At 59.2% G+C, this 53,125-nt stretch carries 52 protein-coding genes, 1 tRNA gene and 1 pseudogene (1 of these 54 running past the window's edge); 13 read left to right on the forward strand and 41 right to left on the reverse strand.

The annotated features are described in order from the left end of the window. Both DW943_RS07015 and DW943_RS07020 read right to left on the reverse strand, forming a co-directional pair. Positions 1 to 123 carry the 5' portion of a hypothetical protein gene (locus DW943_RS07015; RefSeq protein ID WP_117766970.1) on the reverse strand. 84 nt of this gene lie to the left of the window's left edge, so only the first 123 of its 207 coding nucleotides appear in the window; its start codon is at positions 121 to 123; its stop codon lies off the left edge, out of view. A gap of 44 nt (positions 124 to 167) precedes the next feature. Beyond that, positions 168 to 905 (reverse strand): hypothetical protein, encoded by a 738-nt coding sequence (locus DW943_RS07020; protein ID WP_117862598.1) that lies wholly within the window; start codon positions 903 to 905, stop codon positions 168 to 170. Positions 906 to 1,159: 254 nt separating this feature from the next. Between DW943_RS07020 and DW943_RS07025 the strand changes: the two genes are divergently transcribed. Beyond that, a complete protein-coding gene (locus DW943_RS07025; protein ID WP_147348639.1) occupies positions 1,160 to 2,818 on the forward strand; it encodes a hypothetical protein in 1,659 nt (552 codons plus the stop codon). 72 nt (positions 2,819 to 2,890) lie between these two features. Here DW943_RS07025 and DW943_RS07030 read toward each other — a convergent pair whose 3' ends face one another. From DW943_RS07030 to DW943_RS07040, 3 genes are all read right to left on the reverse strand, one after another. Further along, positions 2,891 to 3,601: a hypothetical protein gene (locus DW943_RS07030; protein WP_147348640.1), complete on the reverse strand. Its 711-nt coding sequence runs from the start codon at positions 3,599 to 3,601 to the stop codon at positions 2,891 to 2,893. Between the two features lie 81 nt (positions 3,602 to 3,682). Beyond that, a complete protein-coding gene (locus DW943_RS07035; RefSeq protein ID WP_117799821.1) occupies positions 3,683 to 4,507 on the reverse strand; it encodes a hypothetical protein in 825 nt (274 codons plus the stop codon). Between the two features lie 113 nt (positions 4,508 to 4,620). Further along, positions 4,621 to 4,947 (reverse strand): hypothetical protein, encoded by a 327-nt coding sequence (locus tag DW943_RS07040; protein WP_117799822.1) that lies wholly within the window; start codon positions 4,945 to 4,947, stop codon positions 4,621 to 4,623. Positions 4,948 to 5,056: 109 nt separating this feature from the next. Between DW943_RS07040 and DW943_RS07045 the strand changes: the two genes are divergently transcribed. Then, on the forward strand, positions 5,057 to 7,222 hold the full coding sequence (locus DW943_RS07045; protein ID WP_117862599.1) for a hypothetical protein: 2,166 nt from the start codon (positions 5,057 to 5,059) through the stop codon (positions 7,220 to 7,222). Between the two features lie 84 nt (positions 7,223 to 7,306). Here the strand turns inward: DW943_RS07045 and DW943_RS10490 are convergent, their stop codons facing one another. Genes DW943_RS10490 through DW943_RS07070 form a run of 5 tightly spaced genes read right to left on the reverse strand, consistent with a single transcriptional unit; the run spans position 7,307 to position 13,722 of the window. Further along, positions 7,307 to 7,555 carry a hypothetical protein gene (locus tag DW943_RS10490; RefSeq protein ID WP_117862600.1) on the reverse strand — a complete coding sequence of 83 codons (249 nt, stop codon included), beginning with the start codon at positions 7,553 to 7,555 and terminating at the stop codon, positions 7,307 to 7,309. 56 nt (positions 7,556 to 7,611) lie between these two features. Next, positions 7,612 to 10,047, reverse strand: a complete 2,436-nt coding sequence (locus DW943_RS07055; RefSeq protein ID WP_117862601.1) for a DUF2357 domain-containing protein — start codon at positions 10,045 to 10,047, stop codon at positions 7,612 to 7,614. Between the two features lie 3 nt (positions 10,048 to 10,050). After that, positions 10,051 to 11,910, reverse strand: a complete 1,860-nt coding sequence (locus DW943_RS07060) for an McrB family protein (protein ID WP_147348641.1) — start codon at positions 11,908 to 11,910, stop codon at positions 10,051 to 10,053. 14 nt (positions 11,911 to 11,924) lie between these two features. Then, positions 11,925 to 12,812, reverse strand: a complete 888-nt coding sequence (locus DW943_RS07065) for a DNA cytosine methyltransferase (RefSeq protein WP_117862603.1) — start codon at positions 12,810 to 12,812, stop codon at positions 11,925 to 11,927. Beyond that, a complete protein-coding gene (locus DW943_RS07070; protein ID WP_233543619.1) occupies positions 12,799 to 13,722 on the reverse strand; it encodes a DNA cytosine methyltransferase in 924 nt (307 codons plus the stop codon). Before DW943_RS07070 ends, DW943_RS07065 begins: the two co-directional genes overlap by 14 nt. A gap of 979 nt (positions 13,723 to 14,701) precedes the next feature. On the opposite strand from DW943_RS07070, the gene DW943_RS07075 reads away from it, so the two are divergent. Together DW943_RS07075 and DW943_RS07080 are read left to right on the forward strand one after the other, a co-directional pair. Further along, positions 14,702 to 15,028: a hypothetical protein gene (locus DW943_RS07075; RefSeq protein ID WP_147350671.1), complete on the forward strand. Its 327-nt coding sequence runs from the start codon at positions 14,702 to 14,704 to the stop codon at positions 15,026 to 15,028. Between the two features lie 39 nt (positions 15,029 to 15,067). Then, complete coding sequence (locus DW943_RS07080) at positions 15,068 to 16,648, forward strand: SIR2 family protein (RefSeq protein ID WP_158566135.1); 1,581 nt, start codon at positions 15,068 to 15,070, stop codon at positions 16,646 to 16,648. A gap of 361 nt (positions 16,649 to 17,009) precedes the next feature. On the opposite strand, the gene DW943_RS07085 is transcribed toward DW943_RS07080, so the two are convergent. The 5 genes from DW943_RS07085 to DW943_RS07105 form a co-directional block, all read right to left on the reverse strand. Beyond that, a complete protein-coding gene (locus DW943_RS07085; RefSeq protein ID WP_117862606.1) occupies positions 17,010 to 17,447 on the reverse strand; it encodes a hypothetical protein in 438 nt (145 codons plus the stop codon). Positions 17,448 to 17,534: 87 nt separating this feature from the next. Then, positions 17,535 to 18,353, reverse strand: coding sequence for a hypothetical protein (locus tag DW943_RS07090; protein WP_117862607.1), 819 nt, complete (start codon positions 18,351 to 18,353; stop codon positions 17,535 to 17,537). Between the two features lie 74 nt (positions 18,354 to 18,427). Then, a complete protein-coding gene (locus DW943_RS07095) occupies positions 18,428 to 19,030 on the reverse strand; it encodes a ClpP family protease (RefSeq protein WP_117862608.1) in 603 nt (200 codons plus the stop codon). Between the two features lie 115 nt (positions 19,031 to 19,145). Then, on the reverse strand, positions 19,146 to 20,630 hold the full coding sequence (locus DW943_RS07100; protein WP_158566137.1) for a VirD4-like conjugal transfer protein, CD1115 family: 1,485 nt from the start codon (positions 20,628 to 20,630) through the stop codon (positions 19,146 to 19,148). A 37-nt stretch (positions 20,631 to 20,667) separates the two neighbouring features. Beyond that, positions 20,668 to 21,585 (reverse strand): hypothetical protein, encoded by a 918-nt coding sequence (locus DW943_RS07105; RefSeq protein ID WP_117637101.1) that lies wholly within the window; start codon positions 21,583 to 21,585, stop codon positions 20,668 to 20,670. Between the two features lie 289 nt (positions 21,586 to 21,874). Here DW943_RS07105 and DW943_RS07110 point away from each other — a divergent pair, with 289 nt between their 5' ends. Beyond that, positions 21,875 to 23,314: a hypothetical protein gene (locus tag DW943_RS07110; RefSeq protein ID WP_147348642.1), complete on the forward strand. Its 1,440-nt coding sequence runs from the start codon at positions 21,875 to 21,877 to the stop codon at positions 23,312 to 23,314. A 69-nt stretch (positions 23,315 to 23,383) separates the two neighbouring features. On the opposite strand, the gene DW943_RS07115 is transcribed toward DW943_RS07110, so the two are convergent. Further along, positions 23,384 to 24,271, reverse strand: coding sequence for a nucleotidyl transferase AbiEii/AbiGii toxin family protein (locus DW943_RS07115; protein WP_089573599.1), 888 nt, complete (start codon positions 24,269 to 24,271; stop codon positions 23,384 to 23,386). 18 nt (positions 24,272 to 24,289) lie between these two features. After that, positions 24,290 to 24,913, reverse strand: a complete 624-nt coding sequence (locus DW943_RS07120) for a type IV toxin-antitoxin system AbiEi family antitoxin domain-containing protein (RefSeq protein WP_117862633.1) — start codon at positions 24,911 to 24,913, stop codon at positions 24,290 to 24,292. Between the two features lie 311 nt (positions 24,914 to 25,224). Here DW943_RS07120 and DW943_RS07125 point away from each other — a divergent pair, with 311 nt between their 5' ends. The 3 genes from DW943_RS07125 to DW943_RS07135 are packed head-to-tail and all read left to right on the forward strand — an operon-like array spanning position 25,225 to position 27,850. Next, positions 25,225 to 25,767: a DUF4342 domain-containing protein gene (locus DW943_RS07125; protein WP_117862611.1), complete on the forward strand. Its 543-nt coding sequence runs from the start codon at positions 25,225 to 25,227 to the stop codon at positions 25,765 to 25,767. An 18-nt stretch (positions 25,768 to 25,785) separates the two neighbouring features. After that, positions 25,786 to 26,571 (forward strand): response regulator transcription factor, encoded by a 786-nt coding sequence (locus tag DW943_RS07130; protein ID WP_117806813.1) that lies wholly within the window; start codon positions 25,786 to 25,788, stop codon positions 26,569 to 26,571. Beyond that, entirely contained in the window at positions 26,555 to 27,850 is a 1,296-nt protein-coding gene (locus DW943_RS07135) for a cell wall metabolism sensor histidine kinase WalK (protein WP_117862612.1), read from the forward strand. The genes DW943_RS07130 and DW943_RS07135 overlap by 17 nt, the downstream gene beginning before the upstream one ends. A gap of 295 nt (positions 27,851 to 28,145) precedes the next feature. Here DW943_RS07135 and DW943_RS07140 read toward each other — a convergent pair whose 3' ends face one another. Both DW943_RS07140 and DW943_RS07145 read right to left on the reverse strand, forming a co-directional pair. Continuing rightward, positions 28,146 to 28,520 carry a VOC family protein gene (locus tag DW943_RS07140; protein WP_117862613.1) on the reverse strand — a complete coding sequence of 125 codons (375 nt, stop codon included), beginning with the start codon at positions 28,518 to 28,520 and terminating at the stop codon, positions 28,146 to 28,148. Positions 28,521 to 28,531: 11 nt separating this feature from the next. Next, positions 28,532 to 28,819 (reverse strand): PTS sugar transporter subunit IIB, encoded by a 288-nt coding sequence (locus DW943_RS07145; protein ID WP_117654890.1) that lies wholly within the window; start codon positions 28,817 to 28,819, stop codon positions 28,532 to 28,534. A gap of 163 nt (positions 28,820 to 28,982) precedes the next feature. Between DW943_RS07145 and DW943_RS07150 the strand changes: the two genes are divergently transcribed. Together DW943_RS07150 and DW943_RS07155 are read left to right on the forward strand one after the other, a co-directional pair. Beyond that, positions 28,983 to 29,606, forward strand: a complete 624-nt coding sequence (locus DW943_RS07150; protein WP_117862614.1) for a hypothetical protein — start codon at positions 28,983 to 28,985, stop codon at positions 29,604 to 29,606. Between the two features lie 31 nt (positions 29,607 to 29,637). Next, a tRNA-Leu gene (locus DW943_RS07155) sits at positions 29,638 to 29,722 on the forward strand. A gap of 345 nt (positions 29,723 to 30,067) precedes the next feature. Here DW943_RS07155 and DW943_RS07160 read toward each other — a convergent pair. The 6 genes from DW943_RS07160 to larC all read right to left on the reverse strand — a co-directional run bounded on the left by DW943_RS07160 (position 30,068) and on the right by larC (position 35,477). Continuing rightward, positions 30,068 to 31,069: a hypothetical protein gene (locus DW943_RS07160; RefSeq protein ID WP_117862615.1), complete on the reverse strand. Its 1,002-nt coding sequence runs from the start codon at positions 31,067 to 31,069 to the stop codon at positions 30,068 to 30,070. Between the two features lie 20 nt (positions 31,070 to 31,089). Beyond that, the gene (locus tag DW943_RS10690; RefSeq protein ID WP_233509137.1) at positions 31,090 to 31,851 is read right to left on the reverse strand and encodes a septum formation initiator family protein; all 762 of its coding nucleotides are present in this window, start codon (positions 31,849 to 31,851) and stop codon (positions 31,090 to 31,092) included. 195 nt (positions 31,852 to 32,046) lie between these two features. Further along, positions 32,047 to 33,336 (reverse strand): phosphopyruvate hydratase, encoded by a 1,290-nt coding sequence (gene eno, locus DW943_RS07170; RefSeq protein ID WP_117862616.1) that lies wholly within the window; start codon positions 33,334 to 33,336, stop codon positions 32,047 to 32,049. 188 nt (positions 33,337 to 33,524) lie between these two features. Further along, positions 33,525 to 34,385, reverse strand: coding sequence for a nucleoside triphosphate pyrophosphohydrolase (gene mazG / locus DW943_RS07175; protein ID WP_117646213.1), 861 nt, complete (start codon positions 34,383 to 34,385; stop codon positions 33,525 to 33,527). 2 nt (positions 34,386 to 34,387) lie between these two features. After that, positions 34,388 to 34,936 carry a phosphodiesterase gene (gene yfcE / locus DW943_RS07180; protein WP_117862617.1) on the reverse strand — a complete coding sequence of 183 codons (549 nt, stop codon included), beginning with the start codon at positions 34,934 to 34,936 and terminating at the stop codon, positions 34,388 to 34,390. Positions 34,937 to 34,991: 55 nt separating this feature from the next. Continuing rightward, a complete protein-coding gene (larC, locus tag DW943_RS07185; RefSeq protein WP_117648479.1) occupies positions 34,992 to 35,477 on the reverse strand; it encodes a nickel insertion protein in 486 nt (161 codons plus the stop codon). A gap of 384 nt (positions 35,478 to 35,861) precedes the next feature. On the opposite strand from larC, the gene DW943_RS07190 reads away from it, so the two are divergent. The 3 genes from DW943_RS07190 to DW943_RS07200 all read left to right on the forward strand — a co-directional run bounded on the left by DW943_RS07190 (position 35,862) and on the right by DW943_RS07200 (position 40,879). Continuing rightward, positions 35,862 to 39,428: an ATP-binding cassette domain-containing protein gene (locus DW943_RS07190; RefSeq protein ID WP_117862618.1), complete on the forward strand. Its 3,567-nt coding sequence runs from the start codon at positions 35,862 to 35,864 to the stop codon at positions 39,426 to 39,428. Then, positions 39,428 to 39,847 (forward strand): nitrous oxide-stimulated promoter family protein, encoded by a 420-nt coding sequence (locus tag DW943_RS07195; RefSeq protein WP_089573587.1) that lies wholly within the window; start codon positions 39,428 to 39,430, stop codon positions 39,845 to 39,847. Before DW943_RS07190 ends, DW943_RS07195 begins: the two co-directional genes overlap by 1 nt. A 120-nt stretch (positions 39,848 to 39,967) precedes the next feature. Further along, complete coding sequence (locus DW943_RS07200) at positions 39,968 to 40,879, forward strand: PHP domain-containing protein (RefSeq protein ID WP_117862619.1); 912 nt, start codon at positions 39,968 to 39,970, stop codon at positions 40,877 to 40,879. A gap of 27 nt (positions 40,880 to 40,906) precedes the next feature. On the opposite strand, the gene hisE is transcribed toward DW943_RS07200, so the two are convergent. From hisE to DW943_RS07280, 16 genes and pseudogenes are all read right to left on the reverse strand, one after another. Then, positions 40,907 to 41,224 (reverse strand): phosphoribosyl-ATP diphosphatase, encoded by a 318-nt coding sequence (gene hisE / locus DW943_RS07205; RefSeq protein WP_117646209.1) that lies wholly within the window; start codon positions 41,222 to 41,224, stop codon positions 40,907 to 40,909. Positions 41,225 to 41,239: 15 nt separating this feature from the next. Continuing rightward, positions 41,240 to 41,467 (reverse strand): hypothetical protein, encoded by a 228-nt coding sequence (locus DW943_RS07210; protein ID WP_089573590.1) that lies wholly within the window; start codon positions 41,465 to 41,467, stop codon positions 41,240 to 41,242. Beyond that, on the reverse strand, positions 41,464 to 41,805 hold the full coding sequence (hisI, locus tag DW943_RS07215; protein ID WP_089573591.1) for a phosphoribosyl-AMP cyclohydrolase: 342 nt from the start codon (positions 41,803 to 41,805) through the stop codon (positions 41,464 to 41,466). Before hisI ends, DW943_RS07210 begins: the two co-directional genes overlap by 4 nt. 147 nt (positions 41,806 to 41,952) lie before the next feature. Beyond that, positions 41,953 to 42,735 carry an imidazole glycerol phosphate synthase subunit HisF gene (gene hisF, locus DW943_RS07220; protein WP_117862620.1) on the reverse strand — a complete coding sequence of 261 codons (783 nt, stop codon included), beginning with the start codon at positions 42,733 to 42,735 and terminating at the stop codon, positions 41,953 to 41,955. A 3-nt stretch (positions 42,736 to 42,738) separates the two neighbouring features. Next, positions 42,739 to 43,482 carry a HisA/HisF-related TIM barrel protein gene (locus tag DW943_RS07225; RefSeq protein ID WP_117648476.1) on the reverse strand — a complete coding sequence of 248 codons (744 nt, stop codon included), beginning with the start codon at positions 43,480 to 43,482 and terminating at the stop codon, positions 42,739 to 42,741. After that, positions 43,479 to 44,180, reverse strand: coding sequence for an imidazole glycerol phosphate synthase subunit HisH (locus tag DW943_RS07230; RefSeq protein ID WP_233543620.1), 702 nt, complete (start codon positions 44,178 to 44,180; stop codon positions 43,479 to 43,481). Before DW943_RS07230 ends, DW943_RS07225 begins: the two co-directional genes overlap by 4 nt. 79 nt (positions 44,181 to 44,259) lie before the next feature. After that, positions 44,260 to 44,847: an imidazoleglycerol-phosphate dehydratase HisB gene (gene hisB / locus DW943_RS07235; RefSeq protein WP_117757617.1), complete on the reverse strand. Its 588-nt coding sequence runs from the start codon at positions 44,845 to 44,847 to the stop codon at positions 44,260 to 44,262. Further along, the gene (gene hisC / locus DW943_RS07240) at positions 44,848 to 45,963 is read right to left on the reverse strand and encodes a histidinol-phosphate transaminase (protein ID WP_199572818.1); all 1,116 of its coding nucleotides are present in this window, start codon (positions 45,961 to 45,963) and stop codon (positions 44,848 to 44,850) included. Position 45,964: 1 nt separating this feature from the next. Continuing rightward, a complete protein-coding gene (gene hisD, locus DW943_RS07245) occupies positions 45,965 to 47,401 on the reverse strand; it encodes a histidinol dehydrogenase (protein ID WP_117862623.1) in 1,437 nt (478 codons plus the stop codon). 105 nt (positions 47,402 to 47,506) lie between these two features. Then, positions 47,507 to 49,222: an ATP phosphoribosyltransferase gene (hisG, locus tag DW943_RS07250; RefSeq protein ID WP_117862624.1), complete on the reverse strand. Its 1,716-nt coding sequence runs from the start codon at positions 49,220 to 49,222 to the stop codon at positions 47,507 to 47,509. 169 nt (positions 49,223 to 49,391) lie between these two features. After that, positions 49,392 to 50,228, reverse strand: a complete 837-nt coding sequence (locus DW943_RS07255; protein ID WP_117862625.1) for a sugar phosphate isomerase/epimerase — start codon at positions 50,226 to 50,228, stop codon at positions 49,392 to 49,394. An 83-nt stretch (positions 50,229 to 50,311) separates the two neighbouring features. Beyond that, positions 50,312 to 51,148: a PTS system mannose/fructose/sorbose family transporter subunit IID gene (locus DW943_RS07260; RefSeq protein WP_117862626.1), complete on the reverse strand. Its 837-nt coding sequence runs from the start codon at positions 51,146 to 51,148 to the stop codon at positions 50,312 to 50,314. Continuing rightward, positions 51,138 to 51,929 (reverse strand): PTS sugar transporter subunit IIC, encoded by a 792-nt coding sequence (locus DW943_RS07265; RefSeq protein ID WP_117637121.1) that lies wholly within the window; start codon positions 51,927 to 51,929, stop codon positions 51,138 to 51,140. Before DW943_RS07265 ends, DW943_RS07260 begins: the two co-directional genes overlap by 11 nt. 8 nt (positions 51,930 to 51,937) lie before the next feature. Then, positions 51,938 to 52,408, reverse strand: coding sequence for a PTS sugar transporter subunit IIB (locus DW943_RS07270; RefSeq protein WP_117862627.1), 471 nt, complete (start codon positions 52,406 to 52,408; stop codon positions 51,938 to 51,940). Between the two features lie 16 nt (positions 52,409 to 52,424). After that, on the reverse strand, positions 52,425 to 52,841 hold the full coding sequence (locus DW943_RS07275; protein WP_117637123.1) for a PTS sugar transporter subunit IIA: 417 nt from the start codon (positions 52,839 to 52,841) through the stop codon (positions 52,425 to 52,427). 94 nt (positions 52,842 to 52,935) lie between these two features. Further along, positions 52,936 to 53,125, reverse strand: a pseudogene (locus DW943_RS07280) (SIS domain-containing protein); the annotation flags it as partial.

A 53,125-nucleotide genomic window follows, 5' to 3' on the forward strand; every position in this document is an offset into this window, starting at 1 on the left:
AATGCCCTGCTTGAGCAGCGGAAACAGTGTGGGATGCAACACTTCGTACATCAGGGCACCAGCCATAAGAGCGGTAAGTACGGCAAGCAGCAAAAGCTTTTGAGCGTCAGAGAATACCGACATGGTCGTTCCTTTCTTTATGCGAGATATTTGGATTGCGTTGTGGGTTAGCGACTCATAGCGATGGCAATGCCAATAACCGCGATAACCACGGGGATCGCAAGCGATGCAAACAGAATCCCGGCAAAAAGGCCCACCACCAGCGCGCACACGATGATGGCCAGCGTGGTGGGTACAAGCGCAAGCAGAGGAGTAACCACGCAGACGGATGCAAAGCGAAGCCCGTGGAACAAGCACTCATGAGGGAATAAAGCCTTGAGAACTCCTTCGACAATTCGCCACTCGACAATCGTTCCGACTGTTAAGACAACAGCCCAAAGCAGATAATCATTGGCGCGGGAATCCGAAGCCATCTTTCCGGTAACGCCAGCCCACCAATCAAATGCGGCGGCACAGCCCAGCAAACAGACGATCGCGCAGACGACGGATGCAAATGCGCCCGCACCCTCAATTGCACCGAGCAGCTCGCACATGTCGGATTCGCGCTCTCCCGTTAACAGCACAATCCATTTGTGGGCAAGCGCCGCAACGACCGCCACGCCCAGCACAACCCAGTACGCCCTAAACGCCACCAGGCGCCACGAATGGAGCGGAATCACCGTGTTGCCCTCGCCAATCTCGAACATAAAGCCGCCGAGCCACGTCGTCAGCAAGCACATCATGTCGACGGCGACAACGTACAGCACAACCGCAAAGAGGGTTTGCAGAATCATGCCGAAAATATTCACTGTTGTTGGCTTCTTGAGAGCGTCTGGCTCGATCCTATACGTGTCGTATACGTTCATTAGCTGGCCTTTCGTTGCTGAAACAACTAGTTGGTTTATCCACTGTAGCTTGATACAACTAGGAGATATGCAAATCTCTTAGTGTTAGTATCTAGCGAAATATTACCCAATGCGTACGGCCTCATACGCACCATTCGATTTTTTTCTTTTTCATTTGAGTGCCCCGTCTGAAAAACGCCGCAACTGCTCTTCTTGTAGACTGAAGGCAATTGAGCCGCGACGGGCCAGTCAGCGAACCGCGCAATATAGGGAATATGCAGGAGGTGCGCATGCTCAAAACTAAAGCAGAATTTGCAACTCTTCGCTTAAACGAAGATCTCAAGCCATATATGAGCCGATATCTATCGGATCTTGTGTCTCATATGGTCGAGAAATATCAGCCTTCGTCGAGAACGAAAAGGCTCATTGAACTGTGCTGTCGCGATTTTGAGTTTTCGAGCGAGCACGTCGATGGCCCCTCGTGGTCTGTTTTGGGGATTGACCTCAAGCGACCTTCGGCCGCCTCGTTTGAGTTTGAGGACCGCGTTTACAACGAAGCAACCGACGAATGGGATTATGTGCCCGCTTGCGTTTGCAAAAACCGAGTCAAAGTCCCGACGTCGACGTTTACTGCCATCGAGGAGAATATCTTTTTATACGACTACGAGCAGGACGCAGCCTCTCACACGTACGAATCAGCACTCATTTACTGCAGGCCCCCCGAGCTACGACCGCTATCCCAATTCCCGGCATCTATCGATGCGGCAAATGCGCGAGTCCTGGATTTCCTCAGAACGCGCTCGAAGCAGCTGCAACGCAGCGCAGGCATCCCCGATCTGCTTTCGGTCACTGAGTGGTACTACATCTTTCTTGCGGCATCCATTGCCTGCTCACGGCCCCACGCTACGGCCGTCATTCAGATTTCTGACCGTCTGTTCAATCTGGCGCGAGCCGTAGATGGACGTCGCCTTCTTTGTGACCTCGGCCTGCTAAAGAGCATTGTGCTTCTTCCCAACACCATTGCCAAAAAGGCCGAGGGTCGCGCGCTGCTCTTTATTGGCGACGGCGAGCCCAATGATCCGTATTTCCTTTTTGACGGCAGGAGCTTTGACGACAAGCAAATGACCGATGAGATTCTGCACCAGCTCCTCGATTCCGTCGACCGAGCCTACGGCGATCAAAAGAATCCAGTCTATTGGCATCGGCTCGAGGATCAGGGCAACGGCATCTATCCCCTATTACCCAATACAAAGAGCGGATCGTTCGACGAGAGAATGTTCATCCCCCTTGGGTCGCTAGCGCCAATCTACCGCGGCACCGCCCGCAGCGTTGTAACCAAACTGCCCGAATCAGATCCGACAGACAGTTACCAACAGCACGACTGCTACTACCTGTCGCTAAAGCATCTTCATGATGGCGCAATCATTGCCGCAGAAGATGTACTTGAGCGTGTCCCCGATACAGATATCTACGATGTAAGCCGTGTAGACTACGAAGATTTTCGGAAGGCCAAACCGATCGACGCCCGCGAGGCGAGCCTTCTCATATCACGCGTCGGGCCTCCATTCAAGCTTGCCCTCATCACGCCAGGCCACTTTTCTGTCGGTTCTGAGCGCCCCGTGGAGCGCGGTCTTTTGTTTGAGAGCATTGTCCCCTGCGACGCCATGTTCTGCGCTACCTTTGAGGACGAGCTGCTTGCCCAGTTTGTCCTGGCATACCTGTCGTCCGATGAGGGGCAGAAGAAACTGGCGGACACCTCGCACGGAGACGCGCTTGTGCAACTTGCCCCAATGGACCTGCGAAGCATGACCGTGCCTGTTCCCGGGCGAGCGGAGCAGGAGCGCTACGCGCTAGAGTACGAAGCAAAGCAGCGCGCCTACGAGGACGCCCTTAAGCAGGCGGAACATTACGCCGCGAGTAAGGAAACGATGTAGCGACTGGGATCGGCAAGCTGTCTGAACTTTTGCCGACAGCCTGCCGATCAGGCGCGCCGTTCAATGCAGCGGCTAGAGATTCTCATCAGACTTCGAACTGGCCCTGGCCGCCTCTTCGTCCTCAATCAAATTTTTGACCGCTGTATAGGCGTCATACGTAGCGTCTTCGATCTTATCCAGTGCATCTGGGTCATGCATGCAACCGCCCTCCTGGAGTTTCTGGATCAAAAACCAGGCAGCAGTAAGCAAGTTGTCGACATCCTCAACATCCAGCTGATCAATCGAATACGCACTATCGTCGAGTTCCACCAAATATGAACTGGCGACGCGGATGGCCTTACTTACATATGGCTCAAGGTCGTATTGGGGGTAGCGGGCATCGAGGGCCGTTAACGGATCGGTCGGCTCAACCCAATAGAGCATCGTTGCGCTCTCGCGCTTCTCCAGCGGATACTGCTCGACCGCCTTTTCCCAGCTTACATACCAGGGATTGTCGTCCTTGTCTGCAAGCGATTTGCAGTAAAAAAGTGCCGTAGCAGCACTTGCGCAAGAATAGTAATGGCGCGCCCTGCTCTTCTTGAACTCATCGTTCAGCTCATCGTTGTAAAACAGCTCCGCCTCCATGACCAGGAACGGACCATCCTCATCCGTAATGCTCATGGGATAGTTGTTACGCTCATAGTCCGGATACATTTTGTCTCCAATCAACCGTTCGGACACATTAACAAGCAATATCGAACCCGCGCTCACGCGGAGAGTTGTCACCATCGCGCCAATCTGCAAGTTTTTCTCATCGCGTGAAAAGAGCTTGCGATTCTTGCATGTTTTTCTCACGTCGTGACAAGAACTTGCATGGTCGCCCCGCTACCTGCGCCACGAGGCAGCAAGGATAACGGGAATCCCGGCAAGGCACACCGCCAAGGCGACGGCTCCGAGCGCGAGCACGATGGCCACGCTTACGACGACATAGGCCACGGCAATGAAGGTCAGTGCCAGCAGGCAGGCAAGCAGTTCGGCCACGTAGCACAACACCAGGTTCGAGCTCGCGCGCTTCAGCAGGACGTCGGCGAGGCGGACAAGCTCGATAGCGAAGCCGCTGCCGAAATTGCGTCCGGGGCCCTTGGCAAGGAACCACTTGAACAGGCACATCAGGGCGCAGCCCAGCATGATCATGATGGAAACGGCCCATACATTGTGCCCCGACTCAACAAGGCTCTGGTCACCCATCGCGCTGCCGTTGATGAGCCAACTCGTTCCATAGCCCATGAACAGCATCGCCAGCAGCAGGCAGGCGCTCAGCGCGGCGAGAGAGCGCGACACGCGCCCGCTGAACACCGGAGCCTCGCAGCTGAGTCCAAGGCCCTCGCGAACGCGCCAGGCGGCATGGTAGGCAGGGTAGGCCGCGATGAGCGCGGCCACGAGCAGCGACGCCCAATCGGACCCGGGCACAGCCGACGCGTACTCCGCAATCGCGGAGATGGAGAAGGCAGCATGGAACGACTCGTTCAGGAACAGCGCGACCTCGCCCTTCCAGACGCAAAACGGGGCGGCGACGGAGGCGGTGCCGGCAGCGGCAACCGCGGCAACGGCAACGAGCAGCGCGCCCTGCACGAGTTTGACGACCTCGCCTCTGGCGGTGCGGGGCGCAGACTCAACGGCGCTGGACGAAATTTGAATAGAAGTGTTCATGATTTTCCTTTCAACAGAAATCAAACCGGAATCGCCGGCAACTAGGATGCAGCCTCTAGTCGGCTCCGATTAGAGATTGTTCGCCCCCATTGATACCAAGTCGTGCGGACACACTAACAAGCGATATCGAAACCGCGATCTCGTGGAGAGTTGTCGTCCTCAATCCATTCGAGCCCGACGCACTCATCGATCCCTGCATCGGGAACTGACGACCATCTGAACTCGAAACCAAGCTGGTCAAGCTCATCGACTCGCCCACGGATCACTCCGTAAACATCCAACGCATTCTCGAAATCCTCCGAAGACGCGTAGCCTCGCTCGCACTGCCTGCGCATCTGATGCAAGCGACCCATGGCGGCGGCGATAATCTCGCGAAGAGCGATAACCTCGCGCTCGCATACATCAATGTTTCCTTCGTTGAGTTTGATGCGATCGGACATAACGGCCTCCCTGGTTTTAACCCTTTTCGCTTGACTCCATTGAACAGCCGCAAACAGCCGCGTAATATGACTTTTATCGCGTTTTAAATTTTGGCTGTTTGGAGCATCAATGCTTAAGTCCGAAAAAGAAGCATTTAACTGGGGTTTTGAGGCTGGCTTTCTTCGCTCCCCTGTCAATCCCCGTATGCTACTTCTTAACAGGACGCCGGAGATTGATTGTGCCGGCGACGGAAACACATCCGGCAATGCAAGCGCATGGAGTCTCGTCTCCATAGCCAACGACCTATTGCGCGTCGACTTAAGCTCGCTTTTCAACGAGATTGCGTCCCATTTTCGTGAACGAGCAAACCGTCGCTTTTATATCGACCTGCAGAACGCCATGCGCCAGCCCCCTGCTGCTCCTCACCCTGCGCAACACACCTCGATGGACTGCGCAGCCGAGCCAGACCATGACGACTGGCTCGATCCAGACGATCCCGACCAAGAGCCCACCCAAGCAGAATTGAACGAAGCTGAAATCGCTATCAACCTTCAAAAACAAAAGGAACGCGACCTCGATTTCTTTGCTCCGATATTCGACAAAGCCATTACAAGCCATGCACACGGAGAGATTTCCGGCATGGCCAGATATCTCCTTGAAAATGTCTGCAGGCAGTGTGTCATGAACATCACAGCGATTCCCGACTATCGCTATTACAGCTGCTGGATGAACAACAACGCTATTGAGTGCAACGAAATCAACCGCCTGTACCGCGCGGTGATCACGACATCGGCCCAACTCAATAAGCAAGAAATGGCGTCCCTCTTCAGCTCCTATCTCAAGCTCGTGTCGAACGACATGGACATTACAACTACCAACGGCAAGACCGGGCTAACAGAACCGGTGCCGTATAAACGCGACAATCCAAGAGACAACTATCCAAAGGTCAACTCGCAGATAGAAACAGCTTGCGTTTGCACCAATACCGATCTCTTTCGAGCGCTTCTCATTGTTTTTTATCAGGAATGTCTGGAGCTTGCCCCGCTGCTTAAAAACACCGAGGCACCTAGCCTGCTCGCGCAAAACGAAGAGTTTTTCCCAGCCGCCATCAAAACAAGCGACCCGCGACAATTTCGATTATTCGATAATCAGCTGCCGGCAATCATCCGCTTTGGCGACGCTTTTGCATACGCAGCCAAAAAGCACTTGCCCGGAAACGAAACGGCTCAAAAGCTCGAAGAACATTTGAGCGATATAAAACGCATGAATAGCGCCCCCTTTATGCAGGCGTTTCGCAAGAACTATCTCGAGGCTATGCGCGAGAACCAAATCTACGCAAATGGAGACTTCCATACGTATGCAGAGCTTAACGACCAGGAAAACCTCAATAGGCTCGTAAGGCTTCAAGCTGTTATTGCAAAGGCAGGAGAGCTTTACTTCACCGAAGAGGAATGTTCCTTTGCAAGCCTTTATGCCCGCATCCTCCACGAGCTGCTGCTGTGCGGCATTATGCCGATAACATGCCAAACCTGTGGTTCGCTCTTTTTTCCGACCGGCCCTAACAGCAAGTACTGCGATCGATATAACGCGGCGACCAAGCTCTATTGCAACCCGCGGCACAACGCCAAAAAACATCTTGGTCGCAAATCACCCCGCGACGTCGCACTCAATATACGGAGAAAAGCCGACACGGCATACGAAAAGGGTTTAACGGATTGTGCCCACTATTTTGACAGCCTTGGCAATTTTGTTCTCGATGGTCTTGGCCCAACATACCAAGCGAGCGACCTAATTTCCGACGAGCTCTATGCGGCATGGCTGTCTATCGTCAACCAGCCCAATTGCAGGACAAAAATCAGGCGACCAGATAGGAACGGTTTTCCATACCCCGTACTGTGGTACGGATTCATCCTCAATGGCATACAGTATGTACAAGTCGAGTTTCCCGAAGCCGAGTACCCGGCGCTTTTTGAACGCTTGAGCCAGCTCGCCGAAAGCCCGCAATCAAAGTGCACGCTGAAGCACAAGGGACCCGGCGAGCACCCATACAGCTCATGGCTTATCAAGTTATACGAGTTGTTGGAGATCATTGCGCAAATTAATAGCGCCGACCAGGTGGCAAAGCCCATTCCATTGCTTGGAATAGATAGGGACGATTGTGTCTCGACCGACCCGACCGCCCAAGGCACACGGAGCGCGCCCGACGCATGCGTCTACAGCACCGGCACGATAGATAGCCTTAGCTTTACCGTGTATACGAAGGGATATGACCCGGAAAAGCGGGAACGAGCCTGATGTAGCGGCTTCGAGCGAAGCCGCCGGTCACGGGGTGGCACCGGGGCGCGGACGCCGCGGGCCATTGGGAGCAACCCTCCTCCGCTACCTGCGCGACGTGGCAGCGCCGCTGCGTCGTCCCTGTCGCCGAACATCGTCCTGAAGGCGCGGGCGGGTGTCCATGAACAGCCGCGCCCGCACTAGCCTGGGGGACAGCCGCCCCGCCACCAGCAGTGCGCCGGCACGCCTCGGCACCGCCAGGGTCTCCGCCTCCACGGGCAGGGCAACTTTCTCGATGACCTCGGCAGAGCACACGCCCGACAGGTCAACCCCGTTGTAGACGATTGGCCTCATGCGTTGCCCCTCGCGCGCCCGTAGGTGTTACCGCTACTCTGAAAATGACCAGATGATCACCCAACAATCTTTGGCGAGTGGGGGCTGAACGCATCGTTGCCGTTCTGTTCATCCACCGCCCTGCGCCCCAGGCTTAAGGGTTCTGCCGCGTCATCTTCCACCCGCACGGACAGGACATAGTAGAAGTCGGCACCCTGATTCCCACGATCCCGCACGTAGCCAAGGTCGGCCAGGCGGTTGGCCAGCTCGTCCCTCGAAACCAGCTCATTCGAGGTTATGCGACACGCCACAGGCTCGATCTCGTAGGTGTTCGTCTGGCTTATGGCGTTCCGATAGAAGCGGAACCACGACGTGCGGAAGAGATCCTTATGGTGCGAGTAGACATGCCCGTCCTTAATGGCATAGAAGTAGAAGAGAAAGCGCCCGCCCTTGCGGAGCCTGCCGCTGCTTTCGAGAAAGTGATAGTAGTCATCGGGAGAGTCCCCTCGAATGTAGCCAATCACGAACGATTCGCCACCATGCCCGTAGGAGTCGCTATCCGTCTTGCCCGCGCTTGGAGGCTCAGCCACAACCATTTCGGTGAAGTAGCTCAGCCGGTTCAGCCGCGTATTGCTTGCCGTGTTCTCGCCGATGACCTTCTCTATGAAATCGCGCAACGCATTCTCTGCCGTCCTGCTGATGCTCGGCTTCATGGCGAAAGCGCCGACACCCGGCAAAATCTCCTCGAAGAGCCGGAATTGGCCCTTCTCGCCCGTTTCGCCCGACCCCGGATAAAGCACGTAGCTGCCAACCGTGCGCCGTATCGCGTCGTTGTACGTGTGCATCTTCAGCAGGTCACCGCGCTTGTAGGTGTTCGTGGTGGAGGCCGCCTTCTCCTCGTTAAGTTCCTCGCGCTCTGCCTCCTCGGTGCCCACATCCTTGCCGACAAGCCCCGTCAAGTCGGTGATGCGGTACTTGGCGTCGAAGTGGACGAATGCAACAGCTCCATCTTGCACTGCGGCTCGCTCGTTTGTATAAGCATCCGGGAATATCGCGAGCGTGTAGTCGGGTCTGAACGGTCTCGAGTACGAACCCTCGTAACGAGTGGCATGAAAGTCACGGGGCGAGAAGGTGCGGTTGTAGTAGAGGTTTACCTTCGCGCCGCACTGCGCAATCTGGAATGACTGGCAGGAGCGTACGCCCTGCTTGAGGGATATTGACAGCCCACCGTCGGGATTCGTCCCGATAAATGGGTGGTCATCGGTGCTTATCGGCTCGCACCCCTCGATCCCCCTTACGATGTCGTACAGCTCAAAGAAGATCCAGTACTCGTAGAGGAGGGCCACATTCTTCGATTCGCCCTCGTAGATGTCATCCTTGCCCTTCCAGTCGAGCTGCAGCGCCATATCGAGCATGGAATATGCGAAGAAGATCTGCGAGTATCCCTCGCGCTTCTGCAACACCTGGTTGTTCTGAGGCATCATCTGCAGGGTGCCGACATCGTCGAAGAAGGCGTCGCTGAGTATCGTATCCAGCATGGCGTGCAGCGCGGCGGCTTCGCGATAACACTCCGTCTGCCGAGTATCGCCCTTCTCGGCATCCAGGACAGTCATCAGAGAGGTGCAGATCCGGTCAATCTCATGCAGGGCAAATTTCACAAACCGATTGGCGGGCGTGTCGAGCAGGTCGTACTTGCGCGTGACGCTGACCATCTGGGGGAGGTAGACGCCTCCCGCATCGCCGCCGCAGTTCAAGCGCGTCCACATCCGGCTGTTCGAGAAGGGGTTCGTATAAAACCTCCGGGACGGCATGCCAGCCCCAACCGACCGCAGCTCGTCCTCGTGATCCAGCGTCCTATCAGGGTTCCTCTTTATCGCCTCGAAGAGGGCTTGGAGGTTCGGTTCGTAGCAGAACTGCCGCAGGAAGACGAACTGCTCAAGCAGCGTCTCGCGATTCTCGTCGGCTTGCTTGTAAACGTTCGACGTGGAGCCCGAGTAGTCAAGGAGCAGCGCAGCGCACCTTGCGGCAAGCTCCTCGGTGAGCTCGATGTAATCGTCTTCATAGCCAATCTTGAGCGGGACGACTTCGAACTGTAGCATCGGCGCATCAGCTTCCTCGCCGAATCGAATCCTCGAACGCCCGAGATAGTTCACGAACTGGAAGGTGACACTATTGCCGTTTCTGTCGCACCTGATATTCTTGCCTTCGTTTTGGAACGAGGCGCGAGGATGCAGGCCACCATCAGGGGTCCGCTCGTATTCGAGCACATAACATGTGGTTTCGTTGATTCGAAGCGTGGGACTCCCGTCAAGACCGTCCTTGACGGCGAAGGCTGGTGTTGAACCAGCGCCATTCTGGGATGCTTCCGGCTTGAGACCGAAACACGTCAGCCCGGTTAGCCCGGTCTGCTGTTCCTCGTCCCAATCGACTCGGTCATGCGCACCGCTCTGGTAGAGCCTGGCTATTGTTCTTCCATCCGCTGCAAAGCGGATTGCGCCGATGCTGCCGTCCATAGGCTAGATGAAGCTCGCATACTGCACGTTATCGAGTTTCGCTGCCATCTGGCTTATCTTAACGGAGCTCAGCTCGCCATCGCATATGTCTTTCAGGCTTTTAAGCAGATTGCCGATCTCACGCTTGTTACCATGGAGCTTCGGCAGCACCTTCTGGACAATCTGCTCATCGACAGAACGCTCGAGTTCGTAGTTCTCGCCGTCAAGCTCGTGCGCGGCATTAACGTACATTCGCACTTCGCGCACGGTGCGGAAGGCAAACTCATAGCCGCATTTCTCCAGCTCTTCATACAGCTTGCCGAACTTCTCGAAGATGGCGTTAGCATCATCTTCGCTGATGTAATTGGCTCCCTCCCATATGTCCTTGGCGAGACGCAGAAAAGCCTGGGGGACGCCGGAAGCTGCGACGGCAACGTCCGGCGCATCCTCGATGGCTTTGAACCCTGCGAGGACTTCGGCCTTCGACGGCTTGAACTCTATGACGTTTGCCCTGTCGAGCACCTTGGGGCTAAACATGTAAGTGGTCTCATCGATGTTCACGGTGCCGACAACGAACAGGTTCTGCGGATAGGGCAGCCTGCCAGCACCGCCATCGCCGTACCCATCAAGCACGATGAGGTTATCCTCGCCGATGGTCTCCATGTGGCTGAGGAAGTCTGAGAAATACCGCTCGACATGGCTCAGGTTCATCTCGTCGAGGATGAGGAAATACGGAACCTCGGGGTTAGCGTTGGCCCGTTCGATGAGTCTCAGTATGCCGGTCTCTTCGTACGCGCCTTTGCCGCCGTCTGCAATCGGGTTGAAGAAGCCCAGCACCTTGGTGTTGTCGGTCCAGTCGGCACCGACCGGAACGAGCAACCAGTTTGGCTCCCCGTCTTCATCCAAGACCTCAAGGTACTTTGCAAAACGCTTGGAAATCCGCGTCTTGCCTGTTCCGCTGTTGCCAGCAAGGATGACAAAGGGCTTTGCCAGTAGTGACGTGATGTAGCGCCTGGAGAAGTCGGTTTTAAATTCAGCTGGAAGGTTGTTTAGCTGAAAAGTCCTCTTCTCTCTGCTTGATGCTTTCGATGAATTCTTTGCAGCAAGGTCGATTAGTTGATGCATTGCGGGCAGCACGTCATCGCCTTGTTCGTAGTCGATGCCCTCTTCGGCAATCAATTGGCTCGCTATGAGGTTTCGCATGAACTCAGCCACGCTGTAATCAAACTCAAGTTTCCCTGCGTAAACGTCAGCGAAATACTTGAATGCCGTGGTCAGGCTACCAGCCCTCATCTTGCATCCGCGATTGCAAAGGGCAATAAGATCGTCAATTCTCGACTTGTAGTCGTAATCTATCGCACCCGAAAACTGCCCGTCTTTGTATCTGCTTCCAGTGGCGAAGAAGAGTTTCGTTAGCTCCAAGATATATGCATCTTCGGAGACGCCCACAGGCTTTACTTCGGCTGCATCCATCCAGAATGTCCTTTCCGCAAAACCGTCCTCTTGCAACGGCGATGAATCGTTTACTTTGCCCGTCACTGGCAACAACAGCAGTGCGGCAAACAAGTTGCCGACATTTGGACGCTTTGCCCCGTCTCCTTGTATTTGCACACGTACTTTTCCGCCTTTTTTTGCAACGGGATAACGCGTGCCAAGGGAGACAACTTGCCCAGTAGAGGGTACGACTACTTCCAAGATGATTGCGTGTCCGATAATGTCAACTGCAGTCAGCGTATCCCCGTTTGCAAGAGAGCCTGAACCTTTGAGTTCGTACTGTCCAGCACCACCTTGTCCAACTGTTCTCCCGCGAACGGATAGCGTATTCTCGCTATATATAGAATTCGGAATGGGATAGCTCAAATTCCATTCATCGACAAAGGACATGGCAACCACCACAATTAATCTGCTGCATAGTCAGCTATGCATCTAGCAACGTACTCAGCAAGCTTAACTGGCACGGCATTGCCAATCGCCTGCTCAATGTCTGTCTTGGACCCGACAAACTCAAACTCTTCGGGGAAGGTTTGCAGATAGCTGCGCTCCTTGTATGTTAAGGCTCTCACACCTTCAGAAATATCAGCCTTGTCGGCATGATGCCTCTTATATGCTGGCGGTATCGGACGGTTGGTGCCTCGTACCGTTACCGCTGGCTCGTCAATCGTGAAGACGCCCCTACGCTGGAAGTTGCGTGGATGCATGTAGAAGTATTGCGTGCCGAGCGAATCGCCAAGGTAATCCCTGACGGTCATCTGCTTGTCGCTCAGCCTTGAATCCAAGAGTTCGCCGAGAAAGTCATCTTTATCACCAAGATGACCGACAAGGATAAAGCGCCTGCGAATCTGAGGCACACCACATAGACTGGCGTTGAGGACGCGCCTCGTGAGACCGTATCCAGCATTGCGGAATATTTCCAGCGCCTCGGGCAGGACGTCCATCCGCTCGATATTGTAAACATTCTCCATGACGAACCACTCGGGTCTGACGTCCCGAACTATCTCAGCATATCGGATGGTGAGATTGGCCCTTTTGCCGCGCTGTCTGGCGCCCGCAATGGAGAAGTCCTGGCAAGGGGGGCCACCGATTATCATCGACGGCGAATACTCTTCAATTTTCGGGACCGCTTCCGCATCGTAAAGATCGTATTTGAATGCCGGGTGGTCGAAGTTTGCCGAATAGATGTCGACAGCCGCCTGCCAGTTATCAAACGCCGCCTTTATGTTGAAGCCCGCATTCTGGAATCCGAGCGACATACCGCCGCATCCCGAGAAAAGATCAACGCAGTCCATCGCTCACATCCCTCCTGTACTCTAGTAGCGCTCGTGCAACGTAGGTGGCAAGGTTTACCGGTACGGCGTTGCCCACCATCTGGTTGACATCCGTCTTACTCCCAAAGAACTTGAAAGACTCCGGGAAAGTCTGGATCCTACTGCGTTCCTTTGGAGTCAAGCACCGGGCTTGACTGAGGTCCGCCGCGTCGTTGGGGTGAAGCTTGTAGTTCGGCGGTATCGGCCTGTCCACACCACGAATAGTGACCGAGGGCTCGTCGATGCTGAAGATGGCCCGCCTCGTGTAGCTTCGCGGAATTCTGAAGTAGTAATCAATTCCAAGCTCGTTACCGAGATACTCACGAATTGTCATCTGATGGTCAGAAAGGCCCTTCTCAAGATATGGGTCGAGGAACCCGTCGGGCGCCCCAAGGCATCCGATCAAGAAGTATCTCTTGCGAGCTTGGGGGACCCCGCACAGGCTTGCATCCATCACTCGCCCACTCAAGCCATAACCCTGCGCTTTGAAGGTGGCCCGAATCGCTTCCATGGATTTGCTCGTTCGAACGCGTGGGACGTTCTCCATAACGATGAAGCGAGGCTTGCACCTCGCGATGATCTCGGCATATCTAACAGAGAGGATTGCGCGCCCACCATCCTCGGATCTCTTGCCGGCCTGCGAGAAATCCTGACAAGGAGGCCCGCCGATGATGATATCCGGAGCGAAGCCGGCAACTTCCTCGGATACGGAAACGTCGGAGAGATCCCTTTTGAAAACAGGATGCTGGAAGTTAGCGCGATAGACATCAATGGCAGCGTCCCAATTGTCGTAGGCAGCCACAACATTGACGCCAGCCTTTTCGAAGCCGAGGGACATTCCGCCGCAGCCGGCGAAAAGGTCAACTGCCGTTATGTTCCTCTCGTTTTCCACGCGCTCGGTCTCCATTTCGATAGATACAGACAAATAAATAATTATAATTCCGTTTCTTCCAACATGCTTCAAGATCAGTCGGCAACAGAACAAATCCAATTGTAACGCTTCGCCCGGACAAGAATCGCTCGTGCTCGATTCGAGCTTATTGCCGCCCAGCAGGGCAACCACTGTCGCATGCTCGCCCGTCAGAGGCCGTCCGCGCCGCATCCGCGTCCGCTCCGGATGCCGCGCCGGGTCGGTCGTGCCGCGGACCGTCCCTCGCGGCACGCACCCTCCGCTCCCGCGAAAACCCGTTCAACACAAAGGCTTTTAGGTATAGCCTTATTGCTGTACGCCACGAAGTTTCCGCCCACTCACGCCCTCGCTGCCAAACGAATACGCATCCCTCTCTCTTCTATGGATGCAACGCTGCCGAAATATAAATCGACTCATGCGATCGCTCTCCGACCTCAGCTGAAACGTTTCAGAGCGCAACAATCTTGAACCTCGATCCACCCTCCAGACAAACCTCCTCAGTTCATCCATTACTATCGAAAAGATCTTCCATGAATTTTGACGGCCTGTTTCAGCTGTAATGGAAATAAAAACCAGCTTTTCGAAGTCGGCGCCGCAACCAGGCAAGCATTTCCGAAATCGCAGCATCACATCGCTCGATATAAGTAATTTGCTACTGGTGCAACGGCCCCGAGCACCGTTCCCGCGCGACTCTATCGCAAATACGTTGCTTAGAACAGGGCACTGCCACATTTCAGCAAGCCAATCCGAATCCTCGTTTGGTCGGGAGATAGTCCAATTACCCTTTAAATATCATATCGTTGTGGTATTCAATAAACTCAGCTCGTGGGGCAAATCGCTTCGGAAGCGTAATCGGCTCTCCGTTGTAGCGCCACAAATTTACCGCTTCCTTGAAAGTAGCGGCAGGCTAAACGAGGGCGGTGAGTTCCTTTTCTACTTCTACGCCATTAAGGACGGGCACGTGTACTCCCATCATAAAGATCTCTTTCGTACGACCCATTTCCGCTTCTACAGGAACGCAATCAGCGAGACAAACACTTACGAACTTGAACCCATGCTTTGCAAGGTGAAGGCTAACGAGCTGGTTTCGAGAGACGAACTAGCCGACCGGCTGGCCGCCATTGGTTACGAGCGGAATCGTGGGAGCCAGGGGGCGGACTTCCACTACGTGCTTAGCGTGGAGGTCGAGAACGCTGCAGTTGTGCCGCTGAGTCTCGCGTGCGGATTGGTCGACGGGCAGAACGGCAACGATGCTTTCAGCCCGCACTCGCCGAAGTTGGTGGGATAACATTTCACGAGCATGTCGATTGGTACAGGAGGAAAGATTATGGACGAGAGAATCAAATCGATAATCCACAAAGCTGTTGATGATGCCGGGCGTTATCCGTTTCTCTTCATCGGCTCTGGCCTCTCCCGTCGTTACTGCGGCACGCCGGGATGGGAGGGGCTGCTTTCGGATATCTGCGCCGAGGTGCTTGACGACCCATATGCCTTCGCGCGCTTCAAGAGCCAGGCGAAGATTGCTGTCCAGAACGGCAAGGTCGAGTCCGAACTGCCGTACGTTGCCACGCTCATGGAAAGCGAAGTAAACCACGAGCTCTTTGCATCGGATGAATTCGCTGCCTTCCGCGAAGATCACAGTGACGAGCTTACCGGGGACGCTTCGCCCATGAAGATCTACGTCGCAGATAAGATCGCGAGAGCTCGTCTCGTCGAGAGCGCCGAAACTGAGAAGCTGGCGAAGGCGGGCAGGGAAAAAGTTGCCGGCATCATCACCACGAATTATGACTGTATGTGTGAGACCCTATTCCCTGGTTTCACGACCTACGTCGGAGAAAGCGACCTCCTGTTCTCTGACCAGGCTTTCTCTCAGGAGATATACAAGATCCATGGCTCAGTCTCGAGGGCGGGAAGCATCGTCCTGACCAGCGCTGACTATGCGGAGTTCGCGCAGAAGAGGAAGTATCTCTCGGCGAAGCTGCTCACCCTCTTCGTCGAGTATCCCGTCATCTTCCTCGGTTATTCGATTCAAGACGAGAACATCAGGTCGATACTGGGTGACATCTGCGAATGCCTACCAGATGACAAGCTCAAACGGCTGGGCAAGCGGCTCATCTTCGTTCAGCACGCAACCGACACCTCTGTTGGCGAGATTGCTATGAGTTTCGGTGGCCGTACGCTTTCGATGACGAAGATCACCACGGATGACTTCGAGTCGATCTACGATGCGATGCGCAGCTTCCGGAAAATGTATAGCACGCGATTTATCCGCGAGTTGAGGGGCAGCGTGTTCAGGCTTGCGGAGCATATCGACCCGAGTTCCGACATCATCGTCTCAGGGATAGACAATGTCCTCAACGACCTTGACCCGGACCAGAAGATCGTCATCGGCCTGTCGGTGTCACCAAGTAGCATCGGAAAGCCGATTTCACCTGAAGATATCTTCGAGGACATCGTGCTCGATAACCTTCGCTATGACCCAAAGTTCATCGTCGAGAACTACCTCAACATGTACGTGCGCCAACGGCCCAACAACATGCCTGTCTTCAAGTACACGCGCGGACTCGGTGGAGAGGTCGGTAAGGACATAGCGACTTATCTCCCAACGCTCACCTCGATTGATAGCTATCGAAGCGAAACGTTCCGCAAATCGATGCCTGCGACTCGTCGCAGATTCGAAGGGTCGCTGAGCATAAAGGGCCTTGCGAATGCATGCGCGCCAAAGAGCCCGTTCGCGTTCATCCCGTGCCTTTCAGAGGAAGAGATGGACGTCGACGACTTGGAAGCGTTGCTGAAGCGGGCACTGGCTGACGTGGGAAACGACCCTGCCAAGAAGAGGGCTCTGTTGAAAGATTCGCATTATCGGAAGTGCGTCCGCATCTACGACTTCTTGCGCTATGGAAAGTAGGAAGTCCCCCAACCTTCACCAATAGTCCGGGCAACGGCATCCGAACCTAGATCCAGTTGGGGGACATGCTCCCGAACTATGCACGGTTTCCCGCGCAAAGCTAGTTTAGCAAAGAAATGTGGAGATTGGCGGTTGGGCGCTTGAGATTCCTGCCAACTGCCGCACCCCTTGAATATCAACTTCATCCGAACACCTCCCAAATTCATCCGTACATGTACGGATGAATTTGGGAATCCGATACCCTGAGGGCCGGGTCGGCCGGCCCCGGGAGATCGGAGGACGCCATGTCCGGAAAGAGCGGGAAGGGCGCCGCGAGGGCGGTCCCGAGGGCCCACGGCAGGCGATCGGCGATTTCATGCAACTACGGCTGAAGTGTCTTTATGTGGTTCAGCGCACCCAACAGTACCGTTTGATTTCGCTCAAAGCATAAACGAAACCATGCATATATTCCCAAGGCAATCAGGCATGGCGTCACGAAAACCCCGGCAGCGATTGAATTGTTGCCCGCCCATGCAGACAGACACCCTCCGACCGTAAGTGAGATGATCATGCTGATCACGCTGGGGGCCCAACTCGTATAATGCACCCCACTCACCGCCTGTTCGACTATTTCGCATTTCTTTTTCAGGCTAATGTCCTCATCCACTTCACCAAGAGAAAAGTCCACTCCCGAAATTAAATCGAGCAATTCAGCCTCACTGTAGCCGCCTTCCTTGAATCTTTTAATGAAGAAACCTCCTGGTCCAGGCCCACAGATAGGACGGTTTACACGAAACAGTTCCTTATAGGCGATTCCCATTGTTAACTCCTTAAAGTGCAGATGCTATTTACGCTATCGTTCTATCATTTCGTCCGGACAGATTTTTATCGGACCGTCGGCAACCGTTCACAAGGACATCCCGTTCAGTAACTCCCCGCGCTCCTCATACCCGCGCTCGAGCTTCTTCCCAAGCTCCGCAGCGCAGCGCTTCGTTTCCTCGGCAAACAGGTCATCGATAGCCCTGTCAATCCGCGTGCAAGTCTGCCGATGCTCGTCCTTCCAGGGCAGGTTGAGTCCCAAACTCGCGTCCCAATAGCCGCCGAGTTTGGCGTTAATTACTTCCTCGGGATACAGCACGTCGCGGCGAATGTCCTCAACTACATCGTCCTCGTCCATATCGCAGGCCGCATCGCCCTGCTCGAGGAACTTGCGCAGCTCCTTTTGCGCCCAGATGTTGTTCAGCATGCGAACACACACCACGGCCAAAAAGCGATAACGTTCGCATAGATCCCACTCGCCTTCGAGCCATACGCGAAAGCCCAGCATTTCGCTCGCGGACTCATCATCCATCAGGATCAATTCCCACGGAAGCACATTGGCGAGTGCGTCCTCCCCCAGCCTTTGCACGCCGTCGCGCATAAAGATGCACGGCTCCACGTCGTAATAGCCAAAACCGTGGCCCGCATCGCGACGATTGATGACATGCTTGGGCAACAGGATGATCTTGTCGCTGGGCTCGGGATCTATCTTCCGCAGCTTTTTGACCTTGCGGCGGGCGCGCTTTAGGCTGCGTTCGCTATCGCCACGGCCGCGGCCGTCCGGCTTGCCGCCGTATCGAAGGGCAACCTCACGCGCCAGGATCTTTGTGTCCGCAGCGCACAGCAGGTCGCTCACGGTGGGCAGGTCTTCCCACTCAATGCCATCGACGTCCCAAATCCTGTTCATGTTCAACCTCTTTCTGGCTGTGAATTTACGCACTTGTTCGCCCTGCACAACGTACTTGTAAGGCATGCGCCCCGCTAGAGCGCCTTCTTGCTGGGCGCAATCACCTCATCCACCAGGCCCAGCTCCAAAGCGCGTTTGGCGTTGCACCAGCAGTCACGCTCGGTGAGCTCATGGAACTCCTGGGCGCTCAGGTTGCCGTGCTCGGCCAGCAGCTCGTCCAACTCGGCACGCATGGCTGCCGTATGCTGGGCCACAATCTCGATATCGGTCTGCTGCGCCATGCCTGTGCCGCCCATCAACTGGTGAATGAGCACCTGCGTGTGGCGGTACACCTGGCGGTGGTCGCCGCAGGCCAGGATCACCGCGGCCATCGATGCCACGACGCCCTCGCCTACCGTGACCACGGGGCAGTCGAGCGACTGCATGGTGTCGATGAGCGCCAGCCCCGCCGTAACGCTGCCGCCCGGGCTGTTGATGATGAGGGTGATGGGCTCGGTCGCGCTTTGATGTTCCAGCACCAGCATGGACTTAATAAGGCCGTTACAGGTCACATCGTTGACCTCGCCCTCCAGCAGCAGCACACGACTGTTGAGCAGTTCGCTTGCCATATCGACAGCGGCAACACGGCCGTCCTTGGACTTCTTTATGATGCTGGGCTCACGATACATAACGGGCATGGTAATTCCTTTCTAAACGGAATCGGTAAGGAGGCAAAAACTGGACCGCACGGCTTACGACTAACGGAAGCCGTGCGACAAAACATGCAAGATGGGATACACAAAGCTGCAGGAACTAATCCCTCAGCCACTTGGCGGCATTGGGATGGTCGTCGCAAAAGTACTTCTTGGCGCGGAAGGGGCGCATGCCGGTCACCTTGACCAGGCAATCGGTGCGAGGCATAAGCCCAACCTCGCCTGGGGTCATCACGCAGCCGCGCACATCTACGGCAGTGCGCTCGGCGCCCACGTACTTGGTGCCCAAAACCGACTCGCCACACAGTTCGCTTATGTAGTTCTGCGTCGCGATGTTGCTGCCGCCACCCATATAGACCAAACTATCGCAGTTATCGAGAATGGTAAGCGCCGTGGATTTGCCGTACACGGCATCGAGCTGGCTCAGCGATTGCGCACACATCAAAAAGCTAATGCCGCGGCTGCGCACGGTCGCAATGCTGCGCTCAAAATCGGGGATGCGTCCCACATTGGGAAACTCATCGAGCACAAACTGCACGCGACGCTGCAAATGGCCGCTGGGGCTGGCATCGGCACGGCGCTGGGCAAGGTTAAACAGCTGCTTAAGGGCAACGTTCGCAAGCCATGCATTAGCCGAATCGTTGTCGCTCACCTTAAGATCGATCACGCGCTTGCCCTCGTCAATACGATCAAGACGCATCTCGTCTTTCTCAAAGACGCGCATGAGCTGGGGAGTCTTAAGCCGCGAGATGGTCGCGTTGAGCGTGATCAGAATGCTCTTAAGCGTCCTATCGGCTGCCCCGCGAAAATCACGATACTGCTCAACGCCATACAGATCAGCGTTCTCCGCACCAAACTTATCGAGAAACTCCCTGGACTCCACCTCTTCTACAAGGTAGTCCAACGGGAATCGGCCCTCGCCATCCCCCGTGACCTTGATGAGCGCAGCCAGTTTAAAGACGTTGTTCATCTTAAGGTAGCGGCGCGGAGCATTGGGGTCCTCGCCCGGCGCAAGGGTGCCGGCAAGACACTCCAGGAGATACAGGATTCCAACAATTGCTCGAAGCAGCAGATCGTTTGCGTTATCCCAGAACGGATCATACCTACGGCTACGACCGTCAGGATCGACCCCCTCCATGATTGCCGCCACCGTAGTGGGGATATCCTCGACATCCATCACGTAGCGCAGAGGGTCGTATCCGGCCGACTGCTCGGGATTAACAGTATCGAGAACCGTTACCTCGTAGCCGTCCTCTTCAAAGCCTTTCCCCGTACGGCGCAGCAGCTCACCCTTGGTGTCTGTGACCACATAACAGCATTCGTGGTGATTGAGTAGGTTGGGCAAAATGAAACTCGCCGTTTTGCCGCTGCCGGTACCTCCAAAGGCAAAGACATTGTTGGACACACTCGTCTCCCAATGCTTGTCGTCCTCGTAGAACGCCACCGTGGCACCCTTAGCCAGGATCACATCGCGCTGCTCATCGCCAGACGACAGCGCCTGCATCTCCTCCTTAGTCGCCCACTTCTTGGTCTGATACTCCGTTTGCTGCGCGGCCTCGTAGCCGTACATCTTGATGACTGACATGGCGTGGCTCCTTTCTTGTCCGTGACGTTGGTGGTTGTTAAGCAATGCGATCGACACCGTCGTCCTCATTGAGCTGTGCCGAGCGCGACGACTTGGTCGCGTGGCCGATCAGGCGCTCGGCCTGCGCCAGATAACTCTCGCGAGCAGCAGTTGAAACCGTCCCGTCGCGCAGATACGCAAGCAATGCATTAATCATCAGCTTGTCGAGCAGGTCGTATCCCTTGGCCCGAGCGCAGTTGAGGAGGTAGCGGTCCTGAAGCCCCCGTACCTTAGTTGCCAAATCGATTTCCATCTTTTCCTCCATGTAATAAAAAGTGTGTCGTTCGTCCAAAAGTGCCTCAAACGGGCGTTTGACGCATAACTCAAAGTTGAAACGCGGACTCGTATCGAACACGCGTCGTTGCACCTTGAGGTAGCGCTTATAAAACATGACGGCATCATCTTCATCCGCCGTAAAGCCACGCGATCCATCGCGGTGCAGCCGGTCGTAAGGCTTTTTGCTATCGATATGGCGCACGAATGGGGACGGAATATAGGCATCCTTCTTGACGTTGTACTTCATCCCTGTCGTAACCTGCTCAAACAAGAGAACGCCAGCTGACTTAAAAGCCGCATTACATCCATGCCTAAACATGCTCACCACGGCTGCCACGCTGCCCATGCAGCTATCGCGCGGGGAAAAATACAGCGAAAGCAAAGCGAGCGTCGCAGCAGTCAAAAGCTCGCGGGCCTCGTGTACATCGGCTCGATACTGCTCGGGCACCAGCCCGGGAATATCGGGCGAGCGCTCTTCCAGCACGCCAACGAGCGATTTAGCCAGGCGCTCGACGTTCTTCTCGCCGCAGTACGGACACGGAAGTGGCAGCTCTGCCTTCCTGTTCACTTCGCACATACCGCGGAGATCCTCGTCGATCGCACTGAGGAATGCCTCGTAAATACTGTCCCGTTTCTTCATGAATGCTTCTTTCTATCCGGTTTCAGGTGGTTGATGTAAGTCTGTTCTAAGTTCTAGAATGTTCTGACGCTAGAACGATGATTATTGATCTAACCCATTAGTTTCATAAGTGAAATCATCCTGCTCGATTGCTTAGTTTGCCTAAAGGCTACAAAGCGAATGTATCAAGCAATTGCTATTGAGTTGGCTTTGGATTGCTTCGAGGATAGCACAGCGTGCTGTTCTCGTCATTAGAAATTATAATATTTTTCTGCTAATATAAACCCACTGAGAAGAAAGGGCTCTATACATGCGTGAAACTACATCATCATTGCCACGCCTCACCGCCGCCGCCCTCTCGCGCGCGCTTAACCTGGAACAAGGCAGTCGCCTGCTCACTGTCCGTCTGCCTGGCGCTGTGGATGCCGAAGATCTCGCTAAGTGCTTTACCCTAAACGGTAACGGCGTGCCCGATATTTGTGAGCTTGAACCCGGAAAGCAGAATGCAAGCGATGATGATGCAGCGCCGGTGTTTGTCGATGCATCAAACTACTACCGCGCAAATAAGCACGATATCGAAAAAGACAGTGCCGCGCTCATCGATTATTTGGAGCCTGGCTACCTTGATTTTTGCGACTGGGGTCCTTTTATTTGGTGCCTGTATGCTCTCGCCCTTTCGGGCCGCACTCGAGCAGCCGTGGTACTTCCCGCCGATTTACTTGATAAAGCTGAACAAGCACGCACGATTTTGATACGCGAAGGGCTCATCGAGAGCGTCGTTTATTTGCCACTTTCCGAGCCCAGGCCCTACATGACAAGCGCGCTCCTCATACTGTCTTCAGGAAATCGCAGCGTTGCATTTCGCAGCGCAATTGAGCCCGGACCGCGTTTTCAATATGTGACTAAAACATCGTATTACTCTGATATCACCTTTTCTATCTCTCCTGACTGGGCCCGCATTGATACCAATACGCCAAGATCGACGCCAATCGAAACGTCCACTTTTGCCACGCGCGAGCTGCTCCAACACCACGCCGCTCTCTCCAAAGGCAAAATCAGCCTCATCGCCATCACCCGAAACTACAGCGCCACACTCGGTGACTCTTTTACGCGAGTCGCGCCATTCATGCCCCGCGAGAGCACGACATCGAACGACATTGACGCAGTCGAGGTGCGCCGAATCTCATCTCAAGATTTTCAGGACGGCAATCTTCTGCCCGTAGATGCTTCAGATAATCAAAATAGCTCGGATTCTAAATTCGTAAAGGTGAACCCCAGCGTTCTCGATCGTTATGAGCTCCGCGCTGGAGATATCGTCATGCCGCGCATGCTGGGTCGCTACGGCGCGTCCAACCTGCTCGTCGTCAGCTCCGATGACGCTAAGCAGCATCTGGTTGCTTCGCATAACACCACCGTCATTCGCCCGTCATTCCAAACGATGACCGAAGATGAGCGCGTAGTGTTTTCGGAGATAATTGTTGGATACCTTACCGAAGGCCACGGGGCGCAGCTGATTCAAGCATTAACTGAAGCAGCCAGCATCCGCGCCATCCGTCCTAGCGACCTGTTTGAGATCGAAGTCCCGCCGGCGCTCGACCCGCGCACACGCGAGTATAGCGAATCCACCAACCGCTTTGCCGAGGTCGTAAGAACAAAGAAACAAGCCGAGGCCACTGTCGCCCAAGCCCAGCGCGACCTCGAAGGCGCAAAAAAGGCCGTCACCCAGGTGGTCGACCAGACCTGCGAATAGCGCATAGGCAGTAGAAACGTCTTAAGCCGGCGACAGGAACTAATTCTGCCGCCGGCTTAACTATCTAGCCTATTCCCATCCCGTGGTCTGAGGATTCCATTTGCACACATTCGCCGAATGATTAAAGCACGGTGTATACAACCGATTGACGACCTCTTCTGCCCCAGCAATGTTCCCCGCGAGATCAAGTACCCCCGCCTGCCTCGCCATCTTTACGTACTGTGCAGAACCATTTTGTTTCCACCAGAGAGGCGCCACGAACTCTTCCGGCATTGCCACTTTGCGGGCAGACGCTTCTTTCTCGACCCTCTCGACAAGCGTAGCCCCATCGACGAAGCAAGTTTTCGCGTACACCAAGATGTCGACTATATCCTTGATTCGCGATGAAGCACGGCCCTCATGCATCTCTATCATTGCGAGCAATTTATCTGCAAGGGCACTCTCCACTCGGCATACTCGATAGTCGCAGACTGGGAGCCCCTCGATATTCAGACGATCGATCGGCGCAAGAACCTCAGGCTCAAGTCCCCGCACTTCATCAATTACCAAGTCAATTGAAATTGGCTGTAGCTTCTTGGTTCCCATAAAGGGGGTGAACCACACCTTCGCACCGCACCGATACTCATCTTCTTCTTTGATTTGCTCTGCACGATCAAAGACGAACGAAACGAAATCCTCCAGATCAATCGAAGCAGCCTGCACCAGATCGACAATAGCCTCTTCGAGACTCTCCTCTTGAGCAACCAAGTCAATATCTCTTGTGACACGCGCATCGAGTGTTCGCGCCAGGACGCTTTGACCGCCCTTGAGCACAAAGCTGCCGTCATCTTCTGAAAAAACGCGACATAGGAAGCGATGAAAGTAGAAACCGACGATTGCCCGATTAGTATCCATTGGTGATTCTCTTGCGGCATTCCTAACAGCCATCTCCAATGCGGCAGGCGTTTTGTACTTCACCATGTCCTCCGTTTCGCATTACCCGTTCAGTACCATCAGCAAAGGCGCCATCAGCTCGCGTCGTTTGGCGGTTTTAGAGTTCTCCTCTACAAGATCCTTCAGCCGTTGTATATCGAGTCCACGTCCAAGCGCGTCGTTATAGGCATCGATAATTAATGAGGGGTCCTCGCAATCGAGGCAAAGATCGACAAGCGTGCGCTCGGGTTTGGTTACCGGCAGGCCGTCGAGCCAGACGATATCCTGCTCCGCAATCTCGCGCTTTACAAAAGAAAGGGATTCGTTTCTCGTATTGATGCGCATGGGCGCGATCATCCTGTAGGGGGACAGAAAGAAATCGCCGATTTGCTGAAGGTTCGCCGCCGTCGTACCGCTCACAGCGATGCCATCCCACTGGCGCTTTCTCTCCCACGCACAAAGGGAGGGATTGGTGAGCTTCCAAAGAGCGTTGAGCTCATCGGTGTCTCGGCGCTGCGTGCCCGACATCCGGTAGGCGCCGTGGCATATCCGCTCAAGACGCCCCACGCGGCATGAGTGCGCCAGCGCATCTCGAGAAATGTCCATGCGAGCCGCCTGGGCTGTGGTAAACACGCCCTCACTCTCGGAAAGCTCGCTTATCGCCGTTATGTTGCTAAAGTACTTCATGTTGCAATTGTAGGATATTTTCATACTTTTGCAACGTGATTTTGATCCGCGCGATCCATACGCCTTGCTTATCCCATTTCTGACGCCGGCTTGATACCGGCACCCCATCTCCCGCTATCGAGGTCTAATACTTTCCCCACTGCCACCCAAAAACTCATCCAACATTAATCTTGGCTCAAGAATCGCTTAATCTATAACCTGCACTATAGAGTTCGACCAAGGGCGGGGCGGCGCAACGCAGACCGCCGAACGCAACGCTCGCGCCCGAGCAAATTGCCCGGCGTCGCGCCCATCGAACGAAAGGACAGGTCATGGACGACCTCGAAAAAGTTGAAACCATCCGCACCAAGTGCAACGTGAGTTACACCGATGCCAAGGCGGCGCTCGACGCTGCCGACGGCAACGTTTTGGATGCCATCATTTGGCTCGAGTCGCAGGGCAAGACCCAGACCACGTCGGCGCATGCCGCCACCGAGTCCGCGCCAGTCGATGAGCCCTCTGCCGAGATGGTCGCCGCGCAGGCAGCCTACGAAAAGTCGAGCGAAAAGACCGACTTCTCCAAGAAGATGGACAGCGTGTGGGAGTACCTCAAAAAGCTCTTCCGCCTGAGTCTGGACACCAAGTTTATCGCCACGCACCGCGATGCGATCATCCTCAACATCCCCATCCTGATTCCCATCGTCGCGCTGTTTGCCTGGGGCGCCACGATATGGCTGATGCTGATTGGCCTGTTCTTTGGCATGCGCTACCGCATCGACAGCGACGGCGACGTGCCCGGCAGCATCAACAACCTTATGGATAGCGCTGCTAACGCCGCGGACGACATCAAGCAAAATCTCAACGACGACAAGTAATCGCAGACGGGGGCACGCATGGCACGAATCCTGATCGTAGAGGACGAGGAGAAAATCGCCCGCTTTGTGACACTCGAGCTGGAGCACGAGGGCTACCAGGTGGAGCACGCCGCCGACGGACGCACCGCCGTTGACCTGGCGTTGGAGCGCGACTACGATCTGATTCTGCTCGATGTACTGTTGCCGCAGCTCAACGGCATGGAGGTGCTGCGGCGCATACGCAAGCACAAGGATGCGCCAGTGATCATGGTCACCGCGCGCGATGCCGTGATGGACAAGGTTGCCGGGCTCGACGCCGGCGCCGACGATTACCTGACCAAGCCGTTTGCGATCGAGGAGCTGTTCGCACGGATCCGCGTGGCGCTGAAGCGCTCGGAAGCCGTGCGGGCGGCTTCGGGCGTTGGCGGCGGCGGGGCCGGGGCTGGCGTAGCGAGCGGCACGGCCGCCGGTATCGCCACAATGTCCCCGGCAACCGACACGGCCCAGACCGCTGCCGCGCCCTCCCCCGCCGCACTCGCCGTGGGTTCGGTCGCGCTCGATCCCGACCGCCGCGAAGTCACGGTCGGCGGCTCGCCCATCGCGCTCACGGCCCGCGAGTTCGACGTCCTCGCCCTGCTTATGACGCATGCCGAAACCGTGCTCACGCGCGAGCGCATCGCGCACGAGGCGCTGGGCTACGAATACGTAGGCGACACCAACAACGTCGACGTGCACATCGCGCACCTGCGCGCCAAGATCGAAGACGCCGGCGGTGCCCGCATCATCCAGACCGTGCGCGGGGTGGGCTATGTCTGCCGCGCGTAATGCCGAGGCCAAGCGCGTCACCTCCATCGCCCGCGCCATCAACTGGAGCTATATGTGGCGCCGCCTGATGAGCTACGTCTGGCTCGATCTGTTGCTGTTGGTTATTGCGGTGGCGATCCTCGTCTATGGATACAACCAGACGCTGCCCAACGGCGCGTTTACCGCAGGATGGATCCCCAGCGCCACCGTTCGCAGCATGTCGCTGACGCCCGCGCGCGGCTGGGACCTGACAACGCTCACCTATACCGTCGAGCTTGCGCGTACCACCAAGACTTTCCCCCTCGCGCAGGACCTCGTCACGCTATGGCCTCTCTACCTTGTAGTTGTGGGTTGGCAGGTCATCAGCGTGCTCAACATGCTCGGCGGCGCCCGCCGCGTGCGCCGCACCATGGCGCCGCTCAACGATCTGGCCCTGCGCGTGGACGAACTCGGCCGCATGCAGCTCTCCGGCGGCAAGATGGAAACGCTCGAGCAGGCCATCGAGCGCGCAAGCGTCGACTCGCCGAGCGTCACCACCGGCGACGCCGACCTGGCAAGCATCGAGGTCGCGCTCAACCGCCTGCTGCGCCAGATGCAAGAGGCCAAGCTGCAGCAGATGCGCTTTGTCAACGACGCGAGCCACGAGCTGCGCACGCCCATCGCGGTGATTCAGGGCTACGTGAACATGCTCGACCGCTGGGGCAAAGACGACCCGGACGTGCTGGCAGAATCCATCGCGTCCCTCAAGGCCGAAAGCGAGCACATGCAAGAGCTCGTGGAACAGCTGCTGTTTTTGGCACGCGGCGACGCCGGACGCACGGTCCTGCGGCGTGCGAATACCAACCTGGCCGCGCTGGTCGGCGAGGTATGCGAGGAGTCACAGATGATCGATGCCGCGCACACGTATCGACTGGCGTACGACGCTGCGCTTGTCAGCGACCCGCGCTGCGACGCATCTGTCGACGTGGCGCTCGTGAAGCAGGCTCTGCGCGTGATCGTGCAGAACGCCGCCAAGTATTCGGACGCAGGCACGACCGTCACATTTGGCATAACGCCCGATGCGGGCATGGGCACGATCGACATAGCCGTTGAGGACGAGGGCATCGGCATGAACCAGGAGTCCGCAGCCCACGCGTTTGAACGGTTCTACCGAGCCGATAACGCACGCGATGCCGGCGCGCAGGGCTCGGGTCTGGGGCTTGCCATTGCCAAGTGGATCGTCGACAGCCATGGCGGTGTCATCGGCGTGACCTCAGTCGAGGGCGTCGGCAGCCGCTTTACGATTCGCCTGCCGCGGTAGGGGCGTCTCTCACGAATCGAAGGTGAATGCTTTTCCGCGAAGTGAACGACCTATTTTGGACCCCCCGAAGCATCCACACTTTTTGACGCCAAAACTGCAGGAAAAACCTTACGAAACCGCAGGAAACGGCGCCTCCAAAGTGTCGATGCTCCAGGGGTCCGATTTCACTCGTTCACTTCGCGGAACAGCATTCACCTTCGTTTTGCGGCAGCCCGTCAGTCACCCTCTCGGCATTAAAATGGGGTAAGGCCACGTGGCCTTACCCCATTTTTCGTTAGCTATGGCAGCTTGTGCGCTACTCGCGGCACAGATGCACGGCGAAACCGGCGAACTCGCGCTTAAAGTACACGAGCTTGGTACCGCCGTCGGGCAGCAGCACGCGCGACTCCTCGTTGACCTCGAGCCCGCGCTCGGCAAACCACTTCTCGGCCGCATCGATGTCGTTGACGGCAAAGCCGATGTGGCCCTTGGTGCCACGACCGTTCTGCTTCATGACCTCGATCAGCGAATCGTTAAAGTACGAAACCGGGGTCTCGATAACGGGCAGGCCCATCATCGTCGAGAACAGCTCCGCGATCCCCAGGGCATCTGCCGGGTCGGTGGCGTTAATGCCCACATGGGCAACGCGCATGCCAAAGAGCTCGACCGGATTGGCGTTCTGCTCACTCATACAGTCAGCGCCTACTGAGCCATGACGTCGAGGACGGCCTTCTCGGCAGCGACGCGGTTCATGCCGGTCATGAAGGGCACGCCGCTCACGTACGGGCAGGTGAGGCCCTCGGGAGCAACGGTGGTGGCGATCAGCAGGTCGGCGCCCTCGTCGCAGTAGTCCTTGGCCTCGGAGATGGCACACTGCACGATCTCATACTTGCCAGCATAACCATTGGCGTCGAGCATGGTGGCGACCTTCTGGGCAACAAGCGTGGAAGTAGCAGCGCCAGCACCGCAAGCCAAAACGATCTTCTTCATAGGTAATGTCTCCCTTCATGGTTTACTTTAGGTAAGTGTACCGCAGCGAGCGATGGCACTCAGCCTCGATGAGCTTTTATGCCAGTTTGCTTGCGCGCTGCGTATAATACATCCAGTACGTGTTGTCATACCGCTCGCTTTATGAGTGACTAAGGACCCTAATATGCCCGATTCCCGCACACTCTGGACCGCCGTCGTTATCATCTGCATCGCCGTGTCGGTGTTCTTTAGCGTCAAAAAACGCACCACGTTTAAACGCCTGCAGCAGCTTATGGCCGCTAAGCAGTGGGACGAGTTTGATCGTTTGCTCGACGGCAAACTCACCAGCATGCTGTACCCGCGCTACAACCGCGACTACCTGCGCCTGAACTCCTATCTGTTGCGCGAGGACCACAAGCGCGCCGATGAGATGTTCGATTTGCTGCTGGGGCTCAATCTGCCCAAGATGCAGCGCGTCGACCTGGTGATTAAGGCCTTTAACTACTATGCTGGCCAGGAGGACCGCAAAAAGTCCAAGGAGCTGCTGCACGAAATCAAGGGCTTTGAGGGCGGTCAGGCCGAGGCGGTCGCGCACGAGTGCCAGCTGATGTACGACACGATGATCCTCAAGCGTCACAACGACATTCCCGAGCTGGAGCGCACGCTCGAGGATGTCGGCGACGACCCGGTCAAGCGCTGCCGCTTGGAGTACCTGCTGGCCCTGCAGTACCAGAACAAGGGCGACGAAGCCAAGTTTGTCGAGTACTTGGAAAAGTCAGGCCAGCACTCGATGGCCGTCAACGCGTAACGGACGGCTTGTGCTAGACTTCTAGTCTCACGGGGGCGTGGCGGAATTGGCATACGCAGGGGACTTAAAATCCCTCGCCGCAAGGATTGTGGGTTCGAGTCCCACCGCCCCTACCATGTAGTGCTTACGAGCCCGTGTCCCCCAGGGAGGCGGGCTCATTTCTTTAAGATGCCGGTGGGGCTCGAACCCGCGAGGGGGCGAGCGTTAAGCGGACGCGCAGCGTCCGTAGCGAGCCGGCGAGGGCGCCGACAGGCGGCCGAAGCCGGTGCGTATTTGCGCAACAAATACGCAGATGTCCCACCGCCCCTACCATTTGGCTTTTACGGGCCCGTGCCCCCTGGGGATGCGGGCTCGTTTCTTCTGGATGCCGTTAAGCCTCTAAGTTGCGGTGGAATAGTTCCTGTTTTGGCAGTTTATCAGCCCATTTAGGAACTATTTCACCGCAACTTATGAGGGGATGGTTAAAGGGCGCTGAGGCTGGGGGTCCAGCCGATGGTGGGTAGCTCACCGTCGAGAACCTCGTTAATGGTGGCGGCCATGCCGGCAAGCAGGCTGCTCTCGCTTACGGTGAGCGTGTCGTAGCCGCCGGCTCGCATAAGCTCGCGAATCACCACGGCACCAGCCAAGATCACGCCCGCGCGTTTGGGCTGTACACCCGGTAGCGCGGCGATGCCTTCCGCGTCCAACACAGACATGCGCTCGATAGCGGCCGAGACCTGCTCCAGCGACAGCTCGCGTAGGTGCACAAAGCTCGAATCGTACGGTTCCAGCTCGTGGACCAGAGCCACCAGCGTAGTCACCGTGCCGCCCACCGCGACTAAGCGTTCGGCGCGCTCAAAGTCGACAGGCAGGCCCTCAAAATAGGCGGCAAACTGCTCGCCTGCCCACGCGGCAGCGGCAGCAAGCTCGCCATCCGCGGGCGGCAACGCGGAGAAAAAGCGCTCCGTCACGCGGCGACAACCGATGTCCAGCGAGCGCGTTCCCTCCAGCGCAAAGACGCCGCGCTCCGGCGCGTACACGCCAGTCGCGAGCTCCGTGGATCCGCCGCCCGAATCGGCAACAATGATGCGCTCGCCGGCAAAGTCGTGCGCCACGCCGAAAAACGTCAGGCGCGCCTCGACCTCGCCCGGAATCACCTGTGGCTCAAGCCCCAGATCGCGCAGGCCGTCCAACAGCAGCGCAGCATTGGACGCATCGCGCGCGGCACTCGTACACGTGGTGCAGACGCACACGGCCCCAAAGGCACGGGCCTCGTCCACAAACATGTGACACGCAGCGAGCACACGCTCGACAGCCGCCTTGCAAAAGCGCCCCGTCGTGTCCACGCCCTCGCCCAGGTCGGTAATCTCGGTATGCTTGGACGATTCCACAATCGCTCCGCCCTCGACCTGGGCCAATACCAGTCGCGACGACACCGTTCCCAGGTCGATCGCGGCTACCTTATAGCGTTTGCAATTTGTCATTGCGGGCTCCCCTCCGGGCGCTATTTGCCGTTGGACACGACCGTCTGACCCTCGACGCCGTTAAACCCAAACAGCATGTCGAGCGCCTGGATGTACCACGGCGCGTCCTTGCCGACTTCTTCGATTTCCTTGGCCACTTCGCTGGCCTTCTTGGCGTTTGAGGACTTTTTGCTCGACGACGAGTCCGAATCGTCGTCCAAACCTAGCACGTCAATCTTCTTCTCGCCGGGCATCACCAGGCCCAGGTCCTCGGACGCCGCGTCCTTGATACCCTCCTCCGAGAGCAGCTTGTCGACGCTTTTTTGCAGCTCATCATTGTATTGCTGGCGAATCTCGACCTGCTTGGCCAAGATATCGCTCGAACGCTTTGCCACGTACAGATCGCGCACGGGGAAATACAGGCTCACGAGCACCAGCGCCACCACGATACCGATAAACAGCGGACGCAGTGGGCCATGCGTAAAGTCATAGATCGCCTTGACAACCGCGTTGTCGTTGGCGTAATGCATAAAGTCCGAGCCCGAAAGACGGTTCGAGGGCCTACTCGATTTGTCGTGTGCTTGAGTCGAGGGACGCGACGCATGCGACGAACGTGCCGGGCGCACCGGTCCATCTGCCAAGGTATTTGATTGAGCATTGGGGCGCGAGGTACTTGCCGGGCGCTGCGTGGAGCGGTCGGCGCCGGCATAAGCGGACCCACCGAGCTGCACCGTGCGCGCACGGCGAGGCGACGGCTCGCGCGAACCGGCGGAATAGTACCTGTTGTCGTAAATCTGATCCATGTGCGCCTTGTGCGGTTGAGGTTTGTTTGCGCTAAGTCCTTTAGTTATAGCACGAGCGCCTGCACCGCCTTCGCCAGCCTTTGCTCGACATAAAAAAGGCGCTGAGCCGTATGGCCCAGCGCCCATGGCGCTTTGCAGCATCCAGTCAAGGCGGGACGGAACCGAGTCAGCCTCCCCCTCGCCAAATTCGCCCGTTTAGCGAATGTTGTAAAACGCGGCCTTGCCGGCATAGCGCGCGCTGCCCTCGAGCTCGTCCTCGATGCGGATGAGCTGGTTGTACTTGGCGATACGGTCGCTGCGGCACGGGGCGCCCGACTTGATCTGGCCGGCGTTGACGCCCACGACCAGGTCGGCAATCGTGGAGTCCTCAGTCTCGCCGGAGCGGTGGCTCACGATGCAAGCATAGCCGGCCTCCTTGGCGGTCTCGATGGCCTCGAGCGACTCGGTGAGTGTGCCGATCTGGTTGACCTTGACCAGGATCGCGTTGGCGGCACCCAGCTCGATGCCCTTCTTAAGGCGCTCGGTGTTGGTGACGAACAGGTCGTCGCCCACCAGCTGCACCTTGTTGCCAATGCGACGGGTGAGCTCAACCCAGCCGTCCCAGTCCTCCTCGGCCATGCCGTCCTCGATGGAGATGATGGGATAGGTGTCGACGAGCTTTTCCCAGTAATCAACCATCTGGGCGCTCGTGTACTCCACGCCCTCGCCCTTGAGCTCGTACATGCCGGTCTCGGCGTTGTAGAACTCGGTCGAGGCCGGGTCCATGGCGTACATGAAGTCGACGCCGGGCTTAAAGCCGGCCTTCTCCACGGCCTTGGTGATGTACTCGAACGGCTCGGCATTGGTCTTGAGGTTGGGCGCAAAGCCGCCCTCGTCGCCCACGCCGCCGCCCAGGCCGGCCTCGTGCAGCACGCCCTTGAGGGTGTGGTAGACCTCGGCGCACCAACGCAGGCCCTCGGCAAAGCTCGGGGCGCCCACCGGCATGATCATGAACTCCTGGAAGTCAACGTTATTGTCGGCATGGACGCCACCGTTGAGGATATTCATCATAGGCGTGGGCAGCAGGTGGGCGTTGACGCCGCCCAGGTACTGGTACAGCGACAGGCCCGCCGACTCGGCAGCGGCGCGGGCGACGGCCAGCGACACGCCCAGGATGGCGTTGGCACCGAGCTTGGTCTTGTTGGGGGTACCGTCCGCGGCAATCAGCGCGGCATCGACGGCGCGCTGGTCGAAGGCGTCGAGGCCCACGACGGCGTTAGCGCACTCGTTATTGACGTGCTCGACGGCCTGCGAAACGCCCTTGCCCAGATAGCGGCCCTTGTCGCCGTCGCGCAGCTCACATGCCTCAAAGGCGCCGGTCGAAGCACCCGAAGGCACCATTGCGCGGCCAAAGCTGCCGTCCTCGAGCACGACCTCGACCTCGACGGTGGGATTGCCGCGGCTGTCGAGCACCTCGCGACCGTAGACGTCCATAATATCGCTCATGTTGTCTCCCTCTCACTTGGAAACGGGTTGAATGCTTGGCGACACGGCTTGCACGCTACAGCGGCGCGCAGGTTCATAAGTTAGCCTTATCGCACTTTTTGCATTATGCCCTAAGTTAGCCAAGGGATACAATCTTTTTAAAAATAATAGGGGCGATGGGACAAGTCCGTCCCGTCGCCCCCGCAGTCTTACTCCTCTGCCTTTGCGGCATCCCAGAGGTCATTGAGGCCGTGGGTCGAAAGCTCGGCCAGATCCACGTGGGCGTCGGCCGCCATCTGCTCCATCGCGGCCCAGCGGCGGCGGAACTTTGCCGTACTGGCACGCAGGGCGCTCTCGGCGTCAATTCCCTCCTTGCGCGCAACGTTGACCAGGGCAAAGAGCAGGTCGCCAAACTCCATCTCGCGCTCGGGAGAACCGGGAGCCTCGGCCTCAAACTCGGCACGCTCCTCGGCAACCTCGTCCCACACGTCCTGGACCGTCTCCCACTCAAAGCCCACGGCAGCCGCCTTGCGCGACACCTTCTGAGCCTGCATCAGCGCCGGCAGGTGCGTGGGCACACCGTCGAGCAGACCCTCGGGTGCGGCCCCGACTGCCGCCACGGCCTGGTCTTTGGCGGCCTTCTCGGCAAGCTTGACCTCGTCCCAAATCTTGAGCACCTCGTCGGAGTTGTCGGCATCCGCATCGCCAAACACGTGCGGGTGACGACGGATGAGCTTGGCGTCGATATCGCGCGCCACATCGGCCAGCGAAAACTCGCCGGCATCCGCCGCAATCTGCGCATGCAGTACGACCTGCATGAGCACGTCGCCCAACTCCTCGCGCAGGTGTGCCGCATCGTCGGCCTCGATGCAGTCGAGCGCCTCGTAGGCTTCCTCGATCATGTTCTTGCCAATGCTGCGGTGCGTCTGCTCGCGGTCCCACGGGCAGCCGTCGGGCTGACGCAGGCGCCAGATGGTCTGCACCAGATGCTGCAGCTCGGCCGACGCGTCTACCAGCGTGGACAGGTCGCGCGAGCCCTCGGCATTTTGCTGAGCCAGCTGCTCTGCCATGGTTATTCCTCCTCCAGGATCACGTGACGGAACGCGCCGTCCTCGTAGATGCCATAGCTGTGCGTACCGTCCTTGGGAATGCTCACGCTGCCGGGGTTGAAGAGCCACAGGCCCGGGTGCGCCTCGCTTGCCTCGTTAACCTTGATGTGCGTGTGGCCGTAGACGAGCGCGGAGCCCTCGGGCAGCGCGGGCGCGTGATCAACGCTGTTATACATGCCAGCGCCAAAGACGTGGCCATGCGTCAGGAACAGCTCGCGGCCGGTCTCGTCGAACAGCGTGGCGTAGTCGGCCATGACGGGGAAGTCGAGGACCATCTGGTCGACCTCGGCGTCGCAGTTGCCGCGCACCGCGATGATGCGGTCGGCCAGGGCGTTGAGCAGCGGAATCACACGCTTGGGGGCATAGTCGCGCGGCAGGTCGTTGCGCGGGCCGTGGTAGAGCAGGTCGCCCAGCAGAACGATGCGGTCGGGCTGCTCGGATTCGATAGCGGCGACCAGGCGCTCGGTCCAGTATGCCGAGCCGTGGATGTCGGAGGCGATGAGGTATTTCATGGGTGGTCCTTTCGGTGGGGTTAATTGGATTGGCGCGGCACGTCACTCGCCCGCATCACTCAAATCGCAGCGCCGCGCTCTGAGCCGCCTGCATCACGCGCTGGAGCGGCGCGTTGTGCTCGCGGGCAAGACGGGCACAATCCTCGTACTCGGGTGCCGCGCGCTCGCTGCCGTCGGGCAGGGTGGCTACTTTGACGGCCACCTCGCCCCAAGGCGTCGCTACCTGCTCAAAACGACGCGGCAGGCAGACGCGTTCCATCACCTGGCGACGAACGGCGTTGGTCGTGGTCTCCAAAAAGATAATCGTCTGTAGGCGCTCGATATCCTCGTGCGAGCAGATCACCTGCAGCTGCCAGCCGGGGCGACCTTTTTTGCAGTAGAGAGGCAGCCAGTGCACCTCGCGCGCACCTGCCTCGCGCAGGCGGTCGGCGGCATAGGCGAGTACCTCGGGCGATGCATCGTCGATGTCGCACTCCAGCTTGACGATGGTTTCGGGCGCATCGGTCTCGCGGGACAGCGGAGATGTACTTCCACGTTGCATACGGTCCGGATCCTTTCCGCACGGGCTCGTTTTGTTCACCCAAACGCTAGCACATCGGACGTGGCACAGGCGTGACTTTCGTCCGTCGCCGCCCTCGCCCCTATCCAAACATGTACATCAGCCTCCAAACATGTCATTTTTTGCAGCTTTCGGAGGCTGACGTACACGTTTTGGAGCGGGGCCGCACACGATCAGAATTGCGCCTGCACTCCGTCCGCCATAAAGTTCGCTGCACTCAACAATTTTGGACTTTCTACGCAGTTCATCGGCTAAAAAATTACCCTCGGCATACTTACCTGCTGCACGATGTTACTCTAGTTGCATTTGGCTAACTAATCGGCTGCCGAGGACCCCGCCCGACACCGTTACGGCATCGGAGGTTTCATGTTCGAGAAGCGGCTCTTCTCCCTGGTTCCGCAGGCAACGCCCTACATTGTGGCGAGCGTCCTGTTTAAATGGATCGCGCTCATGGCAAACATCACGGTGATGTGGGTGCTTGCGCGCATCTTGGGCGGCATCGTCACGGACGGTCTTTCCGCCGCGCTCGCCGTCGATGCCCTCGCACAGGCGGCCTTGCCGCTCGCCGGCGCCATCATCGTGCGCGCCGCCGCCATCTATCTGGCGCAGCGTTCCGGTGACAAGGCCGCCTTCAAAGCCGTCCGCCGCGTGCGTTCGCTCGTCTACGACAAGCTCACCGCGCTCGGCCCGTCCTATACCGAAACCGTCCCCACCGCCGAGGCCGTGCAAACCAGCGCGGAGGGCGCCACGCAACTCCAGGTATACTTTGGCGGCTATCTGCCGCAGCTCTTTTTTGCCGGCCTGGCACCCATCACGCTGTTCGTGCTGCTCGTAGGCCAAGCGGGACTTCCCGCCGCGCTGCTGCTCGTATGCGTCCCGGTCATCCCCATCTCCATCATGATGGTCATGCGCAACGCAAAAAAGATCGGTTCCGAGTATTGGGGCAGCTACGTCGATCTGGGCGGCATGTTCCTGGAGGCCGTTCAGGGTCTTACCACCCTTAAGGTGTATCAGGCCGACCGCGACTGGCACAAGCGCATCAACGCCGAGTCCGAGCGTTTCCGCACAGCGACCATGCGCCTGCTGGTGATGCAGCTGCGCTCCATTTGCGTTATGGACCTGGTCGTCTATATGGGCGCCGCGCTCGGCATTATCGTAGCCACGCTGCAGCTCGCCACGGGCAAAATTGGCTTTGAGGCGGCCTTTCTAGTCGTCTTTCTGTCGCAGGAGTTCTTTTTGCCCATGCGCCGCCTGGGATCGCTGTTCCACACGGCCATGAACGGCATGGCCGCCTCGCGCCGCATGTTTGGCATTTTGGATACGCCCGAGCCCGAGCGCGGCGATGTTGAGCTTGACGGGCGCGGCGATATCGAGCTCGCGGGCGTGAGCTATGCATACGGCGACCGCACGGTGCTGGACAGCGCCAGCGCGACCATTGCGCACGGCTCGCTCGTGGCACTCGTGGGCGAAAGCGGCGGCGGCAAGTCCACGCTCGCGGGGATTATCGCGGGCCGCAAGGGTGCCTACCGTGGCAGCGTTCGCATTGGCGGCGTCGAGCTGCGCGATGCCACGGCCGCCTCACTCATGCGTGCCGTCACCCTGGTGCCCACCAACGGCTACCTGTTTGCCGGCACCCTGCGCGACAACCTGCTGCTCGCCCAGCCCAACGCCACCGACGCCGAGCTTTTGCGCGCGCTCGGCTGCACGCGCGTGGCGGCCTTTGTGCAGGCCAACGGCGGGCTCGACATGGTGATTAACGAGGGCGGCACCAACCTTTCGGGTGGCCAGCGCCAGCGCGTGTGCATGGCACGCGCCCTGCTGCACGACTCGCCGATCTATGTGTTTGACGAGGCTACGAGCAATGTGGACGCTGCGAGCGAAGCCGCGATCGGCGAGGTCATCGCATCGCTTGCCGGCGAGCACACTGTAATTGTGGTGGCACACCGCCTGTCGACGATCGTGGACGCCGACCAGATTCTGGTGCTGGAACGCGGTCGCATTGCCGAGCGCGGGACTCACGGCGAGCTCTTGGCAACCGCGGGCGCCTATGCGCGCATGTGGAACAGCCAGGAGCAGCTCTCGGCATATGCGTATGCGGAGGGTGATGCCGAGGATGCCGGCGCGGTTGAGGCTGTTGACGGCAGCACCGCCCGTACCGATGGCCTCAACGGTGCCGGCTCGTCTTCCGCTGCCGCGGTGCCTGACTCCGGCCGCGCCCGTCGCTCGGCGCCGTCCATCATGTGGCGCATGATGGGGCTCGTCCGACCGCTTGCCGGCTGGCTTGTGCTAGCCGTCGCGCTGGGCAGCATTGGCATGCTCACCGCCGCGTTCGTGCCGGCCTTTGGCGCCCTTGGCCTTATGGCCGCGCTGGGCCGCAACGCCTTGGGGCTTGGTCTTATCGTCACATGCGCGGCCTGTGCCGCCTGCGGCATCGCGCGCGGGCCGCTCCACTACGGCGAGCAGCTCTGCAACCATTACATCGCATTCCGTCTGCTCGCACACATTCGCGACCTGGTGTTTGGCGCCCTGCGCCAGCTCGCCCCCGCCAAGCTCGAGGGCCGCGGCAAGGGCGAGCTCGTGAGCCTGGTCACCTCGGATATCGAGCTGCTCGAGGTCTTCTACGCGCACACCATCTCGCCCATTGCCATAGCTCTGGTCTGCACCGTTGTGTTTGAGGGCTTTTTGCTGGCTGTGAGCCCCGAGCTCGCGGGCATCGCGCTCGTGGCCTACGCGGTCCTGGGCGTGCTGCTGCCCCTGACCTCGGCCAAGGCATGCGGCACCACCGGCCGCCAGAGCCGCGAGGGCGCCGGTAAGCTGGGCGCCTTTGTACTCGACAGTCTGCGCGGCGCGGGCGAGACCATCCAGTTTGCCGGTGGCACCGATCGCAGCCGTGCCCTGGGCAAGCTGACCGAGCAAGTCGGCGCCGTGGACGCGCGCCTCAAGCGCCGCCAGGCGGTCAGCGAGGCCGTAGCCGATGCGCTTATTCTTGTGGCTAATCTGGTGATGCTCGGGCGTGCGCTGCAGCTGGTGGCTGCGGGAACGATTGACTTTGCCGCAGCGTTTGTCGCCGTCTTTACCTTTGTGTCGTCGTTTGGCTCGGTGATGGCCGTGAGCCGCCTGGGCGCCTCACTGCAGGAGACGCTCGCCTCGGGCGCACGCGTGCTCGATTTGCTCGACGAGCAGCCCCAGTGCGCCGAGGTCGCCGATGGACAGAACGTTGAGTTTGCCGGCGCCGCAGCCGAGCATGTGAGCTTTAGCTATGTGGGCGGCGTGGACGCGGGCGGTGCGGGCGCCACAGAGCAGGTCGCGAACGACACCGCTGCGAGTCTCATCCTCGACGACGTGACCTGCACCTTTGCGCCCGGTACCATGACCTGCATCATGGGGCGCTCGGGTTCGGGCAAGTCGACGCTGCTTAAGCTGCTCATGCGCTTTTGGGACCCCGCAGCCGGCACCATCACGGTGAGCGGCGTCGATGCCCGCCACATCAACACGGCGAGCCTGCGCAGCCACGAGGCCTATATGACCCAGGACACGCATCTGTTCTGCGGCACCGTACGCGAGAACCTGCTGGTCGCGCACGCCAACGCCACCGATGCCGAGCTGCTCGACGCTTGCCGCTCCGCCTCACTCACCACGCTCATCGACCGTCTGCCGCAGGGACTCGACACGCCCGTTGCCGAGCTGGGCGACTCGCTTTCGGGCGGCGAGCGCCAGCGCATCGGCCTTGCGCGCATCTTCCTCAACGACGCACCCTTCATCTTGCTCGACGAACCCACCAGCGCGCTCGATGCTCTCAACGAGGCGTCCGTGATGCAGGCAATCGACGAGCTCAAGCGCCGCGGCAAGACCATTGTGCTCGTGAGCCACCGTGCCAGCACCTGCGCGTTTGCCGATTTCTCGCTTTCGGTCGAGCACGGGAGGCTGAGCTAATGGCGCGCCCAGTCGACACACCGGAGCTAGCACGCAAACGTGAGCGTGAGGCCCAAATGGTGTCGCAGATGATTGCGCTGTGGTGTCGTGGGCATCATGGCGGCGGGCATGTGGTCGAACAGGCTGGCGGCGATGAGTCCGTGCGCGTGAAACTCGGCCTTCGAACCATTACGCTCTGCCCCGAATGCGCCGAGCTGCAGAAATACGCCATCGCGCGCATTGAGCACTGCCCGCACATGGGCACCAAGACATTTTGCTCGGCATGTCCTTCGCATTGTTACCGGCCTGCCATGCGCGAGAAGATCCGCGAGGTTATGCGTTGGTCGGGACCGCGTATGATCCGCTATCGCCCCATCACCGCCGTGAGACACGCGATGGTAACAGTGCAGGCCAAACGCGCGGCGGCACGAAGCAAGTAGTCGCCGGCGCCGGCACGCGCCGCCCCGCCTTTCCACTCGATTTCGGCACCCGGCGTGCGCGGCGTGTTGAGAGCTGCACCATTACAATGGAGCGGATTCACCAAATGCAAAGGAGTCGCCATGCCCGCCTGCCCGCTGGTCGATTGCCATACTCATACCTCGTTCTCGGACGGGCACGCCTCGTTCGAGGACAACGTCCGTGCCGCTGCTGCCGCCGGCTGCCGCGTCATGGTCTCGACCGACCACCTTACCCTGCCCGCCAGTATGGATGCTAACTGCGAGGTGCAGGTCGTCGAGGGCGACTTGCCGGCACATCGTTTGGCCTTTGAGGACGCCCGCAAACTCGCCGCGCAGATTGCGCCGGAGCTCACCTTTATCTACGGTTTTGAATGCGATTGGTACGAGGGCTGCGAGCCCTTGGTAGAGCACTGGTCCCAGGGCGCCGTCGTACGTCTGGGCAGCGTGCACTGGATTGGCAACCCGGGCGATATTGCGGCAGGCGCCGCGGGCACGGCAGGGACAGAGGACGTCGCGCGCCCCGATACACCCGATTCCCTTTGCGGTTGGATCGACGACGATACCAACTTGCATGTTTGGGAAAACTTAGGCGTGCGCGGCGTGTGGGAGTGCTACGTCGACGACTGGTGCCGTGCTTGCGAAAGCTCACTCAGCTTTGACGCGATGGCCCATCCCGACCTGGTCATGCGCTTTTCGAAGGACGGCTTTGCACCCGACTTTGACCCCGCGCCGTTTTGGGAGCAGATGGCCGAATGCGCCCACGATACGGGTCGCCGCGTTGAGGTCTCGACCGCCGCACCGCGCAAGGGGCTCGACGATTACTACCCCGCGACCGGGCTGTTGCGCCGCTTCGCCCATGCCGAGGTGCCCATCACCTTTGGCTCGGACGCGCACCGCGCCTGCGACATCTGCTGGAACATCCGCGAGGCCCAGGCCCACGCCTACGACTGCGGCTACCGGGCCTTCGATATCCCCCACCCCACCGGCGAATGGGAATCCACGTCCCTCGCCTAACTAGTCGTTTAAGAACGTCCCCAATGACTAGTGGCGGCGGGCGTTGAGTTCGCCGGCCAGTTCGTCGAGGGTGATGCCGTAGCGCTCGAGCGTCACGAGCAGGTGGTAGATCAGGTCGCCGGCCTCGTAGCGGATGTGATCGTGGTCGTTATCCTTGCAGGCCATGATCACCTCGCTCGCCTCCTCGGCAAGCTTCTTGAGAAGCTCGTCCTCGACGTCGGTCAGCAGACGCGCGGTATAGCTCTCCTGCGGCGATGCGTCGCGACGACTGTGAATCACCTCGGCCAGTCCCGTCAGCGTCTCACCGATGTTTCCCGGCTGCACGTTAGCTGTTCTGACTCCCATGGTTATTTCCTCTCGTTACTGCAGCGTAAAGTAGGTACCGGCCTCATCGAACCGAGGCTTTGCGCCCTTTTTCTCAAAGAACTCGACGATGACGGCATGGGCCTCATCGAGCCTTTCCTTCTCGGCCTCGAGCCAAAGCGACTGCGCCCCGCAGGCATCAGTCAGGTGCACGCGGCATGGCACGCCCGCGCGGAGGAGCTCGGTGTTGCATTCGGCGACCTCGAACGGCGTCACGACTTTCATCGCACTCCCCCTTCCACGCGCTTAAAGAAGCAGGTACGGTTGCCGGTATGGCAGGCCGGGCCCGGTGAGTCCACCTTGACCAGCAGCGTATCGCTATCGCAGTCGGCCCAGAGCTCCTTGACCTCCTGCATGTTGCCACTCGTCGCGCCCTTGTTCCAGAGCTCCTGACGGCTGCGACTCCAAAACCACGTGGTCCCGGTCTTGAGCGTCAGCCCCACCGATTCCTCGTTCATCCAAGCAACCATAAGCACCTCACCGGTGTCATGCTGCTGAACCACGCAAGGAATCAGCCCGCGGGCGTCGTATTTAAGCTCGGTAGCATTTATTACCTCAGTCATCATTTCTCCCAAGTAACAAACGAAATCCCACAGGTCGGCGAGGGTTGTCCAGGTGCCGCAGGTTGCCGCGAAAGAGGAGCGACGCGTACTTTGGTACGCGAGCGACGGTTTGAGCGGCAAGATGCGGTGCCTGGGCAAGCCGCAGCACTAGAAGTCCAGCCTCACAGGGATGCCTTGGCTGGCCATATACTCCTTCACCTGGCGAATGCTGAAAGTTCCAAAGTGAAAGACGCTGGCCGCCAGTACGGCGTCGGCTTCGCCCTCGATCACGCCCTCGGCAAAATGCTCGAGCGTGCCCACGCCGCCGCTTGCGATCACCGGGATCGGCACCGCGCGCGCCACGGCGCGGGTGAGTGCCAGGTCGAAGCCAGCCTTGGTGCCGTCGCGATCCATGCTGGTGAGCAAGATCTCACCGGCGCCGCGACGAGCCGCTTCCTCGGCCCACGCCACCGCATCGATACCCGTGGCGTTGCGACCGCCCGCCGTGAAGACCTCCCACTTGTCGGCATCCGGCTGACCGGGCAGGCCCACGCGCTTGGCATCAATCGCCACGACCACGGCCTGGCTGCCAAACGCCGCGGCGGCCTGGCTGATCAACGACGGATCGCGCACGGCGGCAGAGTTAAGCGACACCTTGTCGGCACCGGCGGCAACCATGGTTCGCATGCCCGCCAAGTCGCGGAAACCGCCGCCCACGGTATAGGGAATAGCGAGCTCCTCGGCCGCGCGCGCCGCCATCTCGATGGTCGTCGCGCGGTTGTCGCTCGTCGCGGTAATGTCCAGGAAGACGACCTCGTCTGCACCCTCGCGGTCGTAGGCGCGCGCCAGCTCCACCGGGTCGCCAGCATCGCGCAGGCTCACAAAGTTGACGCCCTTGACCACGCGGCCGTCCTTAACATCCAGACAGGGAATCACGCGTTTGGCAAGCATGGGCTACTCCTTCCCTCGGGCGGCGGCCAACGCCTGGGCCAGCGTAAAGTTGCCCTCGTAGAGCGCACGACCGGTAATGGCACCCTCGATGGCATCCTCGCCCACCGCGGCCAGTGCGCGGATATCATCGAGCGTCGAGATGCCGCCCGAAGCCACGACGGGAAAGCCCGCGACCTCGGCCACATGGCGATACGCCGCCACGTCGATGCCCGTCTGCATGCCATCGCGCGCGATGTCGGTATACACCAGATGCTTAAAGCCCAGCTCGGTGAGCTGCGCCACGGCGTCGTCGAGCGCCACACCCGCGCCGTCGCGCCAACCATTCACCTTGACCTGGCCGTCACGGGCGGCAATGTCTGCCACCAGTAACTCGCCAAAGCCTTGCGCCGCCACCTCGGCAAATCCCGGCTCGGTCACGAGCACCGTGCCTAGCGCGATGCGACGCGCGCCGTAGCCGGCCAGCTCGTCGATGCGCGCGAGCGAACGAACGCCGCCGCCCACGTCCGCGGACAGACCGTCGACGCCGCAGATGGCCTTAATCGCTGCCAAGTTGGCAGCGCACGCGTCCTCGTCCTCGCCAAAGGCAGCGGACAGGTCGACGACGTGCACCCAGCTCGCGCCCTGCTCGGCAAAGGAGCGGGCAACGGCCACGGGGTCGTCAGAATACACCTTACAGCGGCTCCGGTCGCCGCGCTCCAGGCGCACGACCTTGCCGCCGATCAAATCGATTGCGGGAAACAGAATCATCGGCCGGCCCCCTCGACGATGCTCACGAAGTTCTTAAGGATGCGCTGACCCAGCGCAGAGGATTTCTCGGGATGGAACTGGCAGCCCCACACGTTGCCGTGGCGCACGATGCACGGGAAGCTCCGTGTATAGTGCGTGCGCGCCAACACATCGGCGGCATCGACGTCGTCGGCCACCGCGTAGCTGTGAGTGAAATACATGTTGGCGCCCTCGGCAAAACCGGCAAGCAACGGATCGGCCGCACCGGCGGGCGTCATGCGCACCTGGTCCCAGCCCACGTGCGGGACCTTCAGACAGCTCGACTCCAGGTGCGTGCACGAGCCACGCATGATGCCCAGGCCATCGACCCAGGGACCACCGGCCTGCTCGGAGGCATCGTCGTCCGCGTCCGCGTCCTCGTTCGCAGGCACGCCCTCGTTGCCGCGCTCAAAAAACAGCTGAAGGCCCAGGCAGATGCCGAGCAGCGGAGTTCCGGCGGCAACGGCATCGAGCACGGCCACCTCCTCGCCGCTCTGACGCATAAAGGCGATCGCGTCATAGAACGCACCCACGCCCGGGATGACCAGGCCGTCGGCGTTGCGGATCTGCTCCGGATCGTCCGACGTGCAGGCGGCAGCACCGGCGCGCGCAAGCCCGCGCACGACGCTCGACAAGTTGCCCTTGTGGTAGTCGACCACCACGATCTTCGGTTCGCCCACGCGACCCCTCCACTTCTCATCATCCAAAACCACCACAAAGAGGACAGGCATCTTCGTGGTGGTTTTACCCTTGTGACGGTTACAGCGAGCCCTTGGTGCTGGGGATACCCTGCACGCGGGGATCGAGTTCGCAGGCGCGGCGCATCGTGCGGCCCACGGCCTTAAAGGCGGCCTCGATAATGTGGTGCGAATTGCCGCCCGCCAGCTCGCGCACGTGCAGCGTGAGCTTGGCATCGCGCGCAAAGGCATAGAAGAACTCGACGGCCAGCTCGGTATCAAAGCTGCCCACGCGCTCAGTCGGCACGGGCAGCTCGCAATAGGCCTGCCCGCGACCCGAGATATCCACGGCGGCCATCACGAGTGTCTCGTCCATGGCGATCGCCGCGTCGGCAAAGCGCGTAATACCCGCCTTGTCGCCCAGCGCCTGGCAAAACGCCTCGCCCAGCACAATGCCCGTGTCCTCGACGGTGTGGTGCGCATCGACCTCCACGTCGCCCACCGCATGCACCGTCAGATCGAACAGGCCATGGCGGCCAAAAGCGTTGAGCATGTGGTCGAAAAACGGCACGCCGGTCGAGATATCGCACACGCCAGATCCGTCCAGGTCGAGCTTTACGACAATGTCGGTCTCGCCCGTCTTGCGGGTTACCTCGGCATAGCGGTCCATCTACATCTCCTCCTTCACCAGCGCGGCAAACGCGGCCAGCACCTCGTCGTTTTCCTGCGGCGTACCCACAGTGATGCGCAGACAGTCCGCAAGCCCCGGCGCGTAGCTAAAGTCGCGCACCAAAATCGAATACTCGTCGCGCAGACGCTCGCGCACGCGCGTGGCATGCGGCGTGCGCACGAGCACAAAGTTCGCCGCGCTCGGCCATGCCTCCACGGGCATGCCCTCGGCAGCCATTGCGCGCAGGGCGCACAGCTCGCGCTCGCGCTCGGATGCGATCTGTGCCACCACGGGCGTGTAGGCATCACGGGCACGCACGCAGGCAAGTGCTGCCGCCTGGCTCAGCACGTTAACTGAATAGATCTGGCGAATCGCCGCGAACACGTCGATGACTTCCGGCGCCGCGATCACGTAACCCAGACGCGTACCGGCAGCGCCAAACGCCTTGGACAACGTATGCAGAATCACCAGGTTGGGATGCTCGGCAATAAGCCCCTGCGCCGTGGTGACCGCGCCAAACGAATCGTCGGCAAACTCCACGTAGGCCTCGTCAACCATTACCATGCCGGGGCACGCATCGCACAGCGCCGCGACAAAGTCGAGCGGTGCCACGTCACCCGTGGGGTTGTTGGGCGAGGTCACGATTGCCAGGTTGCACTCGGACGCCGCCGCAAGCACGGCTGCCTGGTCGAGCTCAAAGGTCGCGGGGTCGCGCCACACGTCGCGCACCTCGGTCTGACAGAGCGACGCAAAGAACGCATACTCGCTAAAGCACGGCGGGCAGTTGAGCAGGGTCCGTCCCGCGCCGCCAAACGCCAACAGGTAGTTATAGAGCAGCTCGTCGCCGCCGTTGCCCACGCAGACATTCTCGCGCGTCACGCCATGCCAAGCGGCAAGCTCGTCGCGCAGGTCGTTAGACATGGGATCGGGATAGCGGTTGAGCGGCGTGGCGGCAAGCGCCGCATCAACCGCCTCGCGCACGTCGGCCGGCACGGGGTAGGTGTTCTCGTTTGCCGAAAGGTTGATGCGCGTGGGCGTAAAGTTGGGATCGTAGGGCTCAATGCCGGCCAAGTAGGGCTGGACGAGCTCCTTCATGCGCGGCGTGAGTTCGGCCATATTAGGCCTCCTTGCCAGTCGCGCCGGCGCCATCCGCGCTTGCAGCCGCCAGGTCCACGCCCTCGGCAACCGTCGCCACGGCGTCGCCCGGCCAGGCAACCTTGGTCAGGTCGGCCGCGGCGAGCGACTCGGCGCTCACGGCATCCTCGCCCTGCTCCAACACGCGGCGGCGCAGTGCGGCCGAAAGCGCGTGTGCCCACAGACCCTCGGCCTCGGCCAGGCGCTGCGTAGCGGGAGCATCGGAGAGCAGGCCCTCGGGTGTATAGCAAATGACACTCGAGCGCTTGACGAACTCTTCGACCGAAAGCGGGTTGGAGAACATGGCCGTGCCGCCGGTCGGCAGCGTGTGATTGGGGCCGGCAACGTAATCGCCGAGCGGCTCGGAGCTCCAAGCGCCCACAAAGATGGCGCCGGCGTTGCGAATGCCGCCGAGCAGGCCCATCGCATCCTTGCAATGCAGCTCAAGGTGCTCGGGCGCCACGGTGTTCACTGCCTCGACGGCAGCCGCCATGTCGGCGGCCACCACGATGGTGCCTTCGTTGTCGAGCGAGGCACGCGTGATCTCGGCACGCGGGGACTGTGCCACCAGGATGTCGATACCTGCCTCAACCTCACGCGCAAACTGCTCGTCGCAGGTCACCAGATAGCAGGCCGCCAGCGGATCATGCTCGGCCTGGGCCATCAGGTCGGCCGCGACCACCATGGGCTTGGCCGTGGCGTCGGCCAGCACGCAGACCTCGGAGGGACCGGCGACCATATCGATGCCCACATCACCCGAGACAATCTGCTTGGCAGCGGCGACAAAGGCGTTACCCGGGCCGGTAATCTTGTCGACACGCGGAATGGTCTCGGTACCGTACGCCAGCGCGGCCACGGCCTGGGCGCCGCCCACCATATAGATTTCGTCCACGCCGCCGAGCTTGGCCGCCGCGAGCGTATAGGGGCTAATCAGACCATCTTTTTGCGGCGGGGTCACCATGACCACGCGCTCAACGCCGGCGACCTTGGCGGGAATGGCGTTCATAAGCACGGTGGAAGGGTACTGCGCGCGACCGCCCGGTACATAGATGCCGGCCGCCGCGAGCGGGGTCACCTTAACGCCGAGCATCGTGCCGTCCGGGCGCGTGGTAAACCAGCTCTGCTCGACCTCGCGCTGGTGGAACTCGCGAATCTGGCGTGCAGCCTTTTCGAGCGCCGCGACAAAAGCGGGATCGAGGCCTTCGAGCGCGGCATCGATCTGCTCTTGCGGCAGACGGAAGCTCTGCAGCTCAACGCCGTCAAAACGCTGACAGTAATCGCGCACCGCGGCATCGCCGTTGGCGCGCACGTTGGCCACGATATCGCGGGCGGCGTCGACGATGTTTTGCGGTAGCACGCCCTTGCGGTTGAGCTGGTTGGTAACGAGGCGCTCACCGGGAGCAAGCTTGATGGTCTTCATATCGGTATCCCCTATCGGTCGAGGTTGTGTTCGAAAAACGAGAGGCCGGGCGGCGGCGCCAATCGGCCCGCAGCCCGTACGTTGGGGCGCCCGTGCGCGCTCGCGCTATTGTGCCGAGCCCGCGACGGGCTCAAAATGCTTGTCCTTCACGGCAGTCGCCAGGCGATCGGCCAGGTTGCGAACGCGCGGGTCCAGGCGCGCGGCGCCCGGGTTGACAAAGAAGCGGGCCGTGCAGTCCATGATGCGGCCGGTGATGACCAAGTCGTTGTCGCGTAGGGTGGCACCAGTGGCGGTAATGTCCACGATGCGATCGGTCATGCCGACGATGGGCCCCAGCTCGATATTGCCGTGCAGCGAGACGATGTCGGCGTTCACGCCGCGCTCGGCATACCAGGCACTCGCGATGCGCGGGTACTTGGTTGCCACGCGAAGCGACCCGCGGCGGGCATAGTTGCGCTCGGCCTGACCGGCGCGCCACGCGGGCTCCGCCTCGATAAAGGTGCACAGGCCGTAGCCCAGATCGACCAGCTGCAGCAGGTTGAGGTCGGCCTCGATGAGCGAGTCCCAACCGCAGATGCCGCAATCGGCACCGCCGCAGCCCACAAAGGCGGGCGCATCGCTGGGGCGCACGATGACAAACTCGATATCGCCGACCGCGCCCTCGCCGGCACGCGTGTCGCGGCCGCGCACGATCAGGTGACGGCCGGGATCACGCAGCTCAGAGACGTCCAGACCCGCGGCCTCGAGCACGTCGAGCGTGTCGGCCTTGAGCGAGCCCTTGGGCACGGCGATGCGCAGCGGGCCCTCGGCGCCACGGCCCGCGGCATGGTCGCCATCGGAAGCGGCATCCTCGGCCGAGGTGCGCGCGGCCTCCAGGCGCTCGAGCGAAAAGGCGAAGCCCGCCGCCGGCACCTCGATACCGTCGCCAAATGCGCCGGTAAAGATGGAGTCATAGCGTCCGCCCGAACCGACCGGATCGGGCAAGCCGCCGGCATAGGCCTTAAAGACCAGGCCCGTGTAGTAATCGAAAGAGTTCATGATAGAGAAGTCGAACGACAGCACCTGGGCGTCTTCGGGTGCCAGGCCCTCGACCAGGGCACGCAGCTCGCGCGTCAGCGGCGCGACGATACCGGCGGCCTCCAGCAGCGCGTCCACGCGGTCGAGTACCTCGGCGCCGCCGTGCAAGCGCGGCAGCTCGCTAATGGCGGCCTTGACGGCATCGGACTCGACGCTTGCCGCCACGCGGGCATCGAGGCCCACAAAGTCGTTGGCGTGCACGCAGCGCAGGGCCTCGGCAGCCAGCTCACGATCCTCGCATACCGCGAGCAATTCCTTAAAAGGACGCACGCTGCCTGCGATGATGCGCGCATCGGGAAGTGCCAGCTCACGCACGGCCTCGGCGACCAGCGAGACAATCTCGACATCGCCAGCGGTATCGCCCGCACCGATAAGCTCAAAGCCCAGCTGTGTAAACTGGCGCGAGCCACCGGCGTTGCGCTGGCACTCGCGAACCACCGGCGCCTCATAGCGCAGGCGCAGGGGCAGGTCGGCCGCGTGCATGCGGGTCGAGACCAGACGCACGATCGGCAATGTGTTGTCGGGACGAACCACCAGCAGACGGCCATCATCGTCAAAAAGCTTAAACGGCGTGTCCGCGATGCGGCCGCCTTCCTCGAGTGAACCCTTGTCCTCGAGCAGCGGCGTTTCGACCGGAAGGTAATGATGCTCCCTGAAGCAGCCCTTCACCGTCAGCGCAATCTCCTCTCGCGCCTGAGCCTCCTCGGGCAATATGTCCCGGAATCCCCACGGTGTGGCCGTCATCTGGTGAGCCTCCTCATGCTGTGTTTCATATAGAGCAGAAGACCGGCGTAGCTCCGCCGGTCTTCTGGGTACTTTAGCATACTAGAGTGCTTGCGGGGAAAATCCGTCGCAGCCGCTCACACCGTATTCATCTGGAAACATAGGGTAGGTTGCCGCAGCCCGACCCCACCTAGGCGCCAATCGCACGACGATACTCTGCCATTACCTGAGCATCGGCAGCTGCGGGGTCGGCAAAATAGCGCCCGTCATAGGTCTCGGCCGAAACAACTCCGCGATAGCCGCGCGCCACCAGCCTATCCAGGTCGGCGCGCATATCGCGGTCGCCGTCACCCCAGGCAAGATGCGTCGTGCCATCTGCCGCAACATCGACAAAATGCACGTGGGCGACATCATCGCCAAGCAGATCGAAATAATCGTCGATGGTATCCCCCGCCACCGCCATGGCGCCCATATCCAGACACGCCTTAAGTGCCGGATGGTCAACTGCCTCAATCATGCGCTTCGTGTCGGCCGCCGAGTTCACGATTATCGACTCAACCGGTTGTAGAGCCTCGAGCACCAGTCGCACGCCACGTTCTCCCGCATGCTCGGCAATCGCACGCAGCATCGAGGCACTGCGACCCCACGCGTCCTCGATCGGCTCGTTCAAAAATGCCCAGCCGCTCGAGACCATGACCTGCTCGGCTCCAAGTTCCGCCGCGATATCCACAACGTTCTTAAAGTACGCGAGCGTGCGGGTACGCGCCTCATTCCCGCGCGCCGCGATATTCCACGGCTTGGGGTTGTTCTGTTCGGGACAAAGCCCCACAATCCGAACCCCATACCGCTGTGACAGCTCCCGCACCTGCTCGATCGAATCGTATCCATGGCAATCGACATACAGATGCATCGCCCCGGTCCAAAGCTCGCAACACGTGTAGCCCGAGGCCGCTGCCGAGGAAAAGAATTCCTCAAGGTCAAAATAACGATGGCTGATATTCATGACGGCAAGCTGCGGATACTCCATCTTGTCCACCTTTCGGCAAAAGGGCGCCGCAGCATAATGTGCGCGACGCCCCCTCTTATATTGTTTTAATTATGACGGATACCCTACTGGACACCAAACACTCCAAAGAACGCGCCGGCGATACTCACGAGTAGGATCACGAGCATGATGAGCAGCGGATTCATCTTCTTCTTGAGCATGAGATAGACAATTCCAAACAGCCCCATCGTGACAAAGCCCGGGAAGATTCCGTTGAGCAGCTCGGCGAGCGTCTGAGCGCCATCGCCCGCGCCGACCATGAGCGGAATGTCCACGGTGACCATCTCCATGGTCATAGCGCCGATCACCATGGCGCCCATGATAGAGGCCATCTTGACGATCGTGTCCATAATGCCCGATTCCTGGACCTTGCTGATCATGTCCGAGCCAAAGCGATATCCCACAAACGTCAGCAGGTAACGGATGATGTAGTGGGGAACGTTGAACACGAGCAGGAACAAAATCGGGCCAAGAATAGAGCCCTGCAGCGCCAGCGACGTGCCGACACCCGTTGCCAAAATTCGCAGCGTACCCCAGTAGAAGGCATCGCCCACGCCGGACAGCGGTCCCATCAAAGCAAGCTTGACATTAGAGATCGCGCTCGTGTCAAAGTTATCTTCGGTGGCGTTGACTTCTTCCATTGCGGCAGCAATGGACATGGGGAGCGTCGAGATATACGGCGTGACGTTATAGAGCTCCATATGGCGCTTGAGTGCGGCCTTAAAGTCCGCATCCTGCGGATACAGCTTGCGAAGGATCGGCATAAGGGCCCACATAAAGCCGATATGGCCCATACGCTCGTAGTTCCAGGAATGCTCATAGGGAATCGAGCGCCAGAACAGCTTCTTAAGGTCTGCGCGGGAAATCAGCCCGTCGTAAGAAGACTCAAACTTAAAACTCATCGAACCCACTCCCAATCGCAGGATCCTCGGTTGCCGCTGCGGGCTGCTCCGCCTTTTTCTTGTCACCCAAAACCGTCATCGCGACGACGATAATCGCGGCAAAGATCGCCACGCCAGTCGTGCTAATGCCAAAGTAGGCGACGAGGAAGAAGCCAGCGAAGAAGAACGGAGCCACTGTTTTGTTCATAATCATCTGCGCCAGCATCGCAAAGCCGAGTGCGGGCAAGAAGGCGGCGGCGACATCCATGCCGGTCTGAACGAAATCGGGGATGATGTTGAGCAGGCTGGCAACAGCATCGGCGCCAAAGAAGAATGCCAGGGGAATGATCAGCAGGCCGCACCAGCTCTGCGCGTAACCGGCAATGAGCATGTTGCGCGTGATGGCCTTGGTGTCTCCGTCCTCGACGTTTTTGTCGATACGGTGCACCAGCAGCAGCATGACCGGCTGGCCCAGGGCCGTATCGAGCGCCAGGACGATCGTTGCGATGGGAATGCCCAGGGTCAGGGCCGCCGAAGCGTCCGCGCCGGCCTGCATGGCAAGCGACACGCCCAGAATGGTTCCGGAAATCGTATCGGGCGGGTTATACGCACCGACCGAGATGGCACCGACCATGGCAAGCTCCATCGTGGCGCCCATAATGGTGCCGGTCACCACATCGCCCATGACAAGGCCGACCAACGGTCCGAGCACAATGGGGCGCTGAAGGTAACTCGTACCGGTCAGCCACTCGGAATAGCCCAAAAGGGCAATCAGGAAAATCAGGATCGTCTTGATAACCATGACAGCCCCTAACCGATGACCTTTGCGGCGTCAGTCTTCGCATCCGCCGGAATCATCTGAATGAACAGCTCATAGCCCTCGCCGAGCAGCTCCTTCACGTAGGCCTCGTTCTCGGGCGTAAGGAATACGCTCGTCGAGACCTGGCGGGCATCCTCGCTAAAGGCCACATTGCCGAGGTTGATCTTCTTGACGCCCATCGCCTTGGCGACGGCACCGGCCTGTTGGATCGTCTCGCAAACCACGAAGAGCTTGTACTTGTCGGTCACACCGCTCTGGAGCGCCCTGACGGCATCCTCGGTGTTTTTGACGACGACTTTGCATCCTTCGGGCTTTGCAAGGGACAGGGCCTGCAGACGAAGCTTGTCGTTGAGGACCGTGTCGCTCACTAACAGGATGCAGTCGGCACCCAGAGCCGAGGTCCAGCTAACGGCAACCTGGCCGTGAAGCAGTCGATAGTCCACGCGAATCATCTGAATCATGATGTGCTCCTAACGATTAAAACTCATCGAGTTCGGCCTGCCCCAGCAGGTCGTTGACGTACTTGACCTTGGTGTCGTCCGCCTCGACGATCTGGCGAATGGCCTCATCGATCGGGGTGGAGTCGGGCACGAACAGCAGCTGAATAAGGAGCGGCAGATTCATATTGGTCACCAGGTGCGTGTTGGGGCGCGTCTGGACGATCTTGGTGAACTCGTTGTTGACGCTGCCGCCAAAGAGGTCGGTGCAAACGACGACCTCATCGTCCGCGGCAAAGCCGTCCAGAATCGCTGCGGCCTCCTTGACCAGGTCCTCGTTTCCGTCGACATACATAGACAGCGCATGGACGTTCTCGCGCTCGCCCGAGAGTAGCCCAATGCTCTCGACGATTCCGGACGCAAAATGAGCATGGGATGCAACGATAAACTGCCTCATTCGATTCCCCTTTCTTGCGAACTTCGGCATAAAAATGCCCGGACGCATGCGCCCGGGCAGGGTGCTTCTTGATCAGTAGCTAATTTGTCGCCGATTAGTAATCGAACTGGTGATAGTAGCGACGGTAGTTGAGGTTGTGCTTGGTGACCGTCTCGTAGTAAGCGGCAAGGCGATCGGTGATCAGCGAGGAGAGAATCCACGGAGACACGATGACGCGGAACTCGTCGTCAAGGCCGGGGATCGCGAACTCGGCGGTGTCGATGATGTTGATGTCGGTGTCGCCG

The sequence above is a fragment of the Collinsella sp. AM44-11 genome, from assembly GCF_003467145.1.
Taxonomy (GTDB): domain Bacteria; phylum Actinomycetota; class Coriobacteriia; order Coriobacteriales; family Coriobacteriaceae; genus Collinsella.

Coding starts and splice junctions, on each gene's coding strand:
- DW943_RS07020 (WP_117862598.1), bottom strand. CDS start 905: ATGAACGTATACGACACGTATAGGATCGAGCCAGACGCTCTCAAGAAG.
- DW943_RS07025 (WP_147348639.1), top strand. CDS start 1,160: ATGCAGGAGGTGCGCATGCTCAAAACTAAAGCAGAATTTGCAACTCTT.
- DW943_RS07035 (WP_117799821.1), bottom strand. CDS start 4,507: ATGAACACTTCTATTCAAATTTCGTCCAGCGCCGTTGAGTCTGCGCCC.
- DW943_RS07040 (WP_117799822.1), bottom strand. CDS start 4,947: ATGTCCGATCGCATCAAACTCAACGAAGGAAACATTGATGTATGCGAG.
- DW943_RS07045 (WP_117862599.1), top strand. CDS start 5,057: ATGCTTAAGTCCGAAAAAGAAGCATTTAACTGGGGTTTTGAGGCTGGC.
- DW943_RS10490 (WP_117862600.1), bottom strand. CDS start 7,555: ATGAGGCCAATCGTCTACAACGGGGTTGACCTGTCGGGCGTGTGCTCT.
- DW943_RS07055 (WP_117862601.1), bottom strand. CDS start 10,047: ATGGACGGCAGCATCGGCGCAATCCGCTTTGCAGCGGATGGAAGAACA.
- DW943_RS07060 (WP_147348641.1), bottom strand. CDS start 11,910: ATGTCCTTTGTCGATGAATGGAATTTGAGCTATCCCATTCCGAATTCT.
- DW943_RS07065 (WP_117862603.1), bottom strand. CDS start 12,812: ATGGACTGCGTTGATCTTTTCTCGGGATGCGGCGGTATGTCGCTCGGA.
- DW943_RS07080 (WP_158566135.1), top strand. CDS start 15,068: ATGGACGAGAGAATCAAATCGATAATCCACAAAGCTGTTGATGATGCC.
- DW943_RS07085 (WP_117862606.1), bottom strand. CDS start 17,447: ATGGGAATCGCCTATAAGGAACTGTTTCGTGTAAACCGTCCTATCTGT.
- DW943_RS07090 (WP_117862607.1), bottom strand. CDS start 18,353: ATGAACAGGATTTGGGACGTCGATGGCATTGAGTGGGAAGACCTGCCC.
- DW943_RS07095 (WP_117862608.1), bottom strand. CDS start 19,030: ATGCCCGTTATGTATCGTGAGCCCAGCATCATAAAGAAGTCCAAGGAC.
- DW943_RS07100 (WP_158566137.1), bottom strand. CDS start 20,630: ATGTCAGTCATCAAGATGTACGGCTACGAGGCCGCGCAGCAAACGGAG.
- DW943_RS07105 (WP_117637101.1), bottom strand. CDS start 21,585: ATGAAGAAACGGGACAGTATTTACGAGGCATTCCTCAGTGCGATCGAC.
- DW943_RS07110 (WP_147348642.1), top strand. CDS start 21,875: ATGCGTGAAACTACATCATCATTGCCACGCCTCACCGCCGCCGCCCTC.
- DW943_RS07120 (WP_117862633.1), bottom strand. CDS start 24,913: ATGAAGTACTTTAGCAACATAACGGCGATAAGCGAGCTTTCCGAGAGT.
- DW943_RS07125 (WP_117862611.1), top strand. CDS start 25,225: ATGGACGACCTCGAAAAAGTTGAAACCATCCGCACCAAGTGCAACGTG.
- DW943_RS07130 (WP_117806813.1), top strand. CDS start 25,786: ATGGCACGAATCCTGATCGTAGAGGACGAGGAGAAAATCGCCCGCTTT.
- DW943_RS07135 (WP_117862612.1), top strand. CDS start 26,555: ATGTCTGCCGCGCGTAATGCCGAGGCCAAGCGCGTCACCTCCATCGCC.
- DW943_RS07140 (WP_117862613.1), bottom strand. CDS start 28,520: ATGAGTGAGCAGAACGCCAATCCGGTCGAGCTCTTTGGCATGCGCGTT.
- DW943_RS07145 (WP_117654890.1), bottom strand. CDS start 28,819: ATGAAGAAGATCGTTTTGGCTTGCGGTGCTGGCGCTGCTACTTCCACG.
- DW943_RS07150 (WP_117862614.1), top strand. CDS start 28,983: ATGCCCGATTCCCGCACACTCTGGACCGCCGTCGTTATCATCTGCATC.
- DW943_RS07160 (WP_117862615.1), bottom strand. CDS start 31,069: ATGACAAATTGCAAACGCTATAAGGTAGCCGCGATCGACCTGGGAACG.
- DW943_RS10690 (WP_233509137.1), bottom strand. CDS start 31,851: ATGGATCAGATTTACGACAACAGGTACTATTCCGCCGGTTCGCGCGAG.
- eno (WP_117862616.1), bottom strand. CDS start 33,336: ATGAGCGATATTATGGACGTCTACGGTCGCGAGGTGCTCGACAGCCGC.
- mazG (WP_117646213.1), bottom strand. CDS start 34,385: ATGGCAGAGCAGCTGGCTCAGCAAAATGCCGAGGGCTCGCGCGACCTG.
- yfcE (WP_117862617.1), bottom strand. CDS start 34,936: ATGAAATACCTCATCGCCTCCGACATCCACGGCTCGGCATACTGGACC.
- larC (WP_117648479.1), bottom strand. CDS start 35,477: ATGCAACGTGGAAGTACATCTCCGCTGTCCCGCGAGACCGATGCGCCC.
- DW943_RS07190 (WP_117862618.1), top strand. CDS start 35,862: ATGTTCGAGAAGCGGCTCTTCTCCCTGGTTCCGCAGGCAACGCCCTAC.
- DW943_RS07195 (WP_089573587.1), top strand. CDS start 39,428: ATGGCGCGCCCAGTCGACACACCGGAGCTAGCACGCAAACGTGAGCGT.
- DW943_RS07200 (WP_117862619.1), top strand. CDS start 39,968: ATGCCCGCCTGCCCGCTGGTCGATTGCCATACTCATACCTCGTTCTCG.
- hisE (WP_117646209.1), bottom strand. CDS start 41,224: ATGGGAGTCAGAACAGCTAACGTGCAGCCGGGAAACATCGGTGAGACG.
- DW943_RS07210 (WP_089573590.1), bottom strand. CDS start 41,467: ATGAAAGTCGTGACGCCGTTCGAGGTCGCCGAATGCAACACCGAGCTC.
- hisI (WP_089573591.1), bottom strand. CDS start 41,805: ATGACTGAGGTAATAAATGCTACCGAGCTTAAATACGACGCCCGCGGG.
- hisF (WP_117862620.1), bottom strand. CDS start 42,735: ATGCTTGCCAAACGCGTGATTCCCTGTCTGGATGTTAAGGACGGCCGC.
- DW943_RS07225 (WP_117648476.1), bottom strand. CDS start 43,482: ATGATTCTGTTTCCCGCAATCGATTTGATCGGCGGCAAGGTCGTGCGC.
- hisB (WP_117757617.1), bottom strand. CDS start 44,847: ATGGACCGCTATGCCGAGGTAACCCGCAAGACGGGCGAGACCGACATT.
- hisC (WP_199572818.1), bottom strand. CDS start 45,963: ATGGCCGAACTCACGCCGCGCATGAAGGAGCTCGTCCAGCCCTACTTG.
- hisD (WP_117862623.1), bottom strand. CDS start 47,401: ATGAAGACCATCAAGCTTGCTCCCGGTGAGCGCCTCGTTACCAACCAG.
- hisG (WP_117862624.1), bottom strand. CDS start 49,222: ATGACGGCCACACCGTGGGGATTCCGGGACATATTGCCCGAGGAGGCT.
- DW943_RS07255 (WP_117862625.1), bottom strand. CDS start 50,228: ATGGAGTATCCGCAGCTTGCCGTCATGAATATCAGCCATCGTTATTTT.
- DW943_RS07260 (WP_117862626.1), bottom strand. CDS start 51,148: ATGAGTTTTAAGTTTGAGTCTTCTTACGACGGGCTGATTTCCCGCGCA.
- DW943_RS07265 (WP_117637121.1), bottom strand. CDS start 51,929: ATGGTTATCAAGACGATCCTGATTTTCCTGATTGCCCTTTTGGGCTAT.
- DW943_RS07270 (WP_117862627.1), bottom strand. CDS start 52,408: ATGATTCAGATGATTCGCGTGGACTATCGACTGCTTCACGGCCAGGTT.
- DW943_RS07275 (WP_117637123.1), bottom strand. CDS start 52,841: ATGAGGCAGTTTATCGTTGCATCCCATGCTCATTTTGCGTCCGGAATC.